The 55,694-nt window shown below is 72.6% G+C and carries 51 protein-coding genes and 1 pseudogene (2 of these 52 cut by a window edge); 25 read left to right on the top strand and 27 right to left on the bottom strand.

Annotation, left to right across the window (positions count from 1 at the left end):
• The 3 genes in view from GGG17_RS02615 to GGG17_RS02605 are tightly spaced (at most 39 nt apart) and all read right to left on the bottom strand, a layout consistent with a single transcriptional unit that may run on beyond the window.
• On the bottom strand, window positions 1-694 hold the 5' portion of the coding sequence (locus GGG17_RS02615) for a hypothetical protein (RefSeq protein WP_154592234.1). Its footprint begins 191 nt before the window's first position; the window shows 694 of its 885 coding nt (coding positions 1-694); the start codon lies at window positions 692-694; its stop codon lies beyond the left edge, outside the window.
• Between the two features lie 39 nt (window positions 695-733).
• The gene (locus tag GGG17_RS02610; RefSeq protein ID WP_154592233.1) at window positions 734-1,555 is read right to left on the bottom strand and encodes a hydroxymethylpyrimidine/phosphomethylpyrimidine kinase; all 822 of its coding nucleotides are present in this window, start codon (window positions 1,553-1,555) and stop codon (window positions 734-736) included.
• A gap of 38 nt (window positions 1,556-1,593) precedes the next feature.
• Complete coding sequence (locus GGG17_RS02605) at window positions 1,594-1,890, bottom strand: TfoX/Sxy family DNA transformation protein (protein ID WP_195849090.1); 297 nt, start codon at window positions 1,888-1,890, stop codon at window positions 1,594-1,596.
• Between the two features lie 742 nt (window positions 1,891-2,632).
• Here GGG17_RS02605 and GGG17_RS16805 point away from each other — a divergent pair.
• The 3 genes from GGG17_RS16805 (at window position 2,633) to GGG17_RS02590 (ending at window position 5,451) form a co-directional block, all read left to right on the top strand.
• Window positions 2,633-3,769, top strand: a complete 1,137-nt coding sequence (locus tag GGG17_RS16805) for a hypothetical protein (protein ID WP_154592231.1) — start codon at window positions 2,633-2,635, stop codon at window positions 3,767-3,769.
• A gap of 165 nt (window positions 3,770-3,934) precedes the next feature.
• Entirely contained in the window at window positions 3,935-4,669 is a 735-nt protein-coding gene (locus tag GGG17_RS02595) for a class F sortase (RefSeq protein WP_154592230.1), read from the top strand.
• 128 nt (window positions 4,670-4,797) lie between these two features.
• Window positions 4,798-5,451 (top strand): phosphatase PAP2 family protein, encoded by a 654-nt coding sequence (locus GGG17_RS02590; protein ID WP_154592229.1) that lies wholly within the window; start codon window positions 4,798-4,800, stop codon window positions 5,449-5,451.
• A gap of 189 nt (window positions 5,452-5,640) precedes the next feature.
• On the opposite strand, the gene GGG17_RS02585 is transcribed toward GGG17_RS02590, so the two are convergent.
• Genes GGG17_RS02585 through GGG17_RS02570 form a run of 4 tightly spaced genes read right to left on the bottom strand, consistent with a single transcriptional unit; the run spans window position 5,641 to window position 10,122 of the window.
• Complete coding sequence (locus tag GGG17_RS02585; RefSeq protein WP_154592228.1) at window positions 5,641-6,432, bottom strand: putative hydro-lyase; 792 nt, start codon at window positions 6,430-6,432, stop codon at window positions 5,641-5,643.
• A complete protein-coding gene (locus tag GGG17_RS02580) occupies window positions 6,429-8,117 on the bottom strand; it encodes a 5-oxoprolinase subunit B/C family protein (protein ID WP_154592227.1) in 1,689 nt (562 codons plus the stop codon). The genes GGG17_RS02585 and GGG17_RS02580 overlap by 4 nt, the downstream gene beginning before the upstream one ends.
• A gap of 4 nt (window positions 8,118-8,121) precedes the next feature.
• Complete coding sequence (locus GGG17_RS02575) at window positions 8,122-8,880, bottom strand: LamB/YcsF family protein (protein WP_311966371.1); 759 nt, start codon at window positions 8,878-8,880, stop codon at window positions 8,122-8,124.
• A 9-nt stretch (window positions 8,881-8,889) separates the two neighbouring features.
• Window positions 8,890-10,122 carry an NRAMP family divalent metal transporter gene (locus GGG17_RS02570; protein ID WP_154592226.1) on the bottom strand — a complete coding sequence of 411 codons (1,233 nt, stop codon included), beginning with the start codon at window positions 10,120-10,122 and terminating at the stop codon, window positions 8,890-8,892.
• A gap of 277 nt (window positions 10,123-10,399) precedes the next feature.
• Between GGG17_RS02570 and GGG17_RS02565 the strand changes: the two genes are divergently transcribed.
• Both GGG17_RS02565 and GGG17_RS02560 read left to right on the top strand, forming a co-directional pair.
• Complete coding sequence (locus tag GGG17_RS02565; RefSeq protein WP_154592225.1) at window positions 10,400-10,762, top strand: hypothetical protein; 363 nt, start codon at window positions 10,400-10,402, stop codon at window positions 10,760-10,762.
• 83 nt (window positions 10,763-10,845) lie between these two features.
• Window positions 10,846-11,448 (top strand): PQ-loop repeat-containing protein, encoded by a 603-nt coding sequence (locus GGG17_RS02560; RefSeq protein WP_154592224.1) that lies wholly within the window; start codon window positions 10,846-10,848, stop codon window positions 11,446-11,448.
• Here GGG17_RS02560 and GGG17_RS02555 read toward each other — a convergent pair.
• Complete coding sequence (locus GGG17_RS02555) at window positions 11,445-12,746, bottom strand: MFS transporter (protein ID WP_154592223.1); 1,302 nt, start codon at window positions 12,744-12,746, stop codon at window positions 11,445-11,447. The genes GGG17_RS02560 and GGG17_RS02555 overlap by 4 nt on opposite strands.
• A gap of 208 nt (window positions 12,747-12,954) precedes the next feature.
• Window positions 12,955-13,359, bottom strand: a complete 405-nt coding sequence (locus GGG17_RS02550) for a hypothetical protein (RefSeq protein ID WP_154592222.1) — start codon at window positions 13,357-13,359, stop codon at window positions 12,955-12,957.
• Between the two features lie 135 nt (window positions 13,360-13,494).
• Between GGG17_RS02550 and GGG17_RS02545 the strand changes: the two genes are divergently transcribed.
• The 8 genes from GGG17_RS02545 to GGG17_RS02510 all read left to right on the top strand — a co-directional run bounded on the left by GGG17_RS02545 (window position 13,495) and on the right by GGG17_RS02510 (window position 24,847).
• Complete coding sequence (locus GGG17_RS02545; RefSeq protein ID WP_154592221.1) at window positions 13,495-14,577, top strand: NADH:flavin oxidoreductase/NADH oxidase; 1,083 nt, start codon at window positions 13,495-13,497, stop codon at window positions 14,575-14,577.
• 177 nt (window positions 14,578-14,754) lie between these two features.
• Window positions 14,755-16,170 carry an MFS transporter gene (locus tag GGG17_RS02540; protein ID WP_154592220.1) on the top strand — a complete coding sequence of 472 codons (1,416 nt, stop codon included), beginning with the start codon at window positions 14,755-14,757 and terminating at the stop codon, window positions 16,168-16,170.
• A 35-nt stretch (window positions 16,171-16,205) separates the two neighbouring features.
• A complete protein-coding gene (locus GGG17_RS02535; protein WP_154592219.1) occupies window positions 16,206-18,380 on the top strand; it encodes a molybdopterin oxidoreductase family protein in 2,175 nt (724 codons plus the stop codon).
• The gene (locus GGG17_RS17065) at window positions 18,373-20,004 is read left to right on the top strand and encodes an NAD(P)/FAD-dependent oxidoreductase (protein ID WP_154592218.1); all 1,632 of its coding nucleotides are present in this window, start codon (window positions 18,373-18,375) and stop codon (window positions 20,002-20,004) included. Before GGG17_RS02535 ends, GGG17_RS17065 begins: the two co-directional genes overlap by 8 nt.
• A 31-nt stretch (window positions 20,005-20,035) precedes the next feature.
• Window positions 20,036-22,696, top strand: coding sequence for a nitrite reductase large subunit NirB (nirB, locus tag GGG17_RS02525; RefSeq protein ID WP_154592217.1), 2,661 nt, complete (start codon window positions 20,036-20,038; stop codon window positions 22,694-22,696).
• Complete coding sequence (gene nirD / locus GGG17_RS02520) at window positions 22,693-23,130, top strand: nitrite reductase small subunit NirD (protein WP_154592216.1); 438 nt, start codon at window positions 22,693-22,695, stop codon at window positions 23,128-23,130. Before nirB ends, nirD begins: the two co-directional genes overlap by 4 nt.
• The gene (gene cobA / locus GGG17_RS02515; protein WP_195849089.1) at window positions 23,127-24,107 is read left to right on the top strand and encodes a uroporphyrinogen-III C-methyltransferase; all 981 of its coding nucleotides are present in this window, start codon (window positions 23,127-23,129) and stop codon (window positions 24,105-24,107) included. The genes nirD and cobA overlap by 4 nt, the downstream gene beginning before the upstream one ends.
• Window positions 24,104-24,847, top strand: coding sequence for a sirohydrochlorin chelatase (locus GGG17_RS02510; RefSeq protein WP_154592215.1), 744 nt, complete (start codon window positions 24,104-24,106; stop codon window positions 24,845-24,847). Before cobA ends, GGG17_RS02510 begins: the two co-directional genes overlap by 4 nt.
• A 25-nt stretch (window positions 24,848-24,872) precedes the next feature.
• Here the strand turns inward: GGG17_RS02510 and GGG17_RS02505 are convergent, their stop codons facing one another.
• Window positions 24,873-26,552: a Na/Pi cotransporter family protein gene (locus tag GGG17_RS02505; RefSeq protein ID WP_154592214.1), complete on the bottom strand. Its 1,680-nt coding sequence runs from the start codon at window positions 26,550-26,552 to the stop codon at window positions 24,873-24,875.
• Between the two features lie 116 nt (window positions 26,553-26,668).
• Window positions 26,669-27,805 carry a phosphate ABC transporter substrate-binding protein PstS gene (gene pstS, locus GGG17_RS02500; protein ID WP_154592213.1) on the bottom strand — a complete coding sequence of 379 codons (1,137 nt, stop codon included), beginning with the start codon at window positions 27,803-27,805 and terminating at the stop codon, window positions 26,669-26,671.
• A 197-nt stretch (window positions 27,806-28,002) separates the two neighbouring features.
• Here pstS and GGG17_RS02495 point away from each other — a divergent pair, with 197 nt between their 5' ends.
• Window positions 28,003-29,115: a hypothetical protein gene (locus GGG17_RS02495; RefSeq protein ID WP_154592212.1), complete on the top strand. Its 1,113-nt coding sequence runs from the start codon at window positions 28,003-28,005 to the stop codon at window positions 29,113-29,115.
• Between the two features lie 425 nt (window positions 29,116-29,540).
• Here the strand turns inward: GGG17_RS02495 and GGG17_RS02490 are convergent, their stop codons facing one another.
• Window positions 29,541-30,923: an MFS transporter gene (locus GGG17_RS02490; protein WP_154592211.1), complete on the bottom strand. Its 1,383-nt coding sequence runs from the start codon at window positions 30,921-30,923 to the stop codon at window positions 29,541-29,543.
• 137 nt (window positions 30,924-31,060) lie between these two features.
• Here GGG17_RS02490 and GGG17_RS02485 point away from each other — a divergent pair, with 137 nt between their 5' ends.
• The 3 genes and pseudogenes from GGG17_RS02485 to GGG17_RS02475 all read left to right on the top strand — a co-directional run.
• Window positions 31,061-31,837, top strand: a complete 777-nt coding sequence (locus GGG17_RS02485; RefSeq protein ID WP_288798630.1) for a histidine phosphatase family protein — start codon at window positions 31,061-31,063, stop codon at window positions 31,835-31,837.
• Window positions 31,834-32,727, top strand: coding sequence for an NAD(P)H-hydrate dehydratase (locus GGG17_RS02480; protein WP_311966370.1), 894 nt, complete (start codon window positions 31,834-31,836; stop codon window positions 32,725-32,727). The genes GGG17_RS02485 and GGG17_RS02480 overlap by 4 nt, the downstream gene beginning before the upstream one ends.
• Window positions 32,724-32,960 (top strand): annotated as a pseudogene (locus tag GGG17_RS02475) (DUF72 domain-containing protein); the annotation flags it as partial. The gene GGG17_RS02480 and the pseudogene GGG17_RS02475, both read left to right, overlap by 4 nt.
• Before the next feature lie 190 nt (window positions 32,961-33,150).
• On the opposite strand, the gene GGG17_RS02470 reads toward GGG17_RS02475, so the two are convergent.
• On the bottom strand, window positions 33,151-33,327 hold the full coding sequence (locus tag GGG17_RS02470) for a hypothetical protein (RefSeq protein WP_019287500.1): 177 nt from the start codon (window positions 33,325-33,327) through the stop codon (window positions 33,151-33,153).
• Between the two features lie 75 nt (window positions 33,328-33,402).
• Here GGG17_RS02470 and GGG17_RS02465 point away from each other — a divergent pair, with 75 nt between their 5' ends.
• Together GGG17_RS02465 and GGG17_RS02460 are read left to right on the top strand one after the other, a co-directional pair.
• Entirely contained in the window at window positions 33,403-34,608 is a 1,206-nt protein-coding gene (locus GGG17_RS02465) for a helix-turn-helix domain-containing protein (RefSeq protein WP_154592209.1), read from the top strand.
• Between the two features lie 732 nt (window positions 34,609-35,340).
• Entirely contained in the window at window positions 35,341-35,973 is a 633-nt protein-coding gene (locus GGG17_RS02460) for an MFS transporter (RefSeq protein WP_154592208.1), read from the top strand.
• Here the strand turns inward: GGG17_RS02460 and GGG17_RS02455 are convergent.
• Window positions 35,957-37,174 carry a serine hydrolase domain-containing protein gene (locus GGG17_RS02455; RefSeq protein WP_154592207.1) on the bottom strand — a complete coding sequence of 406 codons (1,218 nt, stop codon included), beginning with the start codon at window positions 37,172-37,174 and terminating at the stop codon, window positions 35,957-35,959. The two genes, GGG17_RS02460 and GGG17_RS02455, sit on opposite strands and share 17 nt — an antisense overlap.
• 206 nt (window positions 37,175-37,380) lie before the next feature.
• Entirely contained in the window at window positions 37,381-37,680 is a 300-nt protein-coding gene (locus GGG17_RS02450) for a hypothetical protein (protein WP_154592206.1), read from the bottom strand.
• Window positions 37,681-37,750: 70 nt separating this feature from the next.
• Here GGG17_RS02450 and GGG17_RS02445 point away from each other — a divergent pair, with 70 nt between their 5' ends.
• From GGG17_RS02445 to GGG17_RS02435, 3 genes are read left to right on the top strand one after another with little or no spacing between them, the layout of a single operon-like run.
• Entirely contained in the window at window positions 37,751-38,068 is a 318-nt protein-coding gene (locus GGG17_RS02445; protein ID WP_154592205.1) for a hypothetical protein, read from the top strand.
• Between the two features lie 33 nt (window positions 38,069-38,101).
• Window positions 38,102-39,040, top strand: coding sequence for a PIG-L deacetylase family protein (locus tag GGG17_RS02440; protein WP_154592204.1), 939 nt, complete (start codon window positions 38,102-38,104; stop codon window positions 39,038-39,040).
• Window positions 39,041-39,076: 36 nt separating this feature from the next.
• Entirely contained in the window at window positions 39,077-39,967 is an 891-nt protein-coding gene (locus GGG17_RS02435) for a glycosyltransferase family 2 protein (protein ID WP_154592203.1), read from the top strand.
• 132 nt (window positions 39,968-40,099) lie between these two features.
• Here the strand turns inward: GGG17_RS02435 and GGG17_RS02430 are convergent, their stop codons facing one another.
• The 5 genes from GGG17_RS02430 to GGG17_RS02405 all read right to left on the bottom strand — a co-directional run bounded on the left by GGG17_RS02430 (window position 40,100) and on the right by GGG17_RS02405 (window position 45,218).
• Window positions 40,100-41,230 carry an NAD(P)/FAD-dependent oxidoreductase gene (locus GGG17_RS02430; protein WP_154592202.1) on the bottom strand — a complete coding sequence of 377 codons (1,131 nt, stop codon included), beginning with the start codon at window positions 41,228-41,230 and terminating at the stop codon, window positions 40,100-40,102.
• 139 nt (window positions 41,231-41,369) lie between these two features.
• Window positions 41,370-41,672 (bottom strand): putative quinol monooxygenase, encoded by a 303-nt coding sequence (locus GGG17_RS02425; RefSeq protein WP_075818624.1) that lies wholly within the window; start codon window positions 41,670-41,672, stop codon window positions 41,370-41,372.
• Window positions 41,669-42,238 carry a type 1 glutamine amidotransferase domain-containing protein gene (locus tag GGG17_RS02420; RefSeq protein ID WP_154592201.1) on the bottom strand — a complete coding sequence of 190 codons (570 nt, stop codon included), beginning with the start codon at window positions 42,236-42,238 and terminating at the stop codon, window positions 41,669-41,671. Before GGG17_RS02420 ends, GGG17_RS02425 begins: the two co-directional genes overlap by 4 nt.
• Window position 42,239: 1 nt before the next feature.
• Window positions 42,240-43,406, bottom strand: coding sequence for a glutathione-independent formaldehyde dehydrogenase (locus GGG17_RS02415; protein ID WP_154592200.1), 1,167 nt, complete (start codon window positions 43,404-43,406; stop codon window positions 42,240-42,242).
• A 315-nt stretch (window positions 43,407-43,721) separates the two neighbouring features.
• Complete coding sequence (locus tag GGG17_RS02405) at window positions 43,722-45,218, bottom strand: NAD-dependent succinate-semialdehyde dehydrogenase (RefSeq protein WP_154592199.1); 1,497 nt, start codon at window positions 45,216-45,218, stop codon at window positions 43,722-43,724.
• Window positions 45,219-45,414: 196 nt separating this feature from the next.
• On the opposite strand from GGG17_RS02405, the gene GGG17_RS02400 reads away from it, so the two are divergent.
• Window positions 45,415-45,582, top strand: coding sequence for a hypothetical protein (locus tag GGG17_RS02400; protein WP_154592198.1), 168 nt, complete (start codon window positions 45,415-45,417; stop codon window positions 45,580-45,582).
• Window positions 45,583-45,892: 310 nt separating this feature from the next.
• Here GGG17_RS02400 and GGG17_RS02395 read toward each other — a convergent pair whose 3' ends face one another.
• Window positions 45,893-47,266 (bottom strand): dicarboxylate/amino acid:cation symporter, encoded by a 1,374-nt coding sequence (locus tag GGG17_RS02395; RefSeq protein WP_154592197.1) that lies wholly within the window; start codon window positions 47,264-47,266, stop codon window positions 45,893-45,895.
• Between the two features lie 189 nt (window positions 47,267-47,455).
• Here GGG17_RS02395 and GGG17_RS17060 point away from each other — a divergent pair, with 189 nt between their 5' ends.
• Together GGG17_RS17060 and GGG17_RS02385 are read left to right on the top strand one after the other, a co-directional pair.
• Window positions 47,456-48,772, top strand: a complete 1,317-nt coding sequence (locus GGG17_RS17060; protein ID WP_154592196.1) for a DUF2786 domain-containing protein — start codon at window positions 47,456-47,458, stop codon at window positions 48,770-48,772.
• Window positions 48,773-48,870: 98 nt separating this feature from the next.
• Entirely contained in the window at window positions 48,871-50,625 is a 1,755-nt protein-coding gene (locus tag GGG17_RS02385; RefSeq protein WP_154592195.1) for a phytoene desaturase family protein, read from the top strand.
• 83 nt (window positions 50,626-50,708) lie between these two features.
• On the opposite strand, the gene GGG17_RS02380 is transcribed toward GGG17_RS02385, so the two are convergent.
• The 6 genes from GGG17_RS02380 to GGG17_RS02355 form a co-directional block, all read right to left on the bottom strand.
• Window positions 50,709-51,161 (bottom strand): SRPBCC family protein, encoded by a 453-nt coding sequence (locus GGG17_RS02380; protein WP_154592194.1) that lies wholly within the window; start codon window positions 51,159-51,161, stop codon window positions 50,709-50,711.
• A gap of 143 nt (window positions 51,162-51,304) precedes the next feature.
• Window positions 51,305-51,961, bottom strand: a complete 657-nt coding sequence (locus GGG17_RS02375) for a TenA family protein (RefSeq protein ID WP_154592193.1) — start codon at window positions 51,959-51,961, stop codon at window positions 51,305-51,307.
• A 144-nt stretch (window positions 51,962-52,105) separates the two neighbouring features.
• Window positions 52,106-53,113 (bottom strand): NADP-dependent oxidoreductase, encoded by a 1,008-nt coding sequence (locus GGG17_RS02370; RefSeq protein WP_154592192.1) that lies wholly within the window; start codon window positions 53,111-53,113, stop codon window positions 52,106-52,108.
• A complete protein-coding gene (locus GGG17_RS02365) occupies window positions 53,113-53,535 on the bottom strand; it encodes an organic hydroperoxide resistance protein (RefSeq protein ID WP_154592191.1) in 423 nt (140 codons plus the stop codon). Before GGG17_RS02365 ends, GGG17_RS02370 begins: the two co-directional genes overlap by 1 nt.
• Window positions 53,532-53,987 (bottom strand): MarR family winged helix-turn-helix transcriptional regulator, encoded by a 456-nt coding sequence (locus GGG17_RS02360; protein WP_154592256.1) that lies wholly within the window; start codon window positions 53,985-53,987, stop codon window positions 53,532-53,534. The genes GGG17_RS02365 and GGG17_RS02360 overlap by 4 nt, the downstream gene beginning before the upstream one ends.
• A gap of 248 nt (window positions 53,988-54,235) precedes the next feature.
• Window positions 54,236-55,694: the 3' portion of a glucose PTS transporter subunit IIA gene (locus GGG17_RS02355; RefSeq protein WP_154592190.1), read on the bottom strand. Its footprint extends 827 nt past the window's final position; 1,459 of the gene's 2,286 nt are visible here — the last part of the coding sequence; its start codon lies off the right edge, out of view; the stop codon is at window positions 54,236-54,238.

The following is a 55,694-nucleotide window of genomic DNA, read 5'->3' as shown; positions in this document are numbered from 1 at the left end:
CCTGGGCGGGCACCGGGGCGGATCCGCCGTCCGCCCATTGCTGACGGGGGCCCAACGCAAGCTGCAGTGTCGTGATCCGGCCCCTGACCTGCCCTGGGACCGTGCAGGCAAGGTCCTCGTCGTAGAAGCCCGCCCCCTCGGTCCGGGCGTGGTCGAATCCCTCGGCGAGCGCCTCGGCATCGCGGGCGCGCGTCGGGTCAGCGGTGCCCTCCGAAGCGCCGGTGGGCGACGGGACCACGAGACCGTCGCGCGCCAGCTCCGCGGCGATCAGCCTCCCTCGGTGGTCGTAGACCGCGGCGGCTTGCGCCGCCGCCTCGTCCGACCCGCCTCCACGCCCGTCCGCGCGAGCCCCACCCGGGCCCCCGGGCTCACCGCGCAGCGTGATCGGCGAACCGGTGGGCGCCAACCGTCGCAGAGCGTCGTGCGCCTCCGGCGCCAGGCACTCGGTGCCGCTCGCCGCCGTGGTGCGCGGAGCCTCGACACCCGAGAGCCGCACCAGGTGGCGCGTGCGCACGGCCGTCACGTCCAGGACGTCACCACCCACCGCACCCACCACCCGGTAGTGCTCCGCGCCCGACGACGCGTCACGGCGTCCGCTGACGACGGCCCAGGCCCCCGACACCACCAGACCGATGACCACGAGGGACCCGAGCAGCCACACGACCGACCGCCGACGGCGGCCGGGGCTGGTCATCTGCTCGCTTCGCGGGTGCGGGCCGTCGCGCCGGGAGCGTCAGACCTGCCGGACGGCCTCGAACGGCGCCCGAGAGGGCATCCGGTGCAGGATCGCCTCGCGGACGAACTCCTTGGCGGTGCGAGCGGCCTCGAGCGGCGTCGCGCCCTTGGCGAGCTCCGCGGTGACGGCGGCAGCGAGGCTGCAGCCGGCGCCGCTGACGGCGAGGTCGCCCACCTTGGGGGCGCGCAGCACCTCGAGGGTGGCCCCGTCGTAGAAGACGTCGATGGCGTCCGGGCCGGCGAGCCGGACCCCGCCCTTGGCGAGCACGACGGCTCCCGAGCGCTCGTGGATGGCGCGGGCGGCGGCCACGAGGTCGTCCTCGTCCTCGATCGCGTCCAGTCCCGACAGCGCCATCGACTCGAAGTGGTTGGGTGTCACGAAGGTCGCCAGCGGCAGTACCTGCTCCTTGAGGGCCGTGTCCGTGTCGAGGGCCGCGCCGGGCTCCTGCCCCTTGCAGATGAGGACCGGGTCGAGGACGAGATTGCGCGGCCTGGCCTGGCGCAGGACGCCCGCGACGGTCTCGATGGTGGCCGGGGTGCCCAGCATGCCCACCTTGATCGTGTCGATGTCGTATGTCGCCAGCTCGGCCTCCAGCTGGTCGGCGATCACGCCCGGGTCCACCGGCACGAACCGGTGCCCCCAGTCGGCCTTGGGGTCGAAGGACACGATGCAGGTGAGGGCGGCGATGCCGAAGGCGCCGAGCGCCTGGAAGGTCTTGAGGTCGGCCTGGGCCCCTGCGCCGCCGGTGGCCTCGGACCCGGCGATGGTCAGCGCGATGGGGGCGGTCTCGGCCGGGGCGGCAGCGTCAGGTGTGGTCATGCCCACAGTTTCTCACTGACCGCGCGCGGCGTGGGCGCTCAGCCCGCGTCGGCCGCGAAGCCGTTCTCGTGGTCCGGGTCGGTGGCGATCTCGACCAGCCGCGCGCGCAGCCCGCGGTCGAGGTCGTGCCAGCGCACCCCGCGCACCGCGCCCTCGAGAGCCTGCAGGGACGTGGCGTCGTCGAAGAGGCCCTGCTCGCGCATGTCCCGCCACACCGCCTCTGAGCCTCGCTGGCGTAGGGTCTCGGCATCGGGCACGCCCACGGCTCGCAGCGCCGCAGCCAGCTTGGGACCGATGTTCGGCAGCGCCTCGACGCGCGCGCGGCTCCCGCTCACCTTGTCCACATCCTTCGCATGATTACTCTCCGCAGTCATTGCTTGGGCTTCTGACCTGTGTTGATGGCGTTGACATCGCCATCAAACTATCACTCTGCGTCACAACCGGTCAGCGCGGACGCGCTCGGCGCCGCCACCGAGGGGGCCGGCGACGGCGCGCCGCAGCACCTCACTGCCTCACGGACACCCCGGCCTCGGTCCCCTCCGACAGCGAGCGGTCCTGCACCAGGCACGAGGCGCACATCTGCGGCACATTCCGGACATGACACAGGGGCGATCACGCAACGTATCCGGCTACATTCTTTGAGTGATTGTTGCTCATTGAGAGAGGTCGAATTGCCCGATTTGATGACTCCTCGATGAAAGGCGGGCGACCCATTTTTGGGGCCCAGCCCTCTTGCAGCTGCGCCATGAACAACCCAGGGTAATCGCCTCATCACGCTGCGCGATCTTGTCGTCATCTCACGGCCGTTGGGACAAAATTTGCTGCTCAGAGGCCTGCGGAGATATGAGGTCACCAGAATGAGCCATCACGGGGAGTGTGCGAAGCGGCACGCTCTGCTCGAATTCTTCCCTTCTTCGGATCATTTCCTCTGCATTTCTGATGCGCTCGATGAATGCCCCCGTTGAATTGCTGTCAACGGGGGGCGCCGCACTGAAACACCACACCGAGACCACGCTCGGCCCGGCGGCACATCACACATCAGGGAGCACCGACGCTCCGCCAGAAGGGAACTGCACCATGAACCGCAAGCTCACCACCAGCCGCATCGTCGTCTCCGGCGCCTTCGCCCTGAGCGTCGCCCTGGGCAGCGCCGGCACCGCCCTGGCCGCCGGCCACGACGGCGGCGCCCAGCCCGCCACGCAGGGCTCGACCGACAAGCAGGGCTCGACCGACAAGCAGGGCTCGACCGACAAGCAGGGCTCGACCGACAAGCAGGGCTCGACCGACAAGCAGGGCACGCCCAAGCAGACCACCGCGCACGCGGAGGAGGCTGACGGCAGCGACCACGGCGCCACGGGCAAGCCGGCCAAGGACGACCCCAACCCGGGCAAGGGCAAGGACTGCATCCAGCACGGCAACCACGGCGGCATCAACGAGGACCACTGCGGCCCGGTCGACCGCCCCGAGGGCCCCGGCAGCACGCCGGACAAGCCCCAGCCCAAGCCCGAGCCCAAGCCCGAGCCCGAGCCCGAGAAGCCGGAGACCAAGCCCGAGCCCAAGCCCGAGGACACCACCCCCGGCCACGACTGCAACATCTGCAAGACCGTCACGCCGCCGGCCCCCGTGGTCCTCCCCGTCTGCGGCCCGGACAACGACCAGGTCACCCTGCCCGCGACCACGGGCGTCATCTGGCAGCGCGGCGAGTGGAGCAACGGCACCCTCGTGGTCAAGGCGATCTCCGCCGACTGGTACACCTTCCCGACCGGCGACGTGGTCGAGCACGTCATCAAGGACGCGAACAACCCGTGCACCACGCCGACGACGCCTCCGGCCGAGGACTGCGACAACACCTGCCCGACGCCGACCACGCCCACCACACCGGCTCCGGAGAAGCCCGCCACCGAGACCCCCGCCAAGCCCACCAAGCCCGTGGTCAGGACCCCGGCCCCGGCCAAGCCGGCCGAGCCCGCCGGCACCCCGGTCTCGATCACGCCGGCCGGCCACACCCCGGTCGAGGTCGTCACGGTCACCCCAGCCGGTGTCATGGCGCAGGCCCCGGCCAAGGCGACCGCCAACGGCGCCCCGGTGTTCAACTCCGGCGTGGAGGGTGACGGGTCCGGCCTCGGTGCGGGCGCGCTCGGTGCCGGCGTGCTCGGTGCCGTCGCGGCGGGCCTGATGACGGTCCCCGCCATCCGTCGCCGCCAGAACGCCTGACGCACGGCAGACGGCATGACACGCTGGGAGGCGACGTAGCGTCCCAGCCGGGTGGCGAGGCCCCCGGCTCCCCACGGGGCAGGGGGCCTCGTCCCTGCACCCGGACGAACCACCCACCGGCGCGCGGCCGCTCGCAGCACCCCACCACAGGACCAGGAGGACGAGATGACGCCACGTCGCCCCGGGCTCGCCGTGACGACCGCCGTCGCCCTCGGCCTACTGCTGACGGGGTGCGGCGCCGAGGGAGGCAGCCCGGCCACCCATCACCGGACCGACGTCGCCACGAGCACCGCGACGGCAGTGCCCAGCACCGCGAGCTCCTCGGCCCCCGTCCCCTCGGGCGGCACGACGGTGACGACGGGCCCTTCGGGCGCGCCCGGCACCGGGTCGACCACCGTCGCACCCGCCGCGCCGGCGCGGACCTCCGCCGTCCCGGCCGGTGCCTCGGCGCCCAGCAGCACCGCCGCTGCCGCCACCCGCACGGTCGACGACGGCTCACGCACCCTGCGCATCCCCGTGCTGGGCGTCAACGCGCCGGTCACGGGTTGCGCCACGGAGGACAACACCGTCACGCCGCCGAGCGACATCGGGGCGGTGTGCCGGTGGACGGGAAGCCCGGACTTCGGGGCGACACGGGGCACCACGATCGTCGTCGGCCACTCCACGCGCAGCGACGCCACGGTCGGCGCGCTGGAGTACGTCCGCGAGCTCAAGACCGGTGACACCGTCACCGTCGCCGGCCAGGCCTGGCGCGTCGTCGAGGTGCTGCCGGGCGTCGACAAGCACAGCCTTCCGGCATGGATCGTGGACCGTGCCGGACCCCGCCAGCTCGGTCTCGTCACGTGCGAGACCACCAGCCGCACCCGCAACGACCTCGCGAGGCTCGTCCCGGTCGGCTGACTGGCGGCCGCGCGCACCCCGGGCTCCTTCCCTGGGGTGCGCGTCTGTCTTGCCGGCCGCTCGCCCGCCTGCGGCCACAGCCCGTGCACAGCCCGAGGACCTACCGTGATCCGGTCGAGAGGACCCGCATGACCAGCCCTGCCCCCCGCGCCGTGAGCTCCACCAGCCTGGTGCGCGCCCGCCTCGCCGGCGTGACCGGCCTGGCTGCGGCGTGCGCCGCGTTGACGAGTCTGTATGCCGTGGCCGTGTGCACCGTGCGCGGCCAGGCCTGGGACCACCGCATCTGGTGGCACCTGCACGAGCTGTCCCCCGTCGGCGCCCGGCGCGTCGCGGAGGCGCTCGGGGTGATCACGCCGCCCTCCTGCGTGGCGGCGTTGGGCGTGGTCGTGCTCCTCGCGGTGGCGCAGCGTCGCGCGGTGCCGGCGATCGTGGGTGTGGCCTGTGCGGCCGGGACCTTCGTGTCGGCCGAGGTGCTGAAGTACACGCTCGTGCGGCCCGATCTGGGGATCTCGCACTACGGCAACTCGTTCCCGAGCGGCCACACGGGGGCCGTGGCGGCGCTCGCGGTGGCGGCGGTCGTGGCGCTGGGCGGCGGCCTGCGCGCGGTGTGGGCCACGCTGGCCACCCTCGCCACCCTGCTCACGGGCCTCGGCGTGGTCCTGGCGGGGTGGCACCGGCCGAGCGACCCGGTGGCCTCCGCGTTGGTGGCCGTCGCGTGGGCCGTGGTCGGCCTTCTGGTGGTGCACGAGCACCGCGCCCGCACCCCTTTCCCAGGATCGTGAAGGTCTCGACCAGCCTTCTTGGACGAGACGCTCACGATCGTGGTGGGGCGGGTCAGCGCGCCGTGTAGGACGCCGTGAGCGTCACCCCGGAGTAGGCCGAGCAGCCGCGCAGCCCGACGTAGTACGTGTCGGCGACCGGCGCCGGGACCGTGCAGGTCTCGGTGTCGAGCGAGGGGTGGGCGCGAGGGGTCAGGGGGCGAGGTAGTCGCTGTCGCGCGCGTCCGTGATCAGCATGTGTCCCGGCGCGTGCGTGATCGCCAACGACGGACGCGAGGCCATGACCATCGCCTGCGGCGTCACCCCGCACGCCCAGAAGACCGGGATCTCGCCGGGTTCGATGCGCACCGGGTCACCGAAGTCGGGCCGGCCGAGGTCACCGATCCCCAGCGCCGCCGGGTCACCGACGTGCACCGGCGCACCGTGCACGCCCGGGTAGCGGCCGCTGATCCGGACGGCGTCGGCGACGCGGTCGGCGGGGATCGGCCGCATCGACACGACCATCGGCCCGGTGAGGTCGCCGGCGGGGCGGCAGGGGCGCTCGGTGAGGTACATCGGGACGTTGCTGCCGTCGACGATGTGGCGGACCTCGATCCCGGCCGCGACCAGCGGGTGCTCGAAGGTGAAGCTGCACCCCACCAGGAAGCTCACGAGGTCGTCCCGCCAGTGCTCGCGCACGTCGGGCACCTCGGCCTCGAGCTCGCCGTCCCGCCACACTCGATAGAGCGGCAGGTCGGTGCGGACGTCGCCGTCGAGGATCAGGCCGGAGGTCGCGCCGGGCTCGAGCACGTCCAGGACGGGACACGGCTTGGGGTTGCGTTGCGCGAACAGCAGCATGTCGAAGGCCAGCTCGCGCGGCACGCACACGAGGTTGGCCTGGGCGTGGCCGCGGCACCAGCCGGCCGTCGGCGTGACCAGACCGCTGCGGAAGAGGGCGCGAGCCTCGCCGGGAGTCAGGGACGCGGGATCGGTGGCCCGGGTCATGTCGTCTCCGATCCTGGAGCGGGAGGAGAGGTGGCAGGACGAGAGGTGGGGTGCCAGGCGAGGCGCAGCCGGTCGCCGGGGCGCAGCTGGGCGGCCAGGTCGACGTCGTCGTCGACCACGACCGCGGCGACCGGGTAGCCGCCGGTGACAGGGTGGTCCGCGAGGAAGAGCACGGGCTCGCCCCCCGGAGGCACCTGGACCGAGCCGCGGACGACGCCTTCGCTCAGCAGCTCCTCGCCCTCGTGGTCGGGGTGCCGGGAGAGGGCCTCCCCGACGAGGCGGGCCCCGATGCGGTCGCTACGGCCCGACACCTCCCAGGCGGTCGCGACCAGGGCCTCTCGGTCGGCGAGCCAGTCGATGCGCGGACCCGGGACGACGCGCAGCACGACCTGCGCGGGAGGACCGCCGGGCAGCGGCGCCTGCTCCGTCGTCGGGAGGGCACGCCGGGCCCCGCCGATGGGCAGCACGTCGCCGTCCGACAGCGGGTCGGGACCGAGCCCGGCGAGGGTGTCGGTCGACCGCGAGCCGAGGACCGGCGGCACGTCGACCCCTCCGCGGACCGACAGATAGCTGCGCAGCCCGTATGCCGGTGCGCCCAGCCGCAGGACCTGACCCGTCACGAGGCGCAGGACCGCCGCGTGGCCCACCGGGCGGTCGTCGACCCGGGCCGGTGCAGGGGCTCCGGTGACGGCGACCAGGCAGTCGGCTTCGGCGCGGACCGCGAGGCCGCCGAGCGTGACCTCCACGGCGGCGCAGTCGAGCTCGTTGCCGAGGAGCCGCTGGCCGAGGGCGTGGGCGCTGCGGTCGGCGGCGCCGGAGCGACCGACGCCGAGGTGGGCGAGCCCGGGTCGGCCGCGGTCCTGCACGAGGGCCCGGGGACCGGTCGCGAGGACCGTCAGCGACCCGTGCTCGGTGACGACACCTCGGCCCCCGACGGATGTCGCGGCCGACGGCACAGGCATGGCCGCACTGCCCTCGGCGGCGGGGTCGGGGGACTCACCTGGGGCAGCGGATCCCCGTGACAGGTCACCGGATCCGACCGGGGCGGCCGGTGCTGCAGCGAAGCGGACGCGCTGCCCGGGCCGCAGGAGCGCGGGCGGGTCGCGGTCGACGTCCCACAGGGCGTCGTCCACGTGGCCGAGCAGCTGCCATCCGCCGGGCGAGGCGCGAGGATAGATCCCGCTGAACTCCCCTGCCAGTCCGACGGATCCGGGGGGCACGGCCGTGCGGGGCTCGCCGCGCCGCGGCACCGCCAGGCGCGGGTCCCCGTCGACGAGGTAGAAGAAGCCGGGCGCGAAGCCACCGAACGCCACCCGCCAGGGGGTGCCCGTGTGGGCGGCGACGACCTCATCGGCGGACAGCCCTGTCAGCGAGGCGATCTCGTCGAGGTCCGGCCCGTCGTAGTGCACCGCGATCTCGACCTCGTGGGCCTCACCCGCCGCTGCCCCGGGGTCGAGATCGGCCGCAACCGCGAGGATCTCGGTGGCCAGCCGCCCGAGGTCGCTCCCGGCCGGAGCGGTCACCGTCAGGGTGCGGGCCGCCGGCAGGACGTCCACCACGTCGGCCAGACCCGTTGCGCCACGGTCGATCTCGGCGCGCACCGCCGCGTCCAGCGCGAGCACCTCGTCCAGGCCGGGCAGCTCGACCAGCACGCCGGTGTCGCCGAGGCGCCGCCAGGTCGCCATCACGTCACCGCAGGAACGGCCGGATCGCCACGCCGGCCGCCTCGAGAGCGGCCCGCGTGGCCCGCGCCATCTGCACGGCGCCGGGCGAGTCCCCGTGCGTGCACACGGAGTCCGCGGACAGCCTCACCTGGGAGCCGTCCACCGCCTCGACCACGCCCTCGGTCACGAGCCGCACCATGCGGGCCGCCACGGCGTCGTCGTCGTGCAGCACCGCGCCCGGCTGCGAGCGCGGCGTCAGCGTCCCGTCGGGCTGGTAGCCGCGATCCGCGAACGCCTCGACCACGAACGGCAGTCCGGCCTCGTCGGCCAGGCGCTGCACCGCGCTGCCGGGGAGCCCCATGATCGGGAGGGCGTCGTCATACGACTTGACGGCGGTGACGACGGCGCGGGCCTGCGTCTCGTGGTGCACGATCGTGTTGTAGAGCGCGCCGTGCGGCTTGACGTAGGCGACCCGGGTGCCCGCGAGCCGACACATCCCGTCGAGGGCGGCGACCTGGTAGGCGACGTCCGCGACGAGCTCGTGCGGCGCCACGTCCAGGAAGCGGCGGCCGAAGCCTACGAGGTCGCGATAGGCCACGTGGGCCCCCACGACGACCCCGCGCTCTGCGGCCGCCGTCACCGTGCGCTGCATCACGAGCGGATCACCGGCGTGGAAGCCGCAGGCGACGTTCGCGCTGGTCACGACGTCGAGCATGGCCTCGTCATCACCCATGGTCCACGAGCCGAGGGACTCGCCGAGGTCGGAGTTGAGGTCGATGCGCACGGGATCCTCCTATCCCCAGAGCTTGGCGAGACTGCCGAGGGACTGGTAGCCGAGGTACAGGGTGAGCAGCCACGCCAGCACCCCGACGACGATGAGCCATCGCGGGTAGGCGTAGCCGTGCAGCAGGTCCCGCCGCCAGATCGCCACGACCAGGATGACGGTGAAGCCGAGCGGCAGGATGAGGCCGTTGAAGGCGCCGGCGAAGACGAGCAGCGTGACCGGGGCCTTGCGCAGCACGAGGAACAGGATCGTGCAGACCACGATGAACACGACCGTCAGCAGGTTGCGGGTGCGGTCGCTCGTGGTGGAGCTGGTCAGGAACGAGACGGAGGTGTATGACGCCCCGACGACACTCGTGATCGCTGCGGCCCACAGGATCACCCCGAACGCGTGCAGGCCGAACGACCCCGCCGCCTGCTCGAACGCGCTCGCCGCGGGGTTGGCCTTGGCGAGCGTGGCGCCACCCGCCACGACCCCGAGGATCGCGAGGAAGAGCACGACCCGCATGATGGCGGTGACCAGGATGCCCTGCACCGACGAGCGCCCGATCTCGCGTGCGTGCTGCGGGCCCGTGAGGCCGGAGTCGAGGAGGCGGTGGGCGCCGGCATAGGTGATGTAGCCGCCGACCGTGCCGCCGATCAGCGTGGTGATGGCGACGACGTCGAGGGTGTCGGGCAGGACGGCGTTGCGCAGGGCCGTGCCGACCGGCGGTCTGGACGTGATGGCGATCCAGGTCGTGAGCCCGATCATCAGCAGGCCGAGGACGACGACCATCCGGTCCAGCAGCAGGCCCGCCCGCTTGACCAGGAAGATCGCGATGGCGATGGCCGCCGACACGACCGCCCCCACGGTCGGGTCGACGCCCATCATCGCGTCCAGGCCGAGGCCGGTGCCGGCGACGTTGCCGATGTTGAAGACGAGGCCGCCGAGGAGCACGAGCGCCGACAGCACCCAGCCGAGCCCGGGCACCACGCGGTTGGCGAGCTCCTGGGCGCGCAGGCCGCTGACGCCGACGGCCCGCCAGACGTTCATCTGCACGGCGATGTCGACCAGGATCGACACGACGATCGCGAAGGCGAACGCGGCGCCCAGGCTGACCGTGAAGGTCGTGGTCTGGGTGATGAAGCCCGGCCCGATGGCGCTGGTCGCCATGAGGAACATCGCGCCGAGGATGGCGCTGCGTCCGCCGGCGCGGGTGTCGGTGGCGCCGCTGGGCGTGCTGCTGGGTGGGGTGTCGGCCATGGCGGTCATCACACCACACTCTCGGCTGCGCGCAACCCCAGTCCGCCGCCGCGACGATCACCCTTTGGCCCCTCCCGTCTCATAACGCGGAATTATCGGTCGAGTTACTTCCGATGATGGTTTGCCCATGGTCTCCTAGGTGTCATGACCTCTCGCAGCCACCGAATGTGCCGCCTCGCCGCGGCCGACCGGTGTCGTCGCGGCACGCGCTGAGCCCCAGCCCCCGCCCGACCTCGGCCGACGACGACCGTCCGCCCCGCCCCGAGAGAGACCCGCGATGAACGACACCACCGCCCAGACCCAGCTGTTCGCCTCACCCGCCACTACCGCCACGGTCGCCGGGCACGTGTCCGCCCGGGCCGCCTACCAGTTCGCGCTCTATGCCCGGGCCGCCCTGGTGGACGCGCGCCGCGACCGCAGCACTGGCGCGATCCACCCCGACCTCGCGCCGCGCCTGGCCGCAGACCTCGCCGTCGCGCCGGCGCCGCAGCGGGTCTTTGTCCTCGCGGACACCGACGACGAGGCCGCAACCCTCGCGGAGCAGCTGCGCGCGGCCGTGCGGGCCCCCGTCGCCGCGGTCACCGGTGGCTTCGGGGCGTGGCTCGAGGCGGGGTTGCCCGTGGCGGCGGCCACCGCGTGATGCCCGGGCCCGTCGTGCGGCGGGCGGGTCGGCATACGAGCTGATCTGCGGGACTCGACGGCCCGGACGTGATGAGGTGGGGCATGACCACCGAGCTCGTCGGCTATCTCGCGTCCGCCCTCATCGTCACGTCGCTGGCGATGACCTCGGTCGTGCGACTGCGGGTCATCTCGTTCGTGGGGTCGGTCACCTTCGTGGTCTATGGCGCCTTGATCGGGGCGTGGCCGGTCATCGTGTCCAACGCGATCATCGCGCTGATCAACGTCTGGCACCTGCGCCGCGAGCTCGGCCCGCGCCAGGACCTCGGGATGGTGGAGGTGCACCACGAGGACCCCTACCTCACGGACTTCCTGCGCACCCACCTCGACGACATCCACCGCAGCCAGCCAGGATTCACGAGCGCGCACCTCGACGACGTGGCCTTCGTCCTGACGCGCGAGGGCCTGCCCGCGGGGGCGCTGCTGGGGCGCAGGGACGGTCGCGACCTGCACGTCGACCTCGACTACGTCATGCACGCCTATCGAGACTCGCGCATCGGGCGATGGCTGTATGCCGACCGCGCCGGCGCCTTGCGGGGCAAGGGCATCCGCCGCGTGGTCGCCACGGCCGAGACCGACGTCCACCGCAGATACCTGCAGGCCATGGGTTTTGCGCCAGACGGTGACCGCTGGGTGCGCGAGCTCTAGGGGTCGGACGGCTCCATCGCCATCTCGAAGCGCACCGGCGCGCCACGCCTCGGGATGGTCAGCGCGCACACGCACGCCACGACGCACAGCCCCGCGGCCACGATCCAGGCGCCGTGATAGCTGCCCGTCGCCTCGCGGATGCCTCCGGCGACGCTGGCGCCGATGCCGGCGCCGATCATGTGCGAGGCATAGGTCCAGCCGAACACCACGCCGGAGTCCTCGCTGCCGTAGAACTGGCGGCACAGCGCCACGGTCGGCGGCACGGTCGCCACCCAGTCGAGGCCGTAGAACACGATGAACACCCACAACGCCGGCTGAACGGTCGAGGCGAGCAGCTCGTGGACGGTCAGCAGCGACAGCCCGCGCAGGCCGTAGTAGGCGGCGAGCAGGTAGCGCGAGTCCATCCGGTCGGTCAGCCACCCGGACGCGACCGTCCCCACCAGGTCGAAGATCCCGACCACCGCGAGCAGCCCGGCCGCCGTCGTCGCGGGCATCCCGTGGTCGTGGGCCGCCGACACGAAGTGGGTCTGCACGAGGCCGTTGGTCGACCACCCGCACACGAAGAAGGTCAGCACCAGCGCCCAGAACGGCCACGTCCGGCTCGCGCGCCGCAGCACGGCGAGGGCCTGCGACGCGGGGTTGGCGTAGCGGCGGACCTCGGGGGGCGGCGGCTCGGTCGCGCCGTACGGCAGGGTCCCGATGTCGGCCGGCCGGTCGCGCAGGAAGACCGCGACGAGCGCGGCCATGAGCAGGGCGAGCACGGCCGTCACCCCGGCGGCGTAGCGCCAGCCCGGTCCCTCCGCGGCGGCCGCGATGAGCGGCAGGAAGATCAGCTGACCCGTGGCGTTGGCGGCGGAGAAGAGCCCGGTGACCAGGCCCCGGCGCTCGTCGAACCACCGGTTGGCGACGATCGCGCCGAGCACCAGCGCCATCGCGCCCGTGCCGGTCCCGATGAGCAGGCCCCACAGCAGCCACAGCTGCCACGGCTGGGTCATGACGATGGTCATGCCGCTCGCGATGCCGACGACGGCGAGGGCGATGGTGACGACCTTGCGGACGCCCCAGCTCTCCATCAGCGCGGCGGCGAACGGCGCGACCACGCCGTAGAGCACGAGGTTGAGGCTCACCGCACCAGACGTGGTCGCCCGGCTCCAGCCGAGCTCGCGCTCGATCGGCTCGAGCAGCACCCCGGTCGAGGAGCGGAAGGCCGCGCCCGCGACGAGCGCGCCCAGCGTGACGACGGCCACGATCCACGCGGGGTGGAGGCGGCGCCGCGCAGGCACGGGCTGGGTGGTCATCGCGACCTCCGAGGTGGGTCGCCGTGGTCTCGGCGCAGTGGGCTCGAGCCTAGGGACGGTCCCGTATGCCGGGAAGGCCCTCCCACATCGCGAACCCCGCCATTCTGCCGCCCCCCTGCCCGTCCCGCCGCTCCTGGCCACCCTCCTGCCGTCGAGAGGCGGCGCGCAGCGGGGCCCACCGGGCCGCAAGCGGTCGGCGCGGTCGGGGTCAGCCCTCCACGCGCAGGCGGCTCGCGAGATCGGCGATGGCCCGCTCGGCGGAGCTCGTGTCGCCCGCCCTGGCCTTGGTGAACGCCTCCACGTGGACGGGTGACTGCCCCTCGATCAGCCACGCCACGAGCACGACGGGCATGACCCCGCCGCGATCGACCCAGGAGTATCCCCACGCGCGCCCCTCGTCGGTGTCCCGCGGGTCCGGGCCCTCGCCGCGCACCGCCTTGAGACGGGACAGGGCGTCGGCATACGGCCCGGGCATCTCGATCAGCGAGCTCGCGGTCACCGTGACCAGCCGCTTGGCCACGAACGACCCGAGCCACCCGCCCCGCTCGGTCACCCCGGTGAGCGACTGGTCGAGCAGGGACTCGGCGAAGGCCTCGGTGAGGAAGGGATTCATGGGCTCAGCCTAGGCAGCCGACGGACACGTGCCCATCTCGCAGAGGACGACGCCGGTTGCCGGCCGGGTGCAGGCCGGGAGGATGCAGGGAGGATGCAGGGGAACAGGAGCGGGCGTCGCGGGGTTGCCGCCCCCATGACATCTTTGTTCGCGCCGATCACCCTGCGCAGCCTCACGATCCGCAACCGCGTCTGGCTGGCGCCGATGTGCCAGTACTCCGTGGAGAAGCGGGACGGTGTCCCCACCGACTGGCACCTGGTGCACCTGGGTGCCCGGGCGCAGGGCGGCTTCGGGCTGATCCTGACCGAGGCGACGGCGGTGTCCCCCGAGGGGCGCATCAGCCCCGAGGACACGGGCCTGTGGAACGACGAGCAGCGCGACGCCTGGTCGCGCATCACGGAGTTCGTGCACGGGCAGGGCGCGGCGATCGGCGTGCAGCTGGCGCACGCGGGACGCAAGGCGTCGACCTACCGCTGGTGGGAGGGCGCGCCCGAGGGCACCGTCCCCGCCGACGAGGGCGGCTGGGAGCCGGTCGCCCCCTCCTCCGAGCCCGGAGACGGTCTGGTCGTGCCGCACGAGCTGACGACCGACGAGATCGCCCAGGTGGTGCGGGACTTCGTGGACGCCGCGCGCCGCGCCGACGAGGCGGGCTTCGACACGGTCGAGATCCACGCGGCCCACGGCTACCTGCTGCACCAGTTCCTCTCGCCGCTGTCCAACAAGCGCACCGACGATTATGGCGGTGACCTGCAGGGACGTTCGCGCATCGTGGTCGAGGTGCTCGACGCCGTCCGCGCCGTCTGGCCGCAGGACAAGCCGGTGCTCGTGCGCCTCTCGGGCACCGACTGGATCGAGGGCGGCTGGGACATCGAGCAGACGACCGCGCTCTCGCGCACGCTGCGCGAGCACGGCGCCGACCTGGTCGACGTGTCCAGCGGCGGCGTGACCCAGGCGGCGATCCCCGTGGGGCCGGGCTACCAGGTGCCGCTGGCCGCCGAGGTGCGCGAGGGCGCCGAGATCCCCACGGCCGCGGTGGGGCTGATCACGGAGCCGCGTCAGGCCCAGGAGATCCTCGACGCCGGCCTCGCCGACGCCGTGCTCCTGGCCCGGGCCGCGCTGCGCGACCCGTCCTGGCCGCTGCGCGCCGCCCACGAGCTGGGCGTCGACCAGCACGACGCGCCCTACCCGCCGGCCTACTGGCGGGGTGCCTGGCACTGACCGGAGCGCCCCCGGAGCGCCCCCGGAGCACGTCCGGACGGTCGTGGGTCCGGCAGGTTAACGGCGCCTCGTGGATCAGGTGATCCGTTGACGTCATCGCAACACGGGGGCAACAGCCTGAGCCGACGGGCTCCCTAGCGTCGATCGTGAGCAGCCCTCACACGACCGGGAGCCCCGATGAGCAGCACGACGAGCCGCACCTCCACCAGCGCCGCGGGCGCCCCCGCCAGCGCCGCGGGAACGTCCACGACATACACGCCGTCCCCCGGCGAGCTGGCCCCCGGACTCACCCGAGCCTCCGGCCGCACCCTCGTGGGCTGGGACCCCGAGTCCGCTGGTCAGTGGGACCACGGCGGGCGCACCATCGCCCGCCGCAACCTGGCCCTGTCCGTCTTCGCGGAGTTCCTGGGCTTCGCGGTGTGGGCGGTCTGGTCGATCGTCGTGCCGCAGCTGCCGCGGGCCGGGTTCACGCTCACCGTGGACCAGATGTTCTGGCTCGTGTCCGTGCCGTCCCTGGTCGGGGCGACGCTGCGCGTGCCCTACACCTTCGCCGTGCCGGCCTTCGGCGGGCGCACGTGGACGACGATCTCGGCGCTGCTGCTCCTCCTGCCGACCCTCGGCCTCGCGTGGGCCGTGCAGCACCCGGAGACGCCGTTCGGCGTGCTGCTGCTGATCGCGGCGCTGGCCGGCGTGGGTGGCGGCAACTTCAGCTCCTCGATGGCCAACATCTCGTTCTTCTACCCCGAGCGCGAGAAGGGCGCCGCCCTCGGCCTCAACGCCGCCGGCGGCAACCTCGGCACGGCCGCCGTGCAGCTCGCCGTCCCCCTCGTGATCGTCACGGCTTCCGGCGTCGCGCTGGACCGGGCCGGCCTGATGTTCATCCCGCTCGTGCTGCTCGCCGCCGTGCTCGCGTGGCGCTGCATGGACAACATCGCCGGCACCCGGTCCGACCGACGGTCCTACGCCCGCGCCGCGCGGCACCCGCACACCTGGCTGCTGTCGGTCATCTACATCGGCACCTTCGGGTCGTTCATCGGCTACTCCGGCGCCTTCCCCACGCTGCTCAAGGCGCAGTTCCCCGAGATGAGCCTCAACCTCGCCTTCCTCGGCGCGCTGGTCGGGTCGCTCTCCCGACCGCTCGGCGGCCGCCTGGCCGACCGCTTCGGCGGGGCCACGATCACCTGCATCTCGTTCGTGGTCATGGCGATCGGCGCCGTCGGCGCCATCATGGGCCTGCGGGCGCACAGCTTCGCGCTGTTCTTCGGCGCGTTCCTGCTGCTCTTCGTGGTCTCGGGGCTGGGCAACGGCTCCGTCTACCGGATGATCCCCGCGGTCTTCACCGCCACCTCCGAGGGCGGCGCCGACGCCCTGCTCCGCGCCAAGAAGGCCGCCGCCGGCTGCATCGGCATCGCCGGCGCGGTGGGTGCCTTCGGCGGCTTCCTGATCCCGCGCGGCTTCGCCCTGTCCACGTCGTTGACCGGCTCGCTGCAGGCCGCGCTGTGGGCCTTCGTCTGCGCCTACCTGCTGCTGCTCGGCCTCACCTGGGCGGTCTACCTGCGGCGCGGGTCCAGCGTCGCCGCGCACCGCATCTGACGAGAGCGTCCCTGCCAGGAGAGGAGATTGCCGGTATGGCGACCCCCGCCGCCTCGACCGCCGCCCCTCTCGCGGGGGCCGCCGCCGACACGCACTGCCCGTACTGCGCGCTGCAGTGCGCGATGACGCTGACGCCCCCCCTGACTCTCGACCTGACGCCCGAAAAGGCCGCGCTGCCCACGGTGGGGCCGCGGGACTTCCCCACCAACCGGGGCGGCCTCTGCCAGAAGGGGTGGACCAGCGCCTCCGTCCTCGGCGCCGCCGACCGCCTCACGACCCCACTGATCCGCTCTGCCGCAGGCGAGCTCGCGCCGGCGACCTGGGACGAGGCGCTCGACCTGATCGCCACCCGGCTCCTGGCCCTGCAGGACGAGCACGGCCAGGACTGCGTCGGGGTGTTCGGCGGCGGCGGCCTCACCAACGAGAAGGCTTACACCCTAGGCAAGTTCGCCCGCGTCGCCCTCGGCACGCCGTTCATCGACTACAACGGCCGGTTCTGCATGTCCTCGGCGGCGGCCGGCGCCAACCGCGCCTTCGGCCTGGACCGCGGCCTGCCCTTTCCCCTCGCCGACCTCGGTGGAGCGCAGGCGATCCTGCTGCTGGGCTCCAACCCCTCCGAGACGATGCCGCCCTTCGTGCAGCACCTCGCGGGTGCGCGCTCGCGCGGCGGCCTCGTCGTCGTGGACCCCCGCCACTCGCCGACGGCGGCGCTCACCGATGACGGGGGCGGCCTGCACCTGCAGCCGCTCCCCGGCACCGACATCGTCGTGCTCCTCGGCCTGCTGCACCTCGTCTGGGCGACGGGTCGCGCCGACACCCCCTATCTGGCCGAGCGGGTCACCGGGGCCGAGGACGTGCGGGCCTCCGTCTCCGAGTGGTGGCCCGAGCGGGTCGAGCGCGTCACGGGCGTCCCCGCCGACGACCTGCGCCGCGCCGCCGAGATCCTCGCGGCCGCAGCACCGCTCGCGTCCGGCTCCGGCGCCTACGTGCTCACCGGCCGCGGCGTGGAGCAGCACGCGCACGGCACCGACACCGTCACCGCGGCGATCAACCTCGCTCTGGCGCTGGGCCTGCCGGGACGCGTCGGCTCGGGCTACGGCTGCCTGACCGGTCAGGGCAACGGGCAGGGCGGGCGCGAGCACGGCCAGAAGGCCGACCAGCTGCCCGGCTACCGCTCCATCAGCGACCCCGCCGCGCGGGCGCACGTCGCCGCGGTGTGGAGCGTCGACCCGGACACCCTCCCGGGGCCCGGTGTCCCCGCGATGCAGCTCCTCGGGCGCCTGGGCGAGCCGGGCGGCATACGGGCCCTGCTGGTCCACGGCTCCAACCTCGTCGTCAGCGCCCCCGGCGCGGTGCAGGTCACCGAGCGCCTGCGCGCCCTGGACCTGCTCGTCGTCTGCGACTTCGTGCCGTCCGAGACCGCGCTGCTCGCCGACGTCGTGCTCCCCGTGACGCAGTGGGCCGAGGAGGAGGGCACGATGACCAGCCTGGAGGGGCGAGTCATCCGGCGCCGCAAGGTGATCGACCCGCCACCCGGGGTGCGCAGCGAGCTCGATGTGTGGGCCGCCCTGGCCGGACGCCTCGGCGCACCAGCGCGGTTCGAGACCGATCCCGCGCTCGTGATGGACGAGCTCGCGCGGGCCAGCGCGGGCGGGATCGCGGACTACGGCGGCGTCAGCCACGAGCGCCTCGACCGCGGGGACGAGATCCACTGGCCCTGCCCGGATCCCGCGCACCCGGGGACCCCGCGCGCCCTGCTCGACCGCTTCGCCACGCCGGACGGCCGGGCCCGCATGCTGCCCGTCGAGCCTCGCGGCGTGGACGACGAGCTGCGTTCCGACGCGCCGTACTACGCCATCACCGGTCGCGTGCTGCAGCACTACCAGTCGGGGGCGCAGACCCGGCGGGTTCGCGAGCTGGTGGCCGGCGAGCCGCGGGCGTTCGTGCAGCTGCACCCGCGGACGGCCGCCACCCTCGGGATCGAGGAGGGTCAGGACGTGACCCTCACCTCCGCGCGCGGGTCGTGCACGGCGCCGGCCCGGCTGTCGCGCGAGATCCGGCCCGAGTCGGTGTTCGTTCCCTTCCACTTCCCCGGGGCCGAGCGCGCCAACGCCCTCACCAACCCCGCCACCGACCCCGTCAGCGGCATGCCGGAGTTCAAGGTCACGGCCGTGAGCATCCGCGCCGCCCAAGGAGATCCCCGTGCCTGACCGCACCCGCATCGTCGTCGTCGGCCACGGCATGGTGGCGGCGCGACTGATCGACGACCTGGACCGGTATGCCGACCCCGCCGCCCTCGACGTCACCGTCATCGGCGCGGAGCCCGAGGGGGCCTACAACCGGCTCATGCTGTCCGAGGTCATCGGCGGACGCGCGGCCGTCGACGGGCTCGCGATGCCGCACCGCGCCACCTGGGTGCGGCTGCTGGACGGCGTCGCAGCCGTGCGCCTGGACCGCGAGCGCCAGCTGGTCGTGGACGAGCACGGCGACGAGCACCCCTACGACCAGGTCGTGCTCGCGACCGGTGCCGACCCGCGCGTGCCGCCGCTCGCCGGCCTGGAGGACGCGTCGCGGTGGCCCTCGGGCGTCCACGCCCTGCGGACGCTCGCGGACTGCCGGGCGGTTCTCGCACGCGTGGGATCCGTGGGGCGGGCGATCGTCCTCGGCGGCGGCCTGCTCGGCGTCGAGGCGGCAGTGGGGCTGCGCGCCCACGCCGTGCCGGTCACCGTGGTGCACTCCGGCGCCGGACCGCTGGACCGCCAGCTGGACGCGGCCTCGGCGACCGTGCTGCGGCACGCGTTGCGCGACAACGGGATCGACGTCGTCACGGGCGGCCGGGCGGCCGAGGTGGTCGTCCACGACGGTGCGGTGGCGGGGCTGCGGCTCGCCGACGGCTCCGTCGTCGAGGGCGGTCTGCTCCTCGTCGCGACCGGTGTGCGGCCACGCTCCGACCTGGCGGCCGACGCCGGGCTGCCCTGCGCCGCGGGCGTCCTCGTCGACTCCGACCTGAGATCCCTGGCAGACCCACGGGTCTCGGCGATCGGCGACTGCGCCGAACCCCCCGGAGGGTGCAGCGGGCTGCTCGCGCCCGGCTGGGACCAGGCGTCGGCCGTCGCGAGACGCCTGGCGCGACAGGGCGACTCGCGCTCGACGGGTCCGACCGACGGGGCCGCTGCGCCGACGGGCTCCACCCCCGAGGCGGCGGCTGCGCTGATGGCTCCGGCCCCCGAGGCGGCGGGCGGAGACGTCATACGACTCAAGGCCAAGGACCTCACGGTCGTCGCGCTGGGCACCCTGCCCGACGACGACCTGGCCGACACCGACGTGCGCGTCGTGACCGTTACCGACCTGCGCTCCCGGCGCCGGGTCCGGGTGGGCGTGCGCGACGGCGTGCTCGTGGGGGCGAGCGTGGTCGGCGACGCGCAGCTGGCGGCGGACCTGACGGCGACCTACGAGCGCGGGCTGCCCGTGCCGGCCGACCCCGCCCAGCTGCTGCTGCGGGCGAGCGAGGGCGGTGGTGGGCTGCCGACCTCCCAGTCCCCGGCCCTGATCCCGGGGCGGGCGACCGTGTGCCGCTGCAACGGCGTCGCCAAGTCCCACATCGTCGCGGCCCACGCCGCGGGCGACCGCACGGTCGACGACGTCGCCTGCCGCACGCGCGCCACGACGGGCTGCGGCACGTGCACCGCCACCGTGCAGGGACTGCTGGAGTGGCTGGCCGAGGTCGACGGCGACCCCGCGAGCACCGCGTCCGACATCGATGACGCTGGGTTGTTACCGCGTGTAGCACGCCCGAAACACAGCGCCCGCCTCGGCGTAACAACCCCTTCCTAGCGTCGAGGAACGCACCAGCACAGGAGGACCGATGACCGGCAGCACCCAGCGCCACCTCGTCGTCGTGGGCGGCGGCATGGTCGCCCAACGACTCGTCGAGGCCCTGCGCGCCCGCGACACCGACGCGTCCTGGCGCGTCACCCTCCTCGCGGAGGAGCCCCGCGCCCCCTACGACCGGGTGGCCCTGACGAGCTACTTCAGCGGCCGCGACGCGGACGACCTCGCGCTCGGCGACCAGTCCCTGTGGCGCGACGAGCAGGTCACGCTACGGCGCGGCGTCGCGGTCACGAGGATCGACCGTGAGGCGCGGCGCGTGGCCTGCAGCGACGGCCGGACCCTCGCCTACGACGCGCTGGTCCTCGCCACCGGGTCGTTCGCGACCGTGCCGCCCGTCGAGGGCAAGGACGTGACCGGCACCTTCGTCTACCGCACCATCGACGACGTGGCGGCCCTGCGGCAGTATGTCGAGGACGCCCGCCCCCAGCACCGCCGCCGCCTGCGCGGTGCGGTGATCGGCGGTGGCCTGCTCGGCCTGGAGGCGGCGGGCGCGCTGACCGCCCTCGACGTGGACACCACCGTCGTGGAGTTCGCGCCGCGGCTCATGCCGCTGCAGGTGGACGCGGGTGGCGGCGAGTCGCTGCGGCGGCTCATCGAGGCGCTCGGCGTGGAGGTGCGCACCGGCACGGCGACGCAGCGGATCAAGGCCCGCCGCGGCGTCGTCGCCCGCATGGACTTCGCGGACGGCGGTGGGATCGACACGGACGTTGTGGTGTTCGCGACGGGTGTGCGTCCCCGTGACGAGCTGGGCCGCGCCTGCGGTCTGGAGGTCGGCGAGCGCGGCGGCGTCGTCGTCGACGAGGCCTGCGTCACCAGCGATCCCGCCGTCTACGCGATCGGGGAGGTCGCGTGCATCGACGGTCGCGTCTGGGGCCTGGTCGCGCCCGGCAACACCATGGCCGAGATCGTCGCCGACCGGCTGCTGGGCGGCACCGCGACCTTCCCGGGCGCCGACACGTCCACCAAGCTCAAGCTGCTCGGCGTCGACGTCGCGAGCTTCGGGGATGCCTTCGCCACCGCGGACGGTGCCCTCGAGGTGACCTATGCCGACCCGGTCGCCGGCGTCTACAAGAAGCTTGTGATGAGCGACGACGCCCGCACCCTCCTCGGCGGGATGCTGGTCGGCGACGCCAGCGCCTACGCCTCGCTCCGGCCCATGGTGGGACGACAGCTCGGCGCCGACCCCTCGTCATACCTCGTCCCGGAGGGCCTGCAGGCCGACCCGCACGCCACGGCCGAGCTGCCGGACGACGTGGGCGTCTGCTCCTGCAACAACGTCACGGCGGGCACGATCCGCTCGGCCATCACCGAGCACGGCTGCACCGACCTCGCCGAGGTCAAGGCGTGCACCAAGGCCGGCACCAGCTGCGGCTCCTGCCTCCCGCTGGTCAAGAAGATCGTCACCTCCGAGCAGGAGAAGGCCGGCCTCGAGATCAACCGGTCCCTGTGCGAGCACTTCGAGCTGTCCCGCGCCGACCTGTTCAACGCCGTGCGCGTCACCGGCGAGCGGAGCTTCAGCGAGATCATCGCCCGGCACGGCAAGGGCCGCGGCTGCGAGATCTGCAAGCCGGTCGTCGGCTCGATCCTGGCCAGCCTGGAGACCGGGCACATCCTCGAGGGCGAGCAGGCGGCCCTGCAGGACACCAACGACCACGTGCTCGCCAACATGCAGAAGGACGGCACCTACTCGGTCGTCCCCCGCATCGCAGGCGGCGAGATCACCCCCGAGGGGCTCATCGTCATCGGCGAGATCGCCCGCGACTTCGGGCTTTACACCAAGATCACGGGCGGCCAGCGGATCGACCTGTTCGGGGCGCGCATGGACCAGCTGCCGGCGATCTGGCGGCGGCTGATCGACGCAGGCTTCGAGTCGGGGCACGCCTACGGGAAGTCGCTGCGCACCGTGAAGTCCTGCGTCGGCTCCACGTGGTGCCGCTTCGGCGTGCAGGACTCGGTCAAGCTGGCGATCGACCTGGAGCTGCGCTACCGCGGGCTGCGGGCGCCGCACAAGATCAAGCTCGGCGTCTCCGGGTGCGCCCGCGAGTGCGCCGAGGCGCGCAGCAAGGACGTCGGGATCATCGCGACCGAGAACGGCTGGAACGTCTACGTCGGCGGCAACGGCGGCTTCACCCCGCGCCACGCCGTGCTGCTCGCCGAGGACCTCGACACCGAGACGCTGGTCCGCACGGTCGACCGGTTCTTCATGTACTACATCCGCACCGCCGACCGCCTGCAGCGCACCGCGCCCTGGCTCGAGGAGATCGAGGGCGGCCTGGACCACGTGCGCGAGGTGATCCTCGAGGACAGCCTCGGCATCGGCGCGGACCTGGACCGGGCGATGGAGCGGCACGTCGAGTCCTACTCCGACGAGTGGCGCGACGTGCTCGAGGACCCGGTCAAGCTGGCCCGGTTCACGTCCTTCGTCAACGCCCCCGACCAGGCCGACGGCGACCTCGTGTATGTCGTCGAGCGCGGCCAGCGTCGTCCGGCGACCCGTGAGGAGCGCGAGGCCGCCCGTCGCGGCGACGGTGACATCGAGGTCGTCACCTCGGAGGGCCACCCCGTCGAGCCGGGCAGCAACCAGCCGGGAGCCCCCGTGCTGATCGGTGGGACCACCCTGGAGGTGCGGCGATGAGCGTGACCTGGACCGACGTGTGCGCCGTCAGTGACCTGCAGCCCGAGCGGGCGGTCCCGGCGCTGGTGCAGGGCCGGCAGGTGGCGATCGTGCGGCTGCACGACGACACCGTGCACGCCGTGGGGCAGCGCGACCCCTACTGCGACGCCAACGTCATGTCGCGTGGCCTCGTCGGCTCGCTGACCGTCGAGGAGCGGGAGGTCCCCGTGATCTTCTCTCCGATGTACAAGCAGGCCTTCGACGTCCGCAGCGGTCGCGCCGTCGCGGAGCCGAGCGTGGGCCTGGGCTCGTGGGCCGTGCAGGTCATCGCGGGACGGGTGCAGGTCGGGCCGTGCGTGACCGAGCCTGCGGGCGTGGCGCCGGCGGAGCAGGCCGAGGTGGCGGCGGCCTCCTCCGAGCGGGCCCGCCAGACCGTGGAGGGAGGGGCCGTATGACGCGCCCGCCCGTTCCCCTGTCGACGCCCTTCGGCGCCCTGGTGCTGCCGCACCGCCCCTCCGGCTCCGGGTCCACCGGCACGTCCGGCTCCGGCTCCGGCTCCGGCTCCGGCTCCGGCCACGTTTCCAGGTCGAGCGGTTCGTCCGCCTCTGACAGCTCGCCCGGGGGTACGCCACCTGTGGGCGAGGTGTGGCTCGTGGGTGGCGGACCCGGCGACCCGGACCTGCTGACGGTGCGCGCCCGGCGGCTGCTCGACGAGGCCGACGTCGTCGTCCACGACCGGCTCGGACCCGTCTCGGTGCTCACCGAGCTGCCCGAATCCGTCCAGCTGGTCGACGTCGGCAAGCGTCCGCACCACCACCCGGTGCCGCAGGAGGAGATCGACCAGCTCCTGGTCGACCACGCCAAGCGGGGACGAAAGGTCGTGCGCCTCAAGGGCGGCGACCCCTTCGTCCTCGGCCGCGGCGGCGAGGAGATGGCGGCCTGCCTCGAGGCGGGCGTCCCCTGCCACGTCGTCCCCGGCATCAGCAGCGCGATGGCAGCCCCGGCGGCGGCCGGCATACCGGTCACGCACCGCGGCCTGGCGACCGGCGTGCTGACCGTCTCCGGCCACGACGAGCTCGACCTGCCCGCGCTCGCCGCGACCCCGCACACCGTCGTGGTGCTGATGGGGATGGGGAGGCTGCACGAGATCACGGCGGGGCTGGTGCGGCACGGCCGGGACCCGCAGACGCCGGCGGCCGTCATCCAGCAGGCCTGGACGCCCTGGCAGCGCGAGGTGCGATCCCCGCTGTCCGACCTCGCCGGCGCGGTCGCGCGCGAGGGGCTGACCAACCCGGCCGTCATCGTGGTCGGCGCGGTCGCCGGGCTACCCGCCGCTGGTCAGGTCACCGGCGTGCAGGTCACCGGCGCGGCGGACCAGGGCGCGGGCGCATCCGCCGCGGCCGGGGCCGCAACGGGGAGACTGTCGGCATGAGTCTCGTCGCGCCCCGCACGACCCTCGCCGAGCCGGAGCCGGTGCTGCTGCTGACCGCGCACGGCACCCGCAGCCCCGAGGGTCAGCGCACCGTCACCGGCATCGCCGAGCGGCTGCGGCGGCGTCGGCCTGACCTGCGGGTCGAGCTGGCCTACGTCGACGTGCAGGAGCCTCACGTCGCCGACAGCGTCGCCGCCCTCACCGGGGCGGGCCTGCGGGTCGTCGTCGTGCCGATCCTGCTGTCGCTCGGCTATCACGTCGAGGTCGACATCGCCCAGGCCGTCGCCGGTCGCGAGAGCGCTTGCGCGACAGGGGCGCTCGGACCCGACCCGATCCTCGCCGACATCCTCGTGCGCCGGGCCGAGGGCGCCGGTGGTGGACCTGGCGATGCCCTCGTGGTGGCCGCCGCAGGGTCCAGCCGCGAGCGCGCCCAGGCCGACGTCGACGCCCTGCTCGACGCCGTGCGCTGCCGGTGGGCCGGGCCGGTCACCGTGGGATACGGCTCGGCGGCAGCCCCCACCATCGCCGACGCCGTGGCCGCGGCCCGTGACGGCAGCCCCCGCAGGGTCATCGCGGCGTCATACCTGATCGGCCCCGGCCACTTCGCCGACGTGATCGCGCGCGCCGGCGCCGACCTCACGACCCGCCCCCTCGGCACCCACCCCGAGCTGCTGACGCTGGTCGAGCGCCGGTATGCCGAGGGCCTCCAGCGCCTCGCCCGCGTCGCCAGCCCGCTCTGACCGCGCCCGCTCAGAGCGGCGCCGGCTACGCCGACGGTGAGGACCCTGACGGCTGCTCGGCTACCGCGCCGCCGGCGACGCCCGGGTCCACCGACGCGCGCTCCGCAGCGATGCGGGCGACGAGGGCCTCGGCGCGCTCGATCGAGCCGAGGAGGGCCAGCAGGGCGCCCTTCTCGCCGGCGGGGAGGCTGGCGGTGTCGATGACCCGCCACCGCAGGTCCTCGAAGGACGACGGGGCGGTCTCGCGGGCGGCCGTCTCCGGCCGGTCGATCACGTGGTCCAGCGCGACGTCGACGCGCTCGAGACCCTCGGCGATGTAGGCCTTGCCCGCTGGGCTGAAGTCGTCCCGCTCCACCCGGCGCGCGATCTGGTGCAGGCTGTCCGCGAGCGAGGTCGTGAAGTCGACCTCCTCGATCAGGCTGCCCACCAGGTCCATCTGGGTCCGGTCCAGGTCGTCCGTGAACAGCTCGGCCGAGTAGGCCCGGATCTCGCGGGACAGGGAGTCGGTCGCCTCCCAGTGCTCGGCGGTGTCCTTGGGCGCCTGCTTCTCGCCGCGGGCCATGGCGATGAACAGCGCGCCTGCCTCGAGCACCCGACCGGACTCGGCGCGCACCGCCCCCACCGCGCGCGGGAAGTCACCCAGCAGCGAGCGGTCGAGGTACTTCGGCTCCGCGTAGTCCTCGGCGTCCTCCGCGTCGGTGTGCCCGATCCGCGACAGGACCCGCTCGAAGGTGCTGACGAAGGGGAAGAGGATGAGCACGTTGAAGATGTTGAAGAAGATCGAGAACATCCCCACGGCCACCGGGACGAGCGGATAGGTCTCCTGCCCGTCCACGACCACCGCCGCCCCCGGGTCGCCGCCGAAGAAGCCCATCGCCCACTTCAGCACCTGGATGGCAGGGAAGAAGAGGGCCAGCACGACGCACACCCCGATGAAGTTGAAGGCGATGTGGGCGTAGGCCGTTCGCTTGGCGTTCTTGGACAGGTTGAGCGAGGCGATCCAGGACGTGATGGTGGTGCCGAGGTCGGCGCCGATCGCGAACGCGATGGCGGTCTGCCACTCCAGGACCCCCGAGGCGCCGAGACCCATGACGATGCCGATGGTCGCGGAGGACGAGTGGATCATCGCCGTGATGAGGGCGGCGATCAGGGCGCACGACACGACGCCGATGAACGTGGTCGAGTCCAGGGACGACAGCACGTCCATCACGGCGGGCATCTTGCGCAGCGGCTTGAGGCCCCCGGTCATGAGGTTGAGGCCGTAGAAGATCAACGAGAATCCCATGGCCGCGAGCGCGATGTTGCGCACCTTGTCGACCTTGGAGAAGCAGTAGACGCACGCGAAGATCCCGGCACTCAGCAGCCCGATCGGTCCCAGCGGCAGGGCGATGAGGCCGTTACCGAGCGTGGTGCCGATGTTGGCGCCCATGATCACGCCGATCGCCGAGCGCAACGACAGCACACCGGCATTGACCAGACCGACCGTCATCACCGTCATCGCGGTCGACGACTGGATGATGCCCGTGATGATCGTGCCGGCGACGACGCCCTTGGCGGGGGTGCCGGCCATCGTGGCGAGCCACTTGCGCATCTTGTTGACGGACAGCGCCTGTATGCCGTTGTCCATGAACTCCAGGCCGAGCAGGAAGATCCCGAGGCCGCCGATGACGGGGACCAGGATGTCCTTGAAGATGTCGACGTCCATGCGTGCTGTCCTGACTGTGACGGGTGGGCTGTGACGGGGTGGGCTGTGACGGGCGGGCTGGGAGGTGGGGCGAGCTCGGGCGAGCCGGACGTGAGGCGGAGGTGCGAGGGCCGCTGTCAGCGAGGGGCGTACGGCAGGTGGCCGCGCCAGTAGGTCTCGATCTGCCCCACGGCTGCGCCGGGCAGGGGCAGGTAGCCCGCACGCTCGTGCAGGTCGGCGCTGTCCTCCAGCACGAAGCGGAGGAAGTCCAGGGCCTGGCGCGCCTCCGTCTCTCGGACCGGTCGGCGCTCGACGAGGGCATAGATCGGGACGGTCAGCGGATAGGCCGCGCGCTCGGCGGAGGTCGGTGCGAGCCCGACGTAGTCGTCACGCCCCGCGTAGTCGAGGCCCGCCACCGAGACCCGCATCGCGGCGTCCGTCGGGCCCACGAAGGCGCCCGCGGCATTCTCGAGCTGCGCGAGTCGCAGCCCCGACTGCTGGGCCTGCGTGCGTTCGACATACCCGATCGATCCCGGACGCTGCCGCACGGCCTGCACGAGACCGCTCGACCGCTCGGCGGCCACCCCGCCCTTCCAGCTGACGAGCGCGCCCTGCCCCGCGGTCCAGCCGGGTGCACCGGACAGGTAGCGCGTCAGGGCGGCCGTCGACCCGGACCCGTCGCTGCGGTGCACCGCGGTGATCGTGGTGGACGGCAGTCGCGTGCCGGGGTTGAGCGCCGTGATCGCCGGGTCGTCCCACCGGGTGATCGCCCCCGTGTAGATCCCGGCGAGCGTTGCCTGGTCGAGCCGCAGCGTCGCGCCCGGGGGCAGGTCGAGGTTGTGCGCCACCGCGAGCGCCCCCACCGCGAGCGGGAACTGGACGACCTGACGCTCGTCGAGGGCGGCCTTGCTCAGCGGGTAGTCCGAGACGGCGAAGGCGACGTCGTCCTCGGCGAGGCGCATGATCCCGCCCATCGACCCGACCGGTTCGTACTCCAGCCCCGAGCCGTCCAGCACCCAGTCGTTGCCGGTCGCTCCGGGGCGGTCGGGGTTGTCGGCCGACGCGGCCGAGCGATAGGCCTCGATCGATCGGTCGATGAGCGGCTGCCCCAGCGTCGACCCGCTCCCGGCGAGCCGGTCCTGACGCCCGGCGGCCGTGAGGGCCACGACGAGGGCGCCGACGACCAGGGCCACCAGGATCGGCACGACGAGGCGGCGACGACGGGCGTCGTCGGTCCGCAGGACGGGGATCCCATTGTCGGGTGAAGCGAGCACCGCGGCTCCTCGGGTGCGTGGGGGTCGACCGGCGCGGGGGCGCTGCCTGGACGGTAGGCAGGTCGGACGTCGTTCACCCGAATGGCGGATGAACGACGGTGGCGCACGACGTGAACGGATCCCCTCACGTGGGGCCGCCTCAGGTCTCTGGCACCACCCGTGTCACGCTCCCGAGCGCGATCGGGGAGACTGGACCCATGGCCAGCGCATACCCGCACATGATCTTTGCCACCGAAGCCGCAGGTCTCGACAAGGACCGCCTCGTGGCCCTGCTCGACGAGGCCGTCCCCGGCGGGTCCACCGAGCAGACCGCCCTCAAGCTGACGTGGACGCGTGATGGCTACGCCTACACCTACTGGTTCGAGGACGCGGACCGCGTCGGCGAGATGTACGCCGACTACCTCCCCGAGGGCGCCCGCCGCCGGCCCGTGATCAACGCGACCACCGTCATCGACATGTCGGGCGCTGCGGACGCGAGCGGCGAGCACGCCGACGAGGCCCGCGGGATCGTCGAGCACCTCGCCGCGCAGGACGGGGTTCACGTCTTCGCCGAGAGCACCAAGCGATTCGTCGGCCTGTCGTATGGCGACGAGCCCGCACCCGAGCCCGCACCCACGGCGACGGCTGCGATAGAGCCCGCCTCCGTCACGCCCGAGCCGGTCCAGCCCGATCCGGTCGTCGAGGTGGCCGAGCCGACGGCTGGCGACTTCGGTGAGCCGGGCCTCCGCGTGGACGAGCCCTCCGAGGACGAGGTCGTCGCCCAGCCGACCACGCCCCAGCCCGCCGCTACGCCTGAGCACCAGCCGGGCGACTTCGGTGAGCCGGGCCTCCGCGTAGACGAGCCCTCCGAGGACGAACTCGCCTACCCGACGGCCCCGGAGCCTGCCGCCGCGTCCGCCCCCGCCCCGTCGCCGGAGCCGGAGCCCGCGCCCACGCCAGTCGAGCCCATAGCGTCGGAGCCCGAGGTCACCCCCGAGCCGGTCGTCCCCGAGCCCGTGCTGCCGGAGCCCGAGATCGCCCCTGAGCCCCCGGTCCAGCCGGAGCGCATCCCCGGCCAGCTGCCCTCGACCCCCGAGCCGACCCCCACCCCGCATCCCCTGCCGGACGAGGAGCCTGCACCCACGCCCGGGCCCGAGCCAGCCCTTTCGCCGGAGCCTGCACCCGCACCCGAGGCGACCCCTTCACCGGAGCCCACGCCCGAGCCGCAGCCCCTGCCGCGGGCGGAGCCCATCGCCCAGCCCGAGCCCATCCCCGCTCCCGAGCCGGTGCCCGAGAAGGGCTTCCTCAAGAAACTGTTCGGCCGCCGCTGACGACACGAAGTGACCCGACAGGACGCGTCGCGGCGCCAGACAGACGGTTAGTGCACCGAAAGTGCCCCGTCGGGTCACCCCCAGCACCCAATGGGGCGCTCACGGCTCACTGCTCCCACCAACGGGTGGAGAACACCACGCATGACGGTGGCCAAACCCACCCGTTCACGCCTCCGCCCCCTCGGCGCGCCCCAGCACCACCCCGCGGCCGACGCCGACGACAGAAGTGACTCGCCGGGGCGCGTGGCGGCGCCAGACCGACGGTTAGAGCACCGAAAGTGCCCCGTCGGGTCACCTGTGCCGCCCAGCCCGGGGCTCACGGGTCATCGCCACCACCAACGGGTGGAGAACGCCACGCATGACGGTGGCGAAATCCACCCGTTGGCGCGCACCAGGCGTCGGGTGCGGCATACGGCCAGGACCGGTCAATGGCTGAGGTCCTTGGCGCGCGTCTCCGGCAGCGTGAGCACCGTCGCGGCCGAGATCAGCAGCGCCACGATCGCGTACGTCGCGAACGCCCACCGCCACTCGACCGCCGCCGCGAGCCAGTTCTGCACGTAAGGGGCGGTGCCGCCGAACATCGCGATGCAGATGGCGTACGGCACACCCACGCCGGTGGCCCGCACGTCGGTGGGGAACATCTCGGCATACACCGCCGGCGCGATGGCGAGGTAGCCGGCGAGCAGGATCAGCATCACCGAGATCGCGAGCGCCAGCGTCACCATGCTGTGCCCGATCACCGAGGTCATGGGGATGTAGAGGACCGCCGAGCCGAGCAGCGCGACCAGGATGGGGATCTTGCGGCCGATCCGGTCGGACACGAGACCCCACACGGGCAGCGCGAGGATAAAGACGGTGTTGCCGATGATCGAGGCCCAGAAGGCGTCGGTCTTGTCGAACTTCAGCACCTTGATGGCGTAGGCCGGGGTGCTGACGGACCACACGTAGTAGGTGATCGTCAGGCCCATGGTCATGCCGATGACCTGCAGCGCCTGGCGCTTGTGGCGCCACACGCCGGCGAGCACGTTCTCGCGGGGGGCGCCCTCGCCGCCCACCTCCTCCTCGAAGATCGCGGACTCCTCGAGCCGGGTGCGCATCCACAGCGCGAACAGCCCGAGCACGGCCCCGAGCGCGAACGGCACGCGCCAGCCCCACGCGTCCATCTGCGCGTCGCTGAGCGTCGTCTCGAGGATCAGGCCGAGGAACATGCCGATCAGCAGGCCGACGGTGCCGGAGACGTAGATCGAGGACGCCCAGAACCCGCGCCGCTCGCGGGGTGCCTCCTCCGCGAGGTAGGTCTGTGCCGAGGGCAGCTCGCCGCCGTGCGCCAGGCCCTGCAGCAACCTCGCCACGAGCAGGATCACCGAGGCCCACACCCCGACGGCGTCATACGTCGGCGCGACGGCGATGAGCAGCGAGCCGCCCGAGGCGAGCATGACGGCGACCATCAGGGAGTGCTTGCGCCCGATGCGGTCGGCGAGCCAGCCGAAGACGTAGCCGCCGAAGGGCCGGGCCACGAACCCGACCGCGAAGATCGCGAGGGTGGACAGGAACGCGGAGGCGGGGTCCGCCTTGGAGAACAGCTGCGCCGCGATGTAGGTCGCGAAGGTGGCGTAGACGTTCCAGTCGTACCACTCGAGCGCATTGCCGACGCCGGTCCCGAGCAGCGTCTTGGTCCGGCTCGGGGCGGGCCGTGCATGGGCGGTGGTGGCGGGTGTGCTCACGGTGGTGTCCTTCGTGGTGTGGATGACGGCGGGATGTGAGGGGATGGAGAGATATGCCGTATGCCGGATACTCCCCCATCTCATGCCACCCCCTCGTCGAACGGTCACCTCTGGGCGGGGAACGTCGTCGAAAAGTGACCCGCGGACGGGTGGTCGGGGTCTGGCGGCGCGGCATACGGGGTAGCCGGAAAGGACGCCCGGACCAACCCGCAGGAGGCATCGTGCCCGAGCAGACCGACTCCATCGCCGCGGGGCGACGCACCGCCCCCCGCCGGCTCGTGCTCGTCCGCCACGGCCAGAGCCTCGGCAACGTGGCGGACGCCGAGGCCCGCAAGGCCGGTCACGGCAGGCTGGCGCTCGACTACCGCGACGCCGACACCCCGCTGTCGGACCTGGGCACCGAGCAGGCCACCGCCCTCGGGGCCCACCTGGCGCGGTTGCCCGAGGCCCACCGCCCCGAGGTGATCCTGTCCTCGCCGTACGCGCGGGCGCGGGGTACGGCCGAGACGGCCCTGCGGGAGGCGGGGCTGGACCACTCGCTGGTCCTCGACGAGCGGCTGCGCGAGCGTGACCTGGGGATCTTCGACGGGCTCACCGGCGACGGCATCCGGGCGGAGCACCCCGAGGAGGCCGAGCGCCGCACCAAGGTCGGCAAGTTCTACTACCGGCCCCCGGGCGGCGAGTCCTGGTGCGACGTGGCCCTGCGCGTCCGCAGCGTCCTGGCCGACATCCGTCAGGAGTACGCCGACGAGCACGTCTGGATCTTCAGCCATCAGGCGGTGATCATGAGCTTCCGCCTCGTCCTGGAGGGCCTCGACGAGGAGGGGATCATCACCATCGACAACGAGACGCCGCTGCCCAACTGCTCGATGACCTCCTACGACCGCGCCGAGGACGGCTCGCTCGAGCTGGTCGCCTACGCCGAGACGGCGGCGCTGGACGACGAGGGCGCCCAGACCACCCACGAGGAGCCCGCTGCCGGCGAGGCCGACGCGTGAGTCGCCGACCGGAGGTCGTCTCCTCGGGGCTGCTGCGCGAGTGGCAGCTACCCGGCGACGGGGGCGACAAGGAGAGCAACGGCCGCGTCCTCGTGGTCGGCGGCAACGTCCGTATGCCGGGCGGTGTCATGCTCGCCGCGGAGGCCGCCCTGCGCGCCGGAGCGGGCAAGCTCCAGATCGCCACGGTCGAGCCGCTGGCGGTGCCGATGGGCATGGCCATCCCCGAGGCCTACGTCGCGGGTCTGGCCGCCGACGACGACGGCAACCTCGCCCCCGGGACCGCCGACGAGATCGTCGAGCTCGCCGAGGGCTGCGCCGCGGTCCTGCTGGACCCCGGGATCATGTCCCCCGACGCGGCGGTCGCGCTGCTCGAGCGCGTCGTGCCGCGCCTCGACGTGCCGGTCGTCATCGACGCGCTCGGCATGGCCTATCTCACCGAGCACGCCGACGGGGTGAAGCACCTGGACGGGCGAGTCATCCTGTCCCCCAACGCCGCAGAGCTCGCCCAGACGCTCGACGAGGACGAGGACGCCGTGTCGGAGGATCCGCTCGGCGCCGCGCTGCGGCTCAGCCGCCGTGCCGGTGCCGTGGTCGTGTCGGGCGCGTCCACGACCTACGTCACGACCCCCGGCACGCGCGCCACCGCCGACCTGTGGGCGGTCCAGACCGGCGGTCAGGGCATGGCCGTCAGCGGCTCTGGCGACGTCAAGGCTGGCATGCTGGTCGGGCTGCTCGGGCGTGGCGCGGAGCCCGCCCAGGCCGGGGTGTGGGGCGCCTATGTGCACGGCCGCGCGGGCGAGCGCCTGGTCGCGGTGCACGGACGGCGCGGCTTCCTCGCCCGCGAGCTGCTTGCCGAGATCCCACGGGCGCTGGCCGAGCTCGAGGGGTGAGTGTCCTCCTCGGGACCTCGGGCTGGAGCTGTGCCCACTGGGACGGCGTCCTCTACCCGCCCGGCATGCGTCCCGGGGACCGGCTCGCCTGCTACGTCGCGGAGCTCGCGCCCGTGGAGCTCAACGCGAGCCACTACCGCTGGCCCCGGGACGCGAGCTTCGCGAGCTGGCGGCGGCGGTTGGCCGAGGGCTTCGTCATGACGGTCAAGGCGCCGCGCGGCCTGACCCACGCCTAGCGCCTCTTCGAGCTTCCCCTGCACGCGACCGTGCCCGCCTGATCGCGAGTCGGTGACCGGCGGCACGACATACGGCCCCCTCCCTCCGCACGCGCAAGGCCCCCGCAGGACTCCGAGGAGTCGAGCGGGGGCCTCGATCACCCGGTCGGGCGCGTCCGAGCCAGGAAAGCGGCCCTGACCAGGCAGATCAGCTAGCGTCGAGCACGGTCGGCCAGCTGCCACCGACGGTGGGGTCCTGGCTGGTGGGCCAGCTGCCGCCCACCGTGGGGTCCTGGCTCGTGGGCCAGCTGCCACCGACGGTGGGGACCAGAGCGAAGGCTGCGAGGGTGAGAACGGCTATGGCGCGAGTGGCCTTGGCAATCATGATGGGAATCTCCTACTGGCGGGGGGATGCGGCAAGCGGTACGTTACTCGCATTGTCAACAGTTGGGAATAGGTCATGAGCGACGAGAACGGTTTCGGAGTAGCGCTGCGCGCGGCGAGGGTCGCGGCCGGCTTGTCCCAGTCGGAGCTGGGGGAGCCGGAGTTCTCCCGCAGCTACATCTCCCTCGTGGAGTCAGGGCACCGTGCGCCGAGCCGCGAGATCGTCGAGCACGTCGCCGGCAGGCTCGGCCTCTCGGTCGAGCACGTCCGCGCCTGGGCTCTCGCCTCCGGCAAGCGCGGCGACGCCCGCGCCGCGGTCCTGCAGACCGAGGCGCTCAGCGTGCTCACGACCCATACCTTCGAGGGTGCCATCAAGGCCGCATCCGACCTGCGCGACTTCGCCCTCGAGGCCGACCGCCTGGACCTCTGGTGGACCGCCGCGCTGATGGACCTCACGCTGCGCATCGAGAACGACTTCGCCGACCAGGTCGTCGAGCAGGCCCGAGCCCTCGTCGACCACTGGTTCACGCAGCAGTCCACGATCCTGCAGGGGCGGGTGCGCACGGTCCTGTCGGTCGCCCTGCGCGTGACCGGCGACCTGGAGGGGTCCGTCACCGAGGCCCGGGCCGCCGTCATGGCCTTCCGCACCACCCCCACCTGGCGCTCGACCGGCGTCGCCGCCCTCACCGCGCTCGTGTCGGCGCTCGGGCAGCAGCACCGCTACAGCGACGCGATCAGCTGGGCGCCGGACCTCGCCCGCGGCGCTGCGGACGCCCCCAACCGGCTCGAGGCCGGCAACGCCTACTGGGCCCTGGCCAACCTCGCCCTCTCGACCGGAGACCCCCAGGCGGGACTCAGCTACTACGACCAGGCCATCGCGGCCATCGACCCGGACGGCCACCTGCGCCGGTGGGGTCGGGTGCACCGCGCCGCCGCGGACTTCCGGCTGAAGGCGGACGTCGACCTCGACGCCGTGCCGGAGCTGCTCGCCAAGGCGGCGACGGCCTTCTCGCTCAGCTCGGCCCGCAGCGACCAGGTCGAGCTGGACCTGGTGCAGGGCAAGTACGCCTGCGCAACCGGCGACTGGGCGCAGGGGCGTGCCCACATGGAGCGGGTGCTCGAGGACGGGCACCTGCTCGCCGCCTCCGACCTGGCCGACGCCCACCACCACCTCGGCACGGCGCTGGGTGAGCTCGGCGACCACCGCGGGGCGGCCGAGCACCTGCAGGAGTCGGTGCGCCTGCTCCTGACGCTGACGTCCACCAACGCCGGGCCCGCCTGAGCCACCGCGCACCGTCACCACCTGTCGTTGCGCATTCACACTGAGTTGCCGAGTTAACACTTTGTGTCGACACACACCCCCTCGCGTCATTGGTCAACACTGACGTTTGTGAACGATCCAATCGCGCCCCTGAGAGTAATTGGTGACCAATGGCGCGAGGGGTGGGCGCGTGGCGCGCCCCTTCCTCCCCCAGCCGACGCCCAGTGGTCACCACTAACGTTTGTGAACGATCCAAACGGGTCCCCAGACCCCATTGGTGACCAATGGTGTGCGGTGGTGGGAGGACGGGCGTCGGCCCAGGCGTCCACCCGGTAGGCGCACTAGGGGGCGGGGCACTCGCGAGCGTCGGCGTGAGGGGGGAGTAGGACAGCGACCAGGTCCCGTCGCCAGGCCACCTGCCGCCCGACCTTCCAGGCCATGGTGCGCGAGCAGGTGGCGCCGGAGGGCTGGCAGCAGGCGAACGCCGCCAGGAGCCTGTCCGTCCGGGTGGCGACGCTGCTCGCCCGGCCCTGACCGGGCTTGCCTCGCAGCGGATCTCGTTGACCTGGATCCTGCTGGCCACCGCCGTGATGTGGGTCCTGACGGCGGCCCTGCCGCGAGGCGGCGACCCCACGAGCGGGCGGGCAAGGCATACGGGCCAGGGGGTCGACGCCGTCGAGCCGGGACAGCGGGCGATCACCCCCCGACGACGCGACCGGCGCGCGACGTCCAGGACCGATCGCCCTGGCGCGCGTGGCCGCCCACGACCTGCGCGAGGGCGTGCAGGAGGCGCGACGGCACCCGTGGTTCGTGGCCGGGCTGGGCGGGTTGCTGCCGGTCATGGCGCTCGGCTACTCCGCGACCTGCGTCGCGCTGCCGCTGGTCTCGCGCGACCGCTTCGGGGGCGAGACGGTGCTCGCCGTCGCCATCACGGCCTACACCGTCGGCGCGATCGTGGGGGCCGCGCTCGTCGCACGCTGGCGACCGACTAACGTCGGCTGGTGGGCCTTCGCCGGGGTCGGGGCCTACGCGCTCGTGCCGCTCGCGCTGGCGATCTCGCCGTCACCGGTCCTGGTGCTCGCGGCGTACGCGCTCGGCGGCATCGGCATCGAGGTGTTCAGCGTCCCGTGGTTCACGGCCACGCAGCGGGAGGTCCCGCCCGAGCGGCTGGCGCGGGTGACGTCCCTGGACTTCGTCGAGTCCTACGGCTGCGCGCCGCTCGGCCTCGCGCTGCTCGCCCCCGCCGTCAGCGCGTGGGGTCTGACCCCGGTGCTGCTGGGCTGCGCGGCGGCCTGCGCCCTCGGGGCCGCGCTGGCGGCGACCCCGAGGACGAGCCGGACGCTGGGCAACTCGGTCAGCACGGACTCGGTCAGCACAGGGCCCTGAGCGCCGCCGCGACGGCGACGTCGGGCATCGGCTGCTTCGTGAGGTCGCTCGGGGGGAAGAACCGGCCGGTGAGGGACGCGGACGCCGCCCGGCGACCGTCGCGGGTGCTCACCGACGCCGAGTGGGTGCCGTAGGTGGTGCCGTTGTGGCCGTAGACCCGCCTGGTGCTCGCGTTGGTGCCGCCCTTGCCCTTGGGGGTCTTGCCCTTGGGGGCCGCGTAGCAGGGGTCGGGCAGCGAGTAGACGCCCAGCCCGTAGGACATCGGCGTGGCGCTGCGCGGTCGCAGCATCTGCTCCAGGCTGCGCTTGGACGTGAGCTTGCCGCGCATGAGGGAGGTCATGAACCGGTTGAGGTCGTCGGGCGTGGAGACCGCGGCCCCCGCGGCGCCGAAGAGCGTGGCGTTCTGCCGGAAGCCCACCACCTTGGGGCCCTCGACGTAGTACTCCGTCAGGGAGTTCGTGGGCATCCACCGCTCCTTGGCGTAGAACGTGCCCTTGAGGCCCGCCTTGCGGAAGACGCGCTGGGTGAGCAGGTCGCTGATGCTCTGACCGGTGCGCTTCTGCAGCAGCTGGCTCAGCACGAGGTAGTTGGTGTTGGCGTAGCGGAAGGCAGCGCCGGGCTTGCCCACCTTCTCCGTGAGGGCGAGCCTGATCAGCTCGCGGTCAGTGTGCCGGCGGGCGAAGGACTGCTCGACGGTGAGCTTCATCGCCTGCTCCTGCTTGGCCAGCGGCAGGACGTAGTCCGGCAACCCGCTGCGGTGGCTGAGCAGCTGCTCGATCGTGATGTCGCCGTGCCCCGGCAGCAGCCCGGGATAGACCTGGTCGACCTTGGTGTCGAGGCGCAGTCTGCCCTCGTCGACGAGCTGCATGACGACGGTCGCGACCATCGGCTTGGTGATCGAGCCGACGCGGACCCGGTCGGTGGGCCGGGCGGGGACGCGCGTCGTGGTGCTGCGGACTCCCGCCGCGGCCGACCAGGATCGGCCGTCGCGGGTCGCCGCGGCGACGACCCCCACGGCGCCGGCGCGGTCGAGCTGGTCGACCGACGCCTGCAGGACCCGCTGCGGCGAGGGCTTGCGGGCGTCGGCCAGGTGGGTGGGCTGCGGGGCGGCGACGGCGGGTGCCGCTGCGGCCCCGGTCGACGCGATCAGGGTGAGGACGGTGCCGGCCATGATCGTCCGGCGGGCGGTGCTGCTGCTCATGACGTCTCCTTGGGTGGTCGGTGTGCCTCCACCCTCGCCGGAACGTCGCGGCCCGCGCCTCCCCCGCAAGGATGAGATCGCGGACGCCCGGTCAACCCTCCCGGAGGAGGGGGTGACCGGGCGTCACGGGGGCCCGACGGAGCGCATCGGAACGGGCGGGCTCGTCGGCTCGCGCGCCGCGTCGGACCTCCCGGCCGACCCGGAGGTCAGCCTGCGTTGATCCCCTGGGTCAGGCCCTCGGCGTTGCCCTCCTCGTCGGACTCGCCGGGCGTCTCGGGGTCGCCCGAGGTGGGCTCGGGCACCTGCTCGGTGGGCTGCTGCCCGGCCGGCTCCCCGCCCTCGTAGCCACCCTGGTCGTCCACACCCGTGTCCTGGTCCGCGTCCGGGTAGGCCGACCGCTCGTCAGCGCTCTGGCCCGCGCCGGTGGGGTCGACGTCGTGGAAGGGCCCCTGGTCGGGCTGCGTGGTCTGGTCCGTCACGTGCGGGTTCTGGTCGTCGTCGCTCATGGGTCTCGGCATACCCCGCCGCGTCGCCGGTCACCCGCCTGCGCCGGGGCGGGCGGCATACGGTGGGGGCATGGATCTCAAGCCTGCCTCCGACGTGTCCACCGCACCGCTCACCGTCCTCGGCCTGGCCGGCGGCTTCGCGCTCGCCCGCGAGACCGGCATCCGTCCGCTCGGCGGCGTCCTGCTCGGGGCCTGCGGCCTGCTCGCCGGGCGCACCTGGCTCGCGCGCACCGACCCGGGGACGACGGCCGTGCTGGCGGTGACCTACCTCGGCGGGTTCGTCGGGTCGCACCGGCTGGCCCGCAGCATCGGCGCCTGGCCGGCGGTGGGGGTCGTGACGGTGGCCTCGGCGGCCGCCTCCTGGGCCCTCTGCGACGCCCGGGACTGAGCCGTCGACCCACCCGCAGATGGAGGAGCCCGTATGCCGATCCCCACGCCCCTCAACGGTGCCGTCCTCGTGGTGTCTCCGCACCTGGACGACGCCGTCCTGTCCTGCGAGACGCTCATCGGCCGCGAGGCCCCGCTCGACGTCCTGACTGTCTGCACGGCCCGCCCCGCCCAGCCCATGGTCACCGAGTGGGACACACTGTCCGGTTTCCAAGACTCGGACGAGGCCATGGAGGTCCGGCTCGCCGAGGACGACGCCGCGCTCGCCGGGACGCCGCACCGTCGGCACCACCTCGGCCTGCTCGACCAGCAGTACCTCACCGCGGGCCGGACGCCCGAGGACGCCGCCACCCTCACCGCATGGGTCGATGCCTGGCTGCGCGAGCACGAGGGCGGCCTGGTGCTCCTGCCGACCGCCACCGGGGTGCTGCCCGACCCGCCGATGCCCCGCCGACCGTTGGGCGTGCGGGCGGCCCGCCGCCTGGCGCGGCTCGGGCTGCGGGCCGGGCGCAGCGGCATACGGCTGGTGCGCGAGGCCCTGTCCCGGGGGGAGGCCGGGGCGATGCCCCCGGCCACCGGGGAGCACGCCGCGCCCGTCGGCGCCGGCGTCAACCCCGACCACCGCTGGGTGCGGGACACGCTCACCGACCACCTGACCGACCGCCTGACCAGGTTCGGCTACTACGAGGACGTGCCCTACGGCTCGGCGCGGCCGGGGCAGGACGAGATGGACGGCCTGGTCGCGCGGCACGGGTTCCACGTCGAGGCGTATGCCGTGCCGGTCGACCGCGTCGTCAAGGCGCGCCGGATCGGTCGCTACGCGACGCAGGTGGCGCCGCTGCGCTTCGGCCCGCACGGACTCGACGAGCCAGAGGGGCTGCCCGAGCTGGAGCGCTACTGGCTGACCCGTCCGTGGGAGGACGCCCTGGAGATTCCAGGACAATTGCACCACGGCCATCACCCCCGGTCGTAGGCTTGAACCAGGGGGTGGTGTCCTGTGCCGATCGTGGTGGGCATTCCGACGTACCGACGCCCCGAGCTGCTGCGGGGGCTGCTGCTCGAGGTGACGAAGCAGGCCGAGGGTCATCCGGTCTCGGTGGTGGTCGCGGACAACGACTGCGACCCGGCCGTGGAGCGGGTGGCCGAGGAGGTCGGGTGCGGCAGGACGGTCCCGATCACGGTGCGTCCCGTCCGTGAGCGAGGTATCTCGCAGGCGCGCAACGCCCTCGTCACGACCGCCTACGAGGTCGACCCGGAGTGGGAGTACCTCGTGATGTATGACGACGACGGCCTCCCCGAGCCCGGCGCCCTCATGGCCCTGGTGGACTGCGCGCGACGCTACGACGCCGACTGCGCGAGCGGGCCCGTCGACATGGGCATCACCAAGACCTACCCGACGCTCGTGCGGTCCTACCTGCTGGCCACCTCGGCCCCGCGCCGCGAGGGCCTGGTCTCCTCCCTCGACGGTGGGCAGAACCTCCTGCTCTCTCGCCGGCTCGTCGACCGGATGCCGCGACCGTGGTTCGCCCCGCACCGCGGGCTGTCCGGCGGGGAGGACTTCGCGTTCTTCCTGCGGGCGCGGTCGCTCGGAGCACGGTTCGCGTGGTCGCCCGCCGCCGTCGTGCACGAGCCGCTCCCCCCGCACCGGTTGAGCAACCGGGGTGCGCTGCTGCGCGCGTTCGAGGAGAACGCCGCCAACGCCGACACCGAGGTCGAGTTCTTCGGCTACGGCCACACGTTGGCGGCGCTGGGTCGCTCGCTCGTGTGGCCCTTCGTCAACGTGGCCGGCGCCGTGCACCACCGCGACCCCGAGCGGCTCGCCGGGGTCGCGGTGTCGCTGTGCGGTGTCGCCGGGCGGGCGGCGGGGCTGGCCGGCCATCGGCCCAGGCCCTATCTCTGACGGAGCGTCCGGGCCGCGAGGGCCCGATGACCAGACGTACCTACCGGGGGCGGGATCATCGACCTGGCGAACTATCCCCGGTCGATGCCCCTACCCCCGGCGGGGTCATCGACCTGGCGAACCAACCCTGGGCTAGCCCTGGGCCTCGCCGAGGCGCGCTTCGGGCGTGAGCTCGGCGGGGAGACCGCCGCCGGTCGCAGCCCGGGCAAGAGCGCGACCCAACGCAGGTGCCTGCTTGAACAGATTGTGACCGGCCACAAAAAAGACAGAGCCTGCCTCCCACACGGCCACGCCGTCCTCACTCCACGGGAGGTCGGTCACCCAGCAGTGAAGGAAGTCGCGCGGCTCTGGGTGGAGACCGGGCAGCGCCCGTGTCACGTATTCGCGTGCGCGTTCGTCCAGCGATCGAATGGCCGCAGGGTCGATGAAAGTTCCGTCGTCGCGGACGCCGACGGTCTCGCTGAGTCCGACGGAGTAACTGCTGTTGCCCGGTAGCGGCGTCGCGTAGACGCCGACTTCGCCGAAGACGCCGCTGCTGTCCTGCAGGCACGCGACTCGTGCCGGGGCGGCGGCCTTCACGTCGAAGGTCAGCCGGACGTGTGCGGCAAGGCGAACCGGCAGCGACAAGCCGACGCTGCGTGCCAGCCGGGCGGTTTCGCGGCCGGCGCACACGACCACCTTGGAGTAGACAGCCCGGTCGGTGACGCTGCGCACCTCGACCGTCCCGTCGGCGCGAGCATCGATGGAGATGACCTCCCCGGTGGTGACCGCATCTGCGAGGGCACCCGTGAGTGCCGTGATCGCGGCGCGGGTGCGGATCGCGCCGCCCGACTCGTCGAGCACCGCCGGCCCCGAGTACCCAGCGAGCAGCGGCATTCGCTGGGCGACCTCGGCCGCCTCGATCTCGTGCGCTTGCACGCCGCCGACCTGGTCGAGCACCCGCAGCCGCGCCAGGGCGCTGTCTCCGATCGCCAGGACACCGTCTGATGAGACCAGCTCGACGTCGAAGTGTTCGGCCCACTCATCCCATACGCCGCGGCTTTCGCGCGCGAAAGCGACGAGTCGCGGGTCGTCGTGGGCATGCCGGAAGATCCGCGACTCGCCTGCGGACTGACCCGTCCCGGGCAGACCAGCCTCGTACAAGCGCACCGGCACGCCCTGCTCCCGCAGCGCGTACGCCGTCGACAGACCGACGATCCCGCCCCCGATCACTGCTACCTCGGGTGAACGCGTCGTGGCAACGCCGTCGTCAGTTGCTGTCATCGCGGTTCCTCGATCTGTTGGTGATGAGCGATAGGCCGCAAGAGAAGGGGCCGCTGCCACGACGTCAGCGGGCTGTGCAAGCCCGAAGTCACCGCGCAGCGACCCCTCCTCTCTGGGCCAGTACTCCCGGTCTGTGGTGTCAGGCGGGGAGCTTGGAGCCCAGTACGTCGAGCTTCTCGATCGTCGGCTCGGAGAACAACGTGCCGGTCTGCTCGCCGAGAGCTACCGCAACAGGGCCGGACAGGTGGGCGTCACGTCCGGCGTCATCGGGGAACACGTCGAAGATCCCGAACGAGGTCGGCCCGAGGCGGATCGCGAACCACGCGGTGGTCGCCTGCTCGTCCTCAACAAGCGCACGGCCGCTGTCAAGGAACTCCTTCACGTCGTCCTCCTTCCCGGGCAACGCGTCAAACCTGACCAGCAATCCCTTGGTCACACTCATGACTTCTCCTCTTCCTTTGTCGAGGTGCCTGCGAGCTGGGACACTATGGCCTCGGAGAACGCCGGCAGGTCCTCCGGCGAGCGGCTGGTGATGAGATTCTTGTCGACCACCACGTCCTGGTCGACGACGTCGGCGCCGGCGTTGCGCAGGTCGGTGCGAATGCTCGGGAACGACGTCAGGGTGCGACCGGCGGCCACGCCGGCCTCGATCAACGTCCACGGCCCGTGACAGATCGCCGCCACTGGCTTGCCGCTCTCGACGAAGTCGCGGACGAAGGAAACGGCGTCCTCGTCGACCCGGAGCTGGTCGGGGTTCACCGTGCCGCCGGGAAGCAGCAGGGCGTCGTAGTCGCCCACCGAGGCGTCGGCGACCAACCCGTCGACGGTGAACGTGCCCGCTTCATCCAGGTCGTTCTTACGGGCCTTGATCTCGCCGTCGTGGATCGAGAGGACCTCGGTCTGAGCGCCCGCGCGGTTCAGCGCTTCGCGGGGTTGCTCGAGCTCAACGCGTTCGACTCCGTCGGCGGCGAGGATCGCGACCCTCTTGCCCTGAAGATCTGCTGCCATATCAGCTTGCCTTCTTTGCGTCTGACATGCCGGGCTTGATGACGACCTTGGTCCAACCCTTCGACCTGGAGTCGAAGTTCCTGTAGGCATCGGCGGCCTGGTCCAGCGAGATCTCGTGGGAGACGATCCAGGACGGCTTCGCCTTGCCGGCCGCGATGAGGTCTCGCAGCCGGCGGTTGTACCTCTTGACGGGGGCCTGACCGTTGCCCATGGTCTGTCCCTTGAACCAGTGGGTGCCGAAGTCGATGGCTGCCTTGCCCTGCTTGGCCAATTCGCCCTTGGCCCCCGGATCCTGGGGGACGAACACGCCGACGGTGCCGATCCCGCCGGTGAACCGGACCGAGTTGATGAGCATGTTCAAGGTGGCGGCCGGGTCTTCGTTGCCCTGGGGGTCGTGGGCCTGGTAGCCGACGCACTCGCAGCCGCGGTCGGCTCCGAGCCCCATGGTCTGGTCCAGCACAGCCTGCACGGGGTCGACCTTGGAGTCGTCGATGGCGATCGCGCCGATCTGCTCGGCGAGAGCGAGCCGGTCGGGGTGACGATCGACCACCATCACCTTTGCGGCGCCCTTGATCGTCGCCGACAGGGCGGCCATCAGTCCCACGGGGCCAGCCCCGGCGATCACGACGCTGTCGCCCGGGATCACGCCGGCCATCTCGGTGGCGTGGTAGCCGGTGGGGAAGATGTCGGAGAGCATGACGTAGTCGTTCTCCTTCTCCTCCGCATCCTCACCCAGGCGCAGCGCGTTGTGGTCACCGAAAGGCACACGGAGCAGTTCTGCCTGCCCGCCGCCGTACGGGCCCATTTCGGCGAACCCATAGGCCGCACCGGCGGCCGACGGGTCAGGTTGCGTCGTCAGGCAGTAGTTCGTGAGGCCGCGCTCGCAGTTCTTGCAGAACCCGCACGAGATGTTGAACGGCAGCACGACCCGGTCGCCGACCTTGACCTTCTCCACGCCACTGCCGATCTCCACCACCTCTCCCATGTTTTCGTGACCGAACGTCCGACCTACCTCGAAGGAGGTCCGCCCCTCGTACATGTGCAGGTCCGAGCCGCAGATGTTCGTCGTCGTTACCCTGACCAGGACATCGGTGGGTCGCTCGATCTTCGCGTCCGGGACATCCGTGACTGCGACATCGCGCGGTCCCTGATAGACCACAGCCTTCATGGTGAATCTCCAATCGTTGTGTGGTGACTTTCCAGACCCTACCCTCCCCACCGAACGAGGGGGTCGTAGGCAAATCAAGCCGAACCCGGGGGCTAGCTAGCCGGAGGAAATGAGTCGCGCCCAACTTGCCCTCGGAGGGCACGTGCGCAGCTGCGGGGTGGAGAAGGACCACGCGTTGTCGCCGGTCAGGTAGAACAGGTTGGCGGGTCGGTGACCACGCGTGCGGCCAGCCCCTGGTGCGCCATACGGGCTCGGACCGCAGCGAGCCGATCCGTGGACTCCTCGGGGGTGGAGGTCATCGTCCCGCGCTCCTCGTCAGGTCCGGGGGGCGGCGAGGTACTTGACCTCGAGGAACTCCTCTATACCGAGCTTGCCGCCCTCGCGCCCCAGCCCCGACGCCTTGACGCCGCCGAAGGGCGCGGCGGGGTTGGACACGAGACCGGTGTTGAGGCCGACCATCCCGGTCTCGATGGCCTCACCGAGGCGGAAAGCCCGCTCTAGGCTCTCGGTGTAGACGTAGCCCATGAGCCCCCACGGGGTGGCGTTGGCGAGCTCGACCACCTCGTCGTCGGTGTCGTAGGGGATGAGCGGGGCAACGGGGCCGAAGATCTCCTGCTCCATGAGCGCCGAGCCGGGGTCGACGCCGGTGAGGACCGTCGGCGGGTAGAAGTAGCCGGCACCCTTGGGACGGTCGCCGCCGCACCGTACCTCGGCGCCGCGGTCCACGGCGTCGGTCACGAGCTTCACCACCTTGTCGAGGGCCTTGGGCTCGATGAGCGGACCCACCTGCACGCCCTCGGCCAGGCCGTCGCCGACCGACAGGGCGCCCATGCGCTCGGCCAGCTTGTCCGCGAGCGCGTCGTGCACGGAGCGGTGGACGAAGATCCGGTTGGCGGCCGTGCAGGCCTCACCCATGTTGCGCATCTTGGCGATCATCAGGCCGTCGACGGCCTTGTCGAGGTCGGCGTCCTCGCACACGATGAACGGCGCGTTGCCGCCGAGCTCCATCGAGGAGCGCATGACGTGCTGCGACGCCTGCTCGAGGAGCTTCACGCCGACGGCGGTCGAGCCGGTGAACGAGACCTTGCGGGCCAGACCGCTGCTCATCCACGGCTCGACGACCGAGCCGGCGTCGGAGGAGCACACGACGTTGAGGACCCCGGCGGGCAGGCCCGCCTCGACCAGGATGTCGACCAGGGCGAAGCTCGACAACGGCGTCAGGTGGGCAGGCTTGAAGACCATCGTGCAGCCGGCCGCGATGGCGGGGCCGATCTTGCGGGTGGCCATGGCGAGCGGGAAGTTCCACGGCGTGACCAGCACGCACGGGCCGATCGGCTGGCGGGACACGAAGATCCGGGTCAAGCCGTCGCCGGAGAGCATCATGTCTCCGCCGATGCGGACCGCCTCCTCCGAGAACCACCGCAAGAACTCCGCGGCGTAGGCGACCTCGCCCTTGGCCTCGGCGACGGGCTTGCCCATCTCGCTGGTCATGACCAGCGCCAGGTCGTCCTGCCGCTCCATGATGAGGTCGTAGGCGCGGCGCAGGATCTCGCTGCGCTCCCGCGGGGCGGTGCGACCCCAGTCGCGCTGGGCCGCGGCGGCCGCCTCGATGGCGCGGCGGGCGTCCTCGGGACCCCCGTCGGCGATGGTCGCGATGACCTGCTCGGTGGCGGGGTTGACGACGTCGTGGGTCTTGCCGGACGCCGCGTCGCACCACTCACCGTCGATGAACAGGCCGGTGGGGACGTCGGCGACCACCTCCTGCGCCCGCTGGGACTCGGCGTCGGACGCGGTGACGAGCTGCACGGTCATCGGGGACCTCCTGGAGGGTGTCGTGCTCGGTGGTCGATCTGATCAGCGGTCGCTGCCCGCGGCCCCGGTGACCTCCTCGACGGAGGCCCGGAACCTGTCCAGCCCGAGATCGGTCTCCTCCATGGAGACGACGAGCGCGGGCATGACCCGGACCACGTTACCGAGCGGACCGCATGCACGTGAGGGTGAGCCGGCGGTGACGACTCGCGGCCTGCTGGACGGCCACGGCGGTCGCCGTGTCCGGGCGGCCGCCGGGCGTCGCGATCTCGACGCCCGGCATGGGCCCGAGGCCGCCGCGCACGTCACCGGCGAGCCGCTGGTCAACGTGGTCGACACCCGCACCGGCTTTCCCTGCCGGGGGTAAGGGCATCAGCCGGGCTTCGTCCCCCAGGCTGATGATCCCGCCGGGGGTAAGGGCATCAGCCGGGCTTCGTTCGCCAGGCTGATGATCCCGCCGGGGGTAAGGGCATCAGCCGGCCCTCGTCCGCCGTGCGGCGGACCCGCCTCACCCTCCCCCACCCGTCTCACCCCGCAGCACGAGACCAGCCCGCCACTGCGAACCCCCCCCATCCCACCGCAGTCCCGCGCGAGCGCCCGGCCCCCGGATGGGGTGGGCGCTCGCCATACGGACTGTCAGTGCTGATGAGCCGCCGGACCGTTGCCCGGTTGCGCCGTCAGGCGTGGGCCAGCGCAGGCCGCGAGTCCATCGAGATGGGCTCGGCCCGGGCGAACTCGTCCTCGTCGAGGATGCCCTCGCGTCGCGCGACGATGATCTGCACGAGCACCTGGCCCGCGACGTTGACCGCCGTGCGCCCCATGTCGAGGATCGGGTCGATCGCGAGCAGGAGCCCGACGCCGGCGAGGGGCAGGCCCAGCGTGGACAGGGTGAGGGTCAGCATCACGATCGCGCCGGTCAGGCCGGCGGTCGCGGCCGAGCCGATGACCGACACCACGACGATGAGCAGGTAGTCCAGCGGGCCGAGGTCGACGCCGAAGAACTGCGCCACGAAGATCGCGGCGATCGCGGGGTAGATCGCGGCGCAGCCGTCCATCTTGGTCGTGGCCGCCAGAGGTGAGGCGAAGGCGGCATACTCGCGCGGCACACCCAGGGACTCGGTCACGCGCTGGGTGACGGGCAGGGTCCCGAGGGACGACCGGGAGACGAAGGCGAGCTGGATGGCCGGCCAGGCGCCGCGGAAGTAGCTGCGCGGGGAGAGGCCGTGGGCCAGGAGCAGCGCGGGGTAGAGCACGAGCAGCACGATCAGCAGCCCGGCGTAGATCGCGAGCGCGAAGGTGCCGAGCTGGGTCAGCGAGGACCAGCCGTAGGTCGCGATCGCGCGGCCGATGAGGCCGACGGTGCCGATCGGGGCGAGCAGGATGACCCACCACAGTACCTTCTGCACGATGGCGAGCGCGGAGGCGTTGAAGGCCAGGAACGGCTCGGCGGCCTTGCCGACCTTGAGCGCGGCGATGCCCACGACGAGCGCGATGACGACCAGCTGGAGCGCCTTGAAGCTCACGCTGGTGTCGACCGAGGTGAGGGCGCCGCCGGGGCCGGTGACGGGGTGGGAGCTCACCGACAGGCCCAGGAAGTTGCCGGGGACCAGCTGGTCGATGAAGTCGAGCCAGCCGCCCTGCGTGCTCGGCGCCTTGGCGGAGCTCTGGCTCACGCTCGTGTGGCGACCCGGCTGGACGATCAGGCCGAGGACGATGCCGATGATCACCGAGACCAGCGCCGTGATGCCGAACCACACGAGGGTCTTGCCGGCCAGGCGGGCCGCGTTGGCGACACCGCGCAGGTTGGCGATCGAGGCGATGATGGCGGTGATGATCAGCGGCGGGACCAGTGCCTTGAGGAGGGTGACGAAGGTCGACCCGATCGTGTCGAGCACGACGGTCAGCCAGTTGTCGTCGCCGCCGGCGGTCGGGCCCATGGTGAGGGCCACCCAACCGAGGACGAGGCCCAGGACGAGGGCGATCAGGATCTGGATGCTGAAGGACGGGAGGCGACGACGCCTTGTGGGCGTGGCGCTCGCGGTCGTGGACATAGGGACCTTCTCCGGCGGGGGTGGGGCGGACGAGGATAACGTCAGCACCAATCAGTCATAACATCAGATTATTCCCCGGGGTGGTGGGAGAGGGTATGTCGGACCCCCGTGGTTGAGTGGGTGCTGTCAGGACTGGGGGCGACGAGCTGGACCGGCGAACGGTCCTGAGGTGTTCTGAGAGGTGTCACGGTGAGCAGGCAGCAACGAGCAGGGTCGTCCACGCGACCCGACAAGGACGAGGTGGCCGCGCGGGCGGATGACCTGGCGCTGGACGGGGTCCGGGCGCTGATGGGCGGGTCCGTCTGGGCCCTCGACGACGCCGTCGTCGACCTGGTGACGCTCGCCCACGCGACCGGCGGCCGGGCGGTGGTCGAGCAGACGCTGACCACTCGGCTGAGGCTGGCGCTCGACGAGCGCTGGCGCACCGGCTGGCAGCCCATGGACCTGCACCACCTGGTGGGCCGGTCCGCCCGGCACGTGCGGGCCGAGCCCGAGACGGTCACCCGCGTCGTCGAGCTGCTGGGCGACGTGATGGCCGCGGACCTGGCCGCCTACCCACGGGCGAGGGTCGAGCAGCGCTGGCACGACCAGCTCGAGCTCGCCGAGGCCTCCGTCTGGTGGTCGACCACGGACTCCTGCCTGACCGCCCGGGTCGGGCAGTGGGGCAGCGAGGCGATCGGCTACGAGGTGGCACTGCGGCTCGAGCATGTCCTGCGGTCGCTGCCCGCCATGCAGCAGCTCGGCGCCAGGCCGGGCGAGGCGACGTCCCGGTCCGCGTCGACACCGGTCGACGTGGACGACAAGGTCCTGGCGCGCGTGCGGCAGCTGCTGGCCAAGGCCGAGTCGACGCCCTACGAGGCGGAGGCCGAGACCTTCACCGCCGGGGCCCAGGCCCTCATGGCCCGGCACAGCATCGACCACGCGGTGCTGGCGGCGAGCGCCCCGGTCGGCGGGGACGAGCGACCGGACGGGCGGCGGCTGTGGATGGAGACGCCGTACGTGCGGGAGAAGGTCATGCTCCTCGGGGCGGTCGCCGACGCCAACCGGTCGAGGAGCGTGTGGGCCAAGGAGGACGGCTACGTGACGCTGCTCGGGTTCCCCCACGACCTGGACGCCGTCGAGACCCTCTACACCTCGCTGCTCGTCCAGGCGACCCGCGCGATGCACGCCGAGGGCAAGCGGCTCGACTGGCGCGGCGGATCCCGGACGCGCAGCTTCCGCCAGTCCTTCCTCGCCGCCTTCGGCGCCCGCATCGGCGAGCGGCTGGCTGAGGTGACCGCCGCCGAGACCGCCCAGGCCGCCGAGGAGATGTCCGCCGCGGGAGGTCGCGAGCTGGTGCCGGTGCTCCAGGAGCGCACCGAGGCGGTCGAGTCGTATGTCGAGGAGCTCTTCCCCCGGGTGCGTCACGTGTCCATGTCGCTCGGGCGCGATCGTGAGGGCTGGGACCGCGGCCGGCGGGCCGCCGACCAGGCGTCCCTGCAGTGGGGGCGAGCCGTGGGCAGCTGACGGCCGTCGGGGCAGATCCGGCAGAGCAGGCCCCTTCGCGCGGCAGCGCGAAGGGTCGGGCGGGTGTCGAGCAGGGTCGGGCGGGGCATGGGTGAACCATGGCCACCACTGACGCAAGCAGGCGCAGCTCCGGGACCGGGATCGCAGCGGACATCCGCGAGACCGACTCGACGGGCACCCGCACGACCCGCGCGCCGGGCAGCCGTGCGACCGGCAAGCGCGCCGAGGTCGTGGACGCCGTCATCGTCGGTGGCGGACACCACGGCCTCGTGGCCGCCGCCACCCTCGCCGACGCAGGCTGGGACGTGCTGCTGCTCGAGGCGCGCGACACCCTCGGCGGCGCCGTGTCGTCCCGCGACGTCGACGGATGGGTTCTCGACGAGTTCAGCGCCTGCCACCCCCTGGGCGCGGCGTCGCCGGTGCTGCGCGAGCTCGACCTCACCGCCCACGGCCTGCAGTGGGCGCACGCCGAGCGTCCGGTCGTGCACGTGGCGTCCGGCGATGACGCCCAGGGCTCGACCATGGAGGGTGACGCCGAGGCGACGGCCGCGCTGCTGGACGCCGACCATCCCGGCGACGGAGACACCTGGCTGCGCCTGGTGCGACAGTGGGACGCCATACGTGAGCCCCTGCTGGCCAGCCTGCTGACCAGGTGGCCACCGGTCAGGTCCGTGGGGCCGCTGCTGGCCCGCATCGGGGCCACGCAGGTGCCGGACTTCGTGCGGTTCGCGCTGCTGCCCGTCGACCGGATGGGGGTCGAGCTGTTCAACGGCGCGCGTGGGGGGCAGATCCTCAGCGGCAACGCGATGCACGCCGACATCCCGCCAGAGGCACCCGGCAGCGGGCTGTTCGGCTGGATCATGTCGATGCTCGCGCAGGACGTGGGTTTCCCCTCGCCGCGCGGGGGGACGCAACGGCTGGCCGACGCGCTCGCCTCTCGGGCCCGAGCCGCCGGCGCGCGCCTCGAGACCGGTCAGCAGGTGGCGCGGATCGCCGTGGCCGGTGGGCGCGCGCACGGCGTCGAGACCGTCGACGGCCGGCGCATCCGGGCGCGTCGCGCCGTCATCGCCGACACGAGCGCGCCCGACCTCTACGACCGACTGCTGCCCACCTCGGCCGTCCCGGCCGGGCTAAGGGCCCGCCTCGACCGGTTCGAGTGGGACCTGCCGACGCTCAAGCTCAACTACCGCCTGTCCGCACCGATGCCGTGGGTGGCCGAGCGCGCCCACGGCGCGGCCGTCGTGCACGCCGGCCAGGACAGGCAGGGCCTCGTCCGGTGGAGCGCCGACCTCGGGTCTGGGCAGGTGCCTTCGCGGCCGTTCGCCCTGGTCGGCCAGATGACCACGATCGACCCGTCGCGCTCGCCCGAGGGCACCGAAGCGCTGTGGCTCTACACCCACCTGCCGCGGGGTATCACCGACGCCGCCTCGGCCGACCGCCTGACGGACGCGTGCGAGGACATGCTCGACGACCTGGCCCCGGGGTGGCGCGAGCACCTCGTCGACCGGTGGGACCAACGTCCCCAGGACCTGCACGCCGCCAACGCCAACCTGGGCAGCGGGGCAGTTGGTGGCGGCACGATGCAGCTCTTCCAGCAGGCGATCTGGCGGCCCGTCACGGGACTCGGGGGACCGCGCACGCACGTCGAGGGTCTTTACCTCGGCAGTGCCGCCACCCACCCGGGGGGCGGGGTGCACGGCGGCTGCGGCTACCTCGCCGCGCGGGCCGCCCTCCAGGACTCCCGCTGGTGGGGCCGCCCGGTCCGCAGCCTCTCCCTCGCCGCGCTGCACCGCCTCTACGCCGACCTACCGGGGGTAGGGGCATCAGCCGGGCTTCGTCCCCAAGGTCGATGATCCCGCCGGGGGTAGGGGCATCAGCCGGGCTTCGTCCCCCAGGTCGATGATCCCGCCCCCGGTAGGTACGCATCAGGTGCGCGTCAGTGGCGACCAGGACCGGTCCGTCGCTCGGCCAGGAGGGTCAGGCGCAGCAGCGCCTCGTGGTTGCGGCGAGCGATGCCGGCCTGCCGGACCGGGCGCGGCACGAACCGTCCAGGCCCCTGCGACGCGTCCTCCCGCATGCTGATCAGCGTGCCGCCGTCCTGCGGCTCGAGGGTGATCTCGACCGTGGCCACCCCCATCACCGGACGAGCCTTGGCGAGCAGCACGATCCGACGCCCGACCTCGCACTCGCGCACCTCGGTCTCGTCGTCCAGCAGCGCGGGCCAGGAGCCGACCGAGTGGTGCAGGCGTGCGCCGACAGCGGGCCAGTCGGCCGACACCGCGCGCATCCGCGAGGCGCCCACCACCCAGCAGGGATAGGTCCACCCGTCGGCGAGCACCGCCCAGACCTGGTCGGGGGTGGCGGTGGTGCGGCGCTGCTCGGTGTGCATGGATCCTCCTGACCGGGCGGGCCCGGAGAGCGAGTGGACTGGTCCCGTCCAGCATGACCGAGACGCCGACCTGATCGCGTCTTGCCAGCCCCTCGTCCAGATCCCGGGCGGGTCCCGGGCGGATCAGTGTCGGAGCAGCGGGCTCACTGGCCGTATGCCGCGTCGAAGAACGCCCGCTCGCACGCCACCGACCGCGTGAACGCCCGCTCGGCGGCGTCCTTGTCGTGAGGGTCGGCGGGTTCGTTGGCGTCGAGTTCGGCCTGCAGCCACTCCACCCACGCGCGGAAGTCCGGACCGCGGTGCAGGTCGACCCACCCGACGTGCTCGGGGCGGGTCGCGGCCATGCCCTCGCGGTCGGCGCGCTCGGCCCAGTCGAGGTAGAGCCACTCGGCGACGAGCAGCACGGCGAGGACCTGGGCGTAGGACCGGGATTCGATCGCGTCACGCATCACCTGGTCGAAGGACCGCGTGGCCGCCGTCAGCGCCGGGTCGACCCGATCGGCCTCCAGGACCCCGAGCGCGTCGAACGAGTCGACGAAGTAGGTGTCCTCGTCGCTCGCGAACATGCCTAGCTGCCGGGCGAACCGCAGCCGCGAGGGCAGCCCGGGCGCCGACGCGCAGGCCTGCCCCAGCAGCGCGGTGAAGGCGTCGCAGAACTGGTAGTCCTGCACCAGGTAGTGGGCGAGCACGTCGTCGTCGACCGTCCCCGCGAGCAGCTCGTCGACGAACCGGTGGCCGGTCGAGGCCGTCCAGTCGCGGTCGGTGGCGTGACGCAGTCGCTGGCTCCAGGTGTGGGTCATGCATTGACCGTATGTCGTGCCCGCCCGCCAGGACACCCGCCACGCCTCCGCCTCCGCCTCCGCCCCAACGATCGTGGGGTTTCGTCCAAGGATGTTGGACGAGACCCCACGATCCTGCAGGGGCGAGAGGGCGAGGCAGTGGGGTCAGAGCGTGACGACCATCTTGCCGGTGTTGGCCCCACGCATCAGGTCGATGAACGCTTGCGGGGCCGCGTCCAGCCCCTCGCGCCGCGTCTCGTCGACGCTGATCTCGCCCGCCGCGATCCACTCCGTCATACGGCCTCGGAACTCCTCGGCCAGGTGGGAGTAGGACCCGGCGATGAACCCGCGCAGGGTGAGCTGCTTGCCGATGGCCAGAGCGAGGTTGCGCGGGGCCGGAGTGGGCTCCGTCGAGTTGTACTGCGCGATGGCGCCGCACATGGCGACCCGTCCCTGCACGTTGAGGCGTCCGATGGCGGCCTCGAGGTGCTCCCCACCGACGTTGTCGAAGTACACGTCGATGCCGTCGGGGGCCGCCTCGCGCAGCCGGTCGGCGACCGGGCCGTCGTGGTAGTCGAACGCGGCGTCGAAGCCCAGGTCGAGCAGCCGCCGGACCTTGTCGGGCGAGCCGGCGCTGCCGACGACCCGGGACGCCCCCATCAGCCGCGCGATCTGCCCGACGAGCGAGCCCACGGCACCGGCCGCGCCGGACACGAACACCGCGTCGCCCTCACGGAGCTCGGCGACGGCGGTCAGTCCGGCATACGCCGTCAGACCGGGCATGCCGAGGACCCCGAGGTATGCCGTCTCGGACACGCGCGAGGTGTCGATCGCCGTCACCCGGTCGGCGGGCAGGATCGCGTGCTCGCGCCAGCCGAGGCCGTGCAGGACGCGCGCCCCGACGGGCACGCTGTCGCTGCGGGAGGCGACGACCTCGCCGACCGCGGCGCCGTCGAGCGGCTGGTCGAGCTGGAACGGCGGGACGTAGGACTTCACGTCGTTCATGCGGCCGCGCATGTAGGGGTCGACGGACATGGCGGTGTTGCGCACGAGCACCTGTCCGTCGGCGAGCTCGGGCAGGTCGACGGTCTCGAGGCGGAAGTCGTCGCCGGTCGGCCACCCCTGCGGGCGGGAGGCGAGGACGACCTGACGGGTCGTGGTCGGGGTCGTCATCAGTCCTCCACCACGGTGACGGTGACGTCGATGTTGCCGCGGGTCGCGTTGGAGTAGGGGCAGACCTGGTGGGCCTGGTCCGCGAGCTGCTGCGCCTGCTCGTGGGGCAGGGCCGGTATGACGACCTCCAGGGTCACCTCGAGCCCGAAGCCCCCCTCGTCGCGCTGACCGATGCCGACCTGCGCGCCGACGCTGGACTCCCCGAGGTCGGCCTTGGCCTCGCGGGCGACCAGTTGCAGGGCGGAGTGGAAGCACGCGGCGTAGCCGGCGGCGAACAGCAGCTCGGGGTTGGCGCCCTGGCCGGAGCCGCCCATCTCGGTGGGTACGGCGAGGTCGAGGTCGAGGCGGCCGTCCTTGGTGAGGACGTGGCCGTTGCGGCCGGCGCCGGTGGCGAGGGCCTCGGCGGTGTAGATCGCGTTCATGGGGTGTTCCCTTCGGTCGGGTCGTGCGGGGTGGGTGGGCGGCAGAACCGCTGCGCGAGGCTGCGCAGCATCTCGGCCTCCAGCGGGGTCAGGTGGAGAGAGTCGTGGAGCTGGCGGCGCAGCCCGGCCCCCTCGGCCTCGAGGGCGCGACCCTGCTCGGTGAGGTGGATCGTGACGCGTCGCTCGTCGCGAATGTCACGGCGCCGCTCGACGTGGCCGGCGGCCTCCAGGCGGCGCAGCACGGGCGAGAGGGTGCCGCTGTCGAGCCGCAGCCGCTCGCCGAGCGCGGAGACGCCGGCGCCGTCGCTCTCCCAGAGCGCGAGCAGCGTGACGTACTGCGTGTAGGTCAGCCCGAGACGGGTCAGGCCCTCGCGGTAGGCGCCGGTCGCCGCGCGCGACGCGCTGTAGAGGGCGAAGCAGAGCTGCTGCTCCAGCACCAGGTCCTCCTCCATGACGCTCACCCTGCCACGATGATCGGTTGCGCGCAACTCAGTTGTGCACAATCCATCGGGATGCCCGACCGAGCCGGTGGCCGTCCAAGCAGACGCCGGTATGCCGGAGGCCCGGCGCCATGCCCTTTGCGGGGATGGCGCCGGGCCTCTCGGCATACGGCCGGACGAACCCCGGCTGATGCCCCTAGCGGGGGCGGGATCATCAGCCTGGGGGACGAAGGCCGGTCGATGCCCCTACCCCCGGTAGGTCAGGCGGGGGTGACGCGGATGATCGGCGTGCCCTTGGCGACCTCGCCGGACACGTCGAGCGGCTCGACCGGGCCGGTCGCGAACGAGTTGGTCACGAGGACGGGCGTGATCAGCGAGTAGCCCGCCTCCTCGATCACGGACCGGTCGAAGGTCACGAGGGGCTCGCCCTCGGCGACCTTGTCGCCGGCCTTGACGTGCACGTCGAAGCCCTTGCCGTCCAGGTTGACCGTGTCGATGCCCACGTGGATCAGCAGCTCGACGCCACCGTCCACGGCGAGGCCGAAGGCGTGGCCCGTCGACTGCGCGACCACGACGGTCCCGGAGGCCGGCGCGCAGATCGTGTCCTCGCGGGGATCGATCCCGACGCCCGGACCGACCAGGCCGGCGCTGAACACCTTGTCCGGCACCTCGGCGAGCGGCACGACGACACCGGCGCACGGGGCACCGACCTCGACGGCCCCAGCACCCGGCCGGTCGGCAGCAGAGCCGGCAGCAGCACCGGCCGCGGCGACACCGGTCGCAGCCGCACCGGCCCCGGCCGTCCCGGCACCCGCGGTGTCGCTGACGACGCTCGCACCGCCCGCCGCAGCCTCGGGTCGGGAGTGCCCGGCGGGAGCCTCGGGAGCCCTGCCGGTCGTCGGGGCATCGCCCGCGAGCGCACCAGCAGCACCAGCACCACCAGCAGCGGCACCGGCCACGGCACCGGCGTGCGCCATGCGGTCGTCCGTGGACAGGGTGACGTTCTCGTTGTCGACCGGGTCCTGCTCGGGGATCGCCGTGTCCGTGGCGGCGGCGTTGGCGGCGAGCGCCTCAGCCTTCTGCTCGGGGGTGCGGTAGTCCGTGAAGACGATGAGCAGCATGGAGACGAGGAAGGACGCCGCGACCGCCGCTGCGTAGAGCGGGATGTTGTCGAAGGCCGGGATCGTCAGCAGCGAGGTGAAGACGAAGGCGCTGGTCTTGAGGCCGCCGCCGAAGCCGATGATCAGACCGCCGACGAGGCAGCCGACGAGCATCCGCGGATAGATGCGCTTGAACCGCAGGTGGATGCCGTAGAGCGAGGGCTCGGAGATGCCACCGAGCAGACCGGCCGCGAGGGCACCGGTCGCCGTCTGCCGCATGGCCACGTCCTTGTCCCGGATCGCGTGGAAGAGGACGCCGGCGGTGGCGCCGAAGCACGCGAAGTTCCAGGCACCCATGGGGCCCTGGATGAAGTCGTAGCCCAGGGTCTGGATGTTGAGCAGCATGATCGCGTTGATCGGCCAGTGCAGGCCCAGCGGCACCATGAAGGGGTAGGCCAGGGGGATGACGATGGCGAAGATGAACGGGCTGAAGTCGTTGACGGACTTGAGGAGGCTGCCGAGGCCGGCGCCGACGTAGACGCCGATGGGGCCGATGAGGAAGGCCGTGAGCGGGATCATCACGAACATCGCGAGGAACGGCACGAAGATCAGGTGCAGG

It is taken from the genome of Arsenicicoccus cauae (assembly GCF_009707125.1).
Lineage (GTDB): Bacteria > Actinomycetota > Actinomycetes > Actinomycetales > Dermatophilaceae > Arsenicicoccus > Arsenicicoccus cauae.
Note: the sequence above shows the minus strand (reverse complement) of the source record. Positions and strands in the feature narration are given on the sequence as shown.

What these genes read in the sequence shown, in the direction of transcription:
- GGG17_RS02395 (WP_154592197.1), bottom strand. Translation starts at nt 47,266, where the DNA reads ATGTCCACGACCGCGAGCGCCACGCCCACAAGGCGTCGTCGCCTCCCG.
- GGG17_RS02455 (WP_154592207.1), bottom strand. Translation starts at nt 37,174, where the DNA reads ATGAGCAGCAGCACCGCCCGCCGGACGATCATGGCCGGCACCGTCCTC.
- GGG17_RS16805 (WP_154592231.1), top strand. Translation starts at nt 2,633, where the DNA reads ATGAACCGCAAGCTCACCACCAGCCGCATCGTCGTCTCCGGCGCCTTC.
- GGG17_RS02405 (WP_154592199.1), bottom strand. Translation starts at nt 45,218, where the DNA reads ATGACCGTGCAGCTCGTCACCGCGTCCGACGCCGAGTCCCAGCGGGCG.
- GGG17_RS02580 (WP_154592227.1), bottom strand. Translation starts at nt 8,117, where the DNA reads ATGGCGACCTGGCGGCGCCTCGGCGACACCGGCGTGCTGGTCGAGCTG.
- GGG17_RS02420 (WP_154592201.1), bottom strand. Translation starts at nt 42,238, where the DNA reads ATGGCAGCAGATCTTCAGGGCAAGAGGGTCGCGATCCTCGCCGCCGAC.
- GGG17_RS02375 (WP_154592193.1), bottom strand. Translation starts at nt 51,961, where the DNA reads ATGACCCACACCTGGAGCCAGCGACTGCGTCACGCCACCGACCGCGAC.
- GGG17_RS02590 (WP_154592229.1), top strand. Translation starts at nt 4,798, where the DNA reads ATGACCAGCCCTGCCCCCCGCGCCGTGAGCTCCACCAGCCTGGTGCGC.
- GGG17_RS02440 (WP_154592204.1), top strand. Translation starts at nt 38,102, where the DNA reads ATGCCGATCCCCACGCCCCTCAACGGTGCCGTCCTCGTGGTGTCTCCG.
- GGG17_RS02430 (WP_154592202.1), bottom strand. Translation starts at nt 41,230, where the DNA reads ATGACAGCAACTGACGACGGCGTTGCCACGACGCGTTCACCCGAGGTA.
- GGG17_RS02545 (WP_154592221.1), top strand. Translation starts at nt 13,495, where the DNA reads ATGACATCTTTGTTCGCGCCGATCACCCTGCGCAGCCTCACGATCCGC.
- GGG17_RS02450 (WP_154592206.1), bottom strand. Translation starts at nt 37,680, where the DNA reads ATGAGCGACGACGACCAGAACCCGCACGTGACGGACCAGACCACGCAG.
- GGG17_RS02555 (WP_154592223.1), bottom strand. Translation starts at nt 12,746, where the DNA reads ATGACCACCCAGCCCGTGCCTGCGCGGCGCCGCCTCCACCCCGCGTGG.
- GGG17_RS02470 (WP_019287500.1), bottom strand. Translation starts at nt 33,327, where the DNA reads ATGATTGCCAAGGCCACTCGCGCCATAGCCGTTCTCACCCTCGCAGCC.
- GGG17_RS02565 (WP_154592225.1), top strand. Translation starts at nt 10,400, where the DNA reads ATGAACGACACCACCGCCCAGACCCAGCTGTTCGCCTCACCCGCCACT.
- GGG17_RS02495 (WP_154592212.1), top strand. Translation starts at nt 28,003, where the DNA reads ATGGCCAGCGCATACCCGCACATGATCTTTGCCACCGAAGCCGCAGGT.
- GGG17_RS02540 (WP_154592220.1), top strand. Translation starts at nt 14,755, where the DNA reads ATGAGCAGCACGACGAGCCGCACCTCCACCAGCGCCGCGGGCGCCCCC.
- GGG17_RS02585 (WP_154592228.1), bottom strand. Translation starts at nt 6,432, where the DNA reads ATGACCCGGGCCACCGATCCCGCGTCCCTGACTCCCGGCGAGGCTCGC.
- GGG17_RS02610 (WP_154592233.1), bottom strand. Translation starts at nt 1,555, where the DNA reads ATGACCACACCTGACGCTGCCGCCCCGGCCGAGACCGCCCCCATCGCG.
- GGG17_RS02370 (WP_154592192.1), bottom strand. Translation starts at nt 53,113, where the DNA reads ATGACGACCCCGACCACGACCCGTCAGGTCGTCCTCGCCTCCCGCCCG.
- GGG17_RS02415 (WP_154592200.1), bottom strand. Translation starts at nt 43,406, where the DNA reads ATGAAGGCTGTGGTCTATCAGGGACCGCGCGATGTCGCAGTCACGGAT.
- GGG17_RS02465 (WP_154592209.1), top strand. Translation starts at nt 33,403, where the DNA reads ATGAGCGACGAGAACGGTTTCGGAGTAGCGCTGCGCGCGGCGAGGGTC.
- GGG17_RS02380 (WP_154592194.1), bottom strand. Translation starts at nt 51,161, where the DNA reads ATGCACACCGAGCAGCGCCGCACCACCGCCACCCCCGACCAGGTCTGG.
- GGG17_RS02570 (WP_154592226.1), bottom strand. Translation starts at nt 10,122, where the DNA reads ATGGCCGACACCCCACCCAGCAGCACGCCCAGCGGCGCCACCGACACC.
- GGG17_RS02365 (WP_154592191.1), bottom strand. Translation starts at nt 53,535, where the DNA reads ATGAACGCGATCTACACCGCCGAGGCCCTCGCCACCGGCGCCGGCCGC.
- nirD (WP_154592216.1), top strand. Translation starts at nt 22,693, where the DNA reads ATGAGCGTGACCTGGACCGACGTGTGCGCCGTCAGTGACCTGCAGCCC.
- GGG17_RS02385 (WP_154592195.1), top strand. Translation starts at nt 48,871, where the DNA reads ATGGCCACCACTGACGCAAGCAGGCGCAGCTCCGGGACCGGGATCGCA.
- GGG17_RS02550 (WP_154592222.1), bottom strand. Translation starts at nt 13,359, where the DNA reads ATGAATCCCTTCCTCACCGAGGCCTTCGCCGAGTCCCTGCTCGACCAG.
- GGG17_RS02595 (WP_154592230.1), top strand. Translation starts at nt 3,935, where the DNA reads ATGACGCCACGTCGCCCCGGGCTCGCCGTGACGACCGCCGTCGCCCTC.
- GGG17_RS02425 (WP_075818624.1), bottom strand. Translation starts at nt 41,672, where the DNA reads ATGAGTGTGACCAAGGGATTGCTGGTCAGGTTTGACGCGTTGCCCGGG.
- GGG17_RS02445 (WP_154592205.1), top strand. Translation starts at nt 37,751, where the DNA reads ATGGATCTCAAGCCTGCCTCCGACGTGTCCACCGCACCGCTCACCGTC.
- GGG17_RS02360 (WP_154592256.1), bottom strand. Translation starts at nt 53,987, where the DNA reads ATGGAGGAGGACCTGGTGCTGGAGCAGCAGCTCTGCTTCGCCCTCTAC.
- GGG17_RS02505 (WP_154592214.1), bottom strand. Translation starts at nt 26,552, where the DNA reads ATGGACGTCGACATCTTCAAGGACATCCTGGTCCCCGTCATCGGCGGC.
- nirB (WP_154592217.1), top strand. Translation starts at nt 20,036, where the DNA reads ATGACCGGCAGCACCCAGCGCCACCTCGTCGTCGTGGGCGGCGGCATG.
- cobA (WP_195849089.1), top strand. Translation starts at nt 23,127, where the DNA reads ATGACGCGCCCGCCCGTTCCCCTGTCGACGCCCTTCGGCGCCCTGGTG.
- GGG17_RS02560 (WP_154592224.1), top strand. Translation starts at nt 10,846, where the DNA reads ATGACCACCGAGCTCGTCGGCTATCTCGCGTCCGCCCTCATCGTCACG.
- GGG17_RS02535 (WP_154592219.1), top strand. Translation starts at nt 16,206, where the DNA reads ATGGCGACCCCCGCCGCCTCGACCGCCGCCCCTCTCGCGGGGGCCGCC.
- GGG17_RS02510 (WP_154592215.1), top strand. Translation starts at nt 24,104, where the DNA reads ATGAGTCTCGTCGCGCCCCGCACGACCCTCGCCGAGCCGGAGCCGGTG.
- GGG17_RS02490 (WP_154592211.1), bottom strand. Translation starts at nt 30,923, where the DNA reads ATGAGATGGGGGAGTATCCGGCATACGGCATATCTCTCCATCCCCTCA.